We start from the raw sequence: 57,671 nt of genomic DNA on the forward strand, positions 1-57,671 counted from the left end.
AACCTTTCCGCCCTGGTCGGGACCTCAGATGGTGCGGCCGATCAGCTCCTTCATCACCTCATTGGTGCCGCCATAGATGCGCTGCACGCGGGCGTCGGTCCACATGCGCGAGATGGGATATTCGCGCATATAGCCATAGCCGCCGAACAGCTGCAGGCACTCATCCATGACCTTACCCTGAACGTCCGTGGTCCACCACTTGGCCATGGCCACGGTCTCCACGTCCAGCTTCTTCTCCAGCACCAGCGCCGTGCAATGCTCGACGAAAGCGCGGGCGACGCGGGCGTGGGTCTTGACCTCGGCCAGCTTGAAGCGGGTGTTCTGGAAGTCGGCGATGGTCTTGCCGAAGGCCTTGCGGTCCTTGACGTATTCGGCGGTCAGCTCATAGGCGCGCTCCATGGCCGCCACGGCCTGCACGGCGATGATCAGACGCTCCTGCGGCAGCTGCTGCATCAGATGGATGAAGCCCATGCCCTCGCGCTCGCCGAGGCGGTTCGACACCGGCACGCGCACGTCGTCGAAGAACAGCTCGGAGGTGTCGGCGGCGTGCTGGCCGATCTTGTCGAGGTTGCGGCCGCGACGGAAGCCCTGGACCTTGTCGGTCTCGACCATGATCAGCGAAATGCCCTTGGCGCCAAGGGTCGGGTCGGTCTTGGCGACGACGCAGATCAGATTGGCGGTCTGGCCATTGGTGATGAAGGTCTTGGAGCCGTTGATGACGTATTCGTCGCCCTCACGGCGGGCGGTGGTCTTGACGCCCTGAAGGTCGGAGCCAGTGCCCGGCTCGGTCATGGCGATGGCGCCGACCAGCTCACCCGAGGCCATGCCCGGCAGCCAGCGGTTGCGCTGCTCTTCATTGCCATAGCCATAGACGTAATGGGCGAGGATGCCGGAGTGCACCGAATTGCCCCAGCCGCCGACGCCAGCCTTGACCTGTTCTTCCACCAGCACCTTCTCGTGCAGGAAGTTGCCGCCAGCTCCGCCGTATTCCTCCGGGATCGAGGCGCACATCAGGCCGTATTCGCCGGCCTTGTTCCAGATCTCGCGATCAACGATGCCCTGTTCTTCCCAGCGCTCGAGGTGCGGAACGCACTCGCGCTCGAAAAACCGGCGGGCGGTCTCGCGGAACATGGCGACGTCTTCTGGCTCGTTCGGGTACTGGCTCACAGTGATTTCCCTGTCTGGCGAGGCGACAGCGTGCGGGCGGCGACACCCGGCGGCGCAGCGACTGATCTGGATTGGTCCTGGCGCGCCCATGGCCGCCGTTCCTGTAGGCGCAGATATATCTACCTAACACTTGTTTGACAATGATTTGCGTCAGCCTGTTGATCGGTTGCAGGCCTTGACAGCCCGGTGTTCTGGCGACTTGCGGGATGCGAGCGCGACAGCAGGTCGCTGGCTCCGACTATTGGCCAGGACCGCTGTGGATGCCGTTGGATGACGTAGGGTAATGTCACGGCGACCCATGCGACCGGGCAACGCCGGCGTCGCCGCCCGGCGCCATGGTCCAGGCTGGCTGCGGCGGGAATCACCCCGGCGTCGGGGACGCCCCGTCGTGGCCGATGGCGATGGTGGCGACGCCATGGGTGCGGTCGCGGATGGTGAACACCTGCGAGCCAGGCTGCAGGCCGGCGCGCACCGGCGAGACGCTGAAGCCCTGGGCCAGCCGGGCGTTGAGCGCGGCGATATCGCCAGCCCGCCATGAGATGCCCCAGGCTTCGTCGGCCTCCTGCGCTTTGGCCGGATCAGCGCGGCTCGCCACCTCGATCTTCATGTCGCCACAGCGGAACAGCGACACCCGGCCATTCATCTGGGCGAAGAAGCGGTCGAACCGCAGGCTCAGCCCCAGTTGCGCCCCCCAGAAGGCGAGGGCGCGATCAGGGTTGGCCGAGCGGGTCACCACATGGTCGACGCCAATGACCGCGCCAGCGCCAGCGAGTCCGGGGCCCGCCTCGCGCCGCGTGTCGCGCGCCGGGCGCTGCTCCAGCGTCACCGGCAGGCCATGGCTGCTGGCCACGGCGAGCCGCAAGGCCGGGCCATCGGGGCCCTCTTCAGACGCAAAGCCGAGGCCGCGATTGTCGAGGGCCCGCTGCGCCCGCGCCAGGCTGTCGACGCCGAACGCCAGGCCAACGAGGCCCTCGCGGCCATCGGCGGCAGGCGCCAGCCGCACGTCGACATTGGCGAGGCGGAACCGGGTGTCGGCAGGGCCCAGCGTCAGCGGGCCGATTCCGAACAGATCGGCATAGTCAGCGGAGGCCGCGGCAAGGTCGGCGACGGCGATATCGATACGGTCAAGCTGATTGATCATGACGCGCTCCCACTGCTGGACGCTGGGGCGCCAGTGAACGCCCTGGCGGCGTCTGGCGCAAGTGGCGCGACAAGGGGCACGACAAGGGGCACGGCAAGGGGCGCGACAAGTGCTGGCGAGAACCGCTGCCGAGACGGGCTGGTGGGAATGACCTGCTTTCGAACGCCCAGCCAAGGCCCCTTGCAACGTTGCCGGGACTGACAGGGCGCTGGCGACGCCGTTAGTTGCTGCCGTCGTCCGCAACCTCACGGCGCGGCGCTGCGCCTTTGCGCGCCCGCCCCGTTGCGCGTCCGCGCCTTTCAGGCGAAAACCCATGCCAGAGACTGCACAAGTCCTGCCAACAACAGGGTCGCGCGGCGAGGCCGAAAGCGATCACGGGCTGCTCGCCGCCTGCTGGCGACACAGGGAGAACGCCATGACGTTGCTGAACACCCCGCCGACCGTGGGCGCACAGGTGCTGCGCGCGCTGCATCGCTATCCGGACCGCACCGCTTTCGTCACCGATCAGGGCGGCGTCAGCTATAGCCATGTGCTCGACATGCTGGGCCGCATGCAGGCGGTGCTGGCCGGGCTGGGCCTGCCGCGCGGCGCCGGCGTCGCCGTGCTCACCTCCAATCGCTGGGAGACCTGGTGTCTCACCCAGGCCGCCCAGGCCTCGGCCCTGTGCACCACGCCGCTGCATCCGCTCGGCTCGCTCGAGGATCACCTCGACCAGCTCGACGACGCCGATATCCGGGTGCTGGTGGTCGACGCCGAGACCTATGCCGCGCGTGGCGCCGATCTCGCCGCCAAGGCCGCCGGCGTCCAGCATGTGCTGACCATCGGCAGGGCCGATTATGGCATCGACCTGATGACGGCGGCGGCGGGCATTGGCTCAACCACGGCGCGCGATCTCGCCACGCCGGATGACAGCTGCGTCATCGGCTACACCGGCGGCACCACCGGCAAGTCCAAGGGCGTGTGGCGCAACCACGCCAGCGCCTCGGCCATCACCAACGGCATCCTGGCCGATTTCGAACTGCCCGAGACGCCGCATTATCTGGCGGTGGCGCCCATCAGCCATGTCGCCGGCACCAAGGTGCTGCCGACCCTGCTGCGCGGCGGCTCGGTGACGCTGATGCGCGGCTTTGATCCGGAGCGCGTGCTGGAGACCATCGCGAAGCAGCGCATCAATTTCACGCTGTTCGTGCCGACGATGATCTATGTGCTGCTCGATCATCCGAAGCTGGACAGCACCGATCTGTCGTCGCTGGAATATCTGCTCTACGGCGCTTCGCCCATGTCGCCGACCCGCCTGGTCGAGGGGCTTGAGCGCATCGGTCCGGTGTTCGCCCAGCTTTATGGCCAGTCCGAGTGCTATCCGATTTCGGTGTTGAGCAAGGCCGATCACGACAAGGCCCGGCCGGAGCTGTTCACCTCCTGCGGCTTCCCGCTGGCCAATTGCCAGGTGGCGCTGCTCAACGAGGCCGGCGAGCCGGTGGCCCCGGGCGAGGCGGGCGAGATCTGCGTGCGCGCCCCCCAGGTCATGGGCCATTACTGGAAGCGCCCCGAGCAGACCGAGGACGCCTTCCGCCATGGCTGGCTGCACACCGGCGACGTCGCCCGCGCCGACGAGCGCGGCTATCTCTACATCGTCGACCGCATGAAGGACATGATCGTCACCGGCGGCTTCAACGTCTTCCCCCGCGAGGTGGAGGACGCGCTGACCGCCCATCCGGCGGTGGCCATGGCGGCGGTGATCGGCGTGCCCGACGAGAAATGGGGTGAGGCGGTCAAGGCGCTGGTGGTGCGCAAGCCCGGCGTCGACGTCACCGACGAGGAGCTGATCGCTCTGGTCAAGTCGAAGAAGGGCTCGACCCAGGCGCCGAAGAGCGTCGATTTCATCGACCAATTGCCGGTCACGGCAGTGGGCAAGGTCGACAAGAAAGTGCTGCGCGCCCGCTATTGGGCAGGCCAGCAGCGCATGGTGGGCTGAGCATGCTTGACGCCAAGATTCGCAGCCGCCTGAGCATCCCGGTGATCGCCGCGCCCATGCTGCGCATCTCCGGGCCTGATCTGGTGGTCGCCGCCTGTCGCAGCGGTGTGGTGGGGTCATTCCCCACCGCCAACGCCCGCACGGTGGAGCAGCTCGACGCTTGGCTCACCGACATCGCCGCCCGCGTCCGCGACGGCGGCGGCGCCTACGCCCCCTGGTGCCCCAATCTGATCATCCGCCAGCCGCGGCTGCAGGATGATCTGGCCTGCCTGGTGCGCCACAAGGTCGAAATGGTCATCACCTCGGTCGGCTCGCCCGCCGCCGTGGTCAAGCCGCTGCATGATGTCGGCGCGCTGGTGCTGGCTGATGTGGCGACGGTGAAGCATGCCGAAAAGGCGCTGGAGGCCGGGGCCGATGGCCTCGTGCTGCTCACCGCTGGCGCCGGCGGCCAGACCGGCTGGATGAATGGCTTCGCCTTTGTCCGCGCCGTGCGGGCGATGTTCGACGGCCCGATCGTGCTGGCCGGCGGCGTCACCGATGGCGCCTCGCTGGTGGCGGCCGAGGCGCTGGGCTGCGACCTCGCTTATATGGGCACCCGCTTCATCGCCACGCCGGAGAGCATGGCCGACGACGTCTATCGCGACATGCTGGTCAGTTCATCCATGGATGATGTGGTGCTGACCCAGGCCTTCACCGGCCTGCGCACCAACATGCTACGCCCGTCGATCATCGCCGCCGGGCTTGACCCCGACCGGCTCGACGAACAGGTGACGGCGCAGACCGCCAAAGAGATGTTCGGCGGCGGCTCGCAGGCGCCAGGGCCCAAGCGCTGGGTCGACATCCGCAGCGCCGGCCATTCGGTCTCGGGCGTGCACAGCGTGCAGCCGGTGGCGGAGCTGGTCGCCGAGGTGGCCAGCCAGTACCAGCAGGCGCGCGCCGACCTGCGTGCCCAACTCGGCGGCTGACACAAGGGCAAGGTTACGCGCAAGGCACAAACCACCGTCATGCCCGTGCTCGTCACGGGCATCCACGTCTTCCCCCGGTCGAACGTGGGCCTAAACGCCCCGGCGCCAGGCGCCCTAGGCGCCTCAACTCAAGGGCCGCGCCACAAAAAAGGCCGACCAAAAAGGTCAGCCTCCAGCCGTCATCGCTCTGTCCCAGGCCGGCGGCCATACGGTCGCCGTCCCGGACGCAGCCTCACTTCTCCACGAACGCCTTCTCGACCACAAACTGGCCGGCTTCGCTGTTATTGCCTTCGTTGAAGCCTGCGGCGAGCAGCAGGGCCTTGAGGTCGGCCAGCATGTGCTCGCTGCCGCAGATCATCGCCCGGTCCTCGTCGGCGGACAGCGGATCAAGGCCGAGGTCAGCGTAGAGCTTGCCGCTCTCCATCAGATGGGTGAGGCGGCCGGTGTTGCGGAACGGCTCGCGGGTGACGGTGGGGTAGTACAGCAGCTTCTCGCGCGCTTCCTCGCCGAGGAATTCATCCTCGAGCACGGAATTCACCAGCTGCTCGCCATAGGCCAGCTCCGAGACGAAGCGGCAGCCATGGGTCAGCACCACCTTGTCGTAGCGGCCATAGACCTCCGGGTCGCGGATCAGGCTGGCGAAGGGCGCAAGGCCGGTGCCAGTCGACAGCAGATACAGATTGCGACCGTTCTCGAGATTGTCGAGCACCAGCGTGCCGGTCGGCTTGCGGCCGATGATGATCTCATCGCCTTCTTTCAGATGCTGCAGCCGCGAGGTCAGCGGGCCGTCCTGCACCTTGATCGAGTAGAACTCCAGCTCCGGATCATAATTCGGGCTGGCGATGGAGTAAGCGCGCAGCAGCGGCCGGCCATTGTCCTGCATCAGCCCGATCATGATGAACTCGCCGCTGCGGAAGCGCAGGCCAGCGTCGCGGGTGGTGCGGAAAGAGAACAGCGTGTCGTTCCAGTGGCGAACGGCAAGGACCTTTTCCGAATAGAAATTGCTCATCTTGTATCCACGAACTTTCAGACACGCTCTGCCACAGACACGGGCGACACGGTGGCGGCACGGGGGCCGCAGGGGGCGCCGAAGGCTGCTGACAGCGGAAGTGGCGGGTTAGCACACCGGTTCAGGCCAACTCAATAATTTCCCGTCACAGGACGGGCAAATAAATGAATGTTCCGCCATAGCTGTAAATTGGAATGCATCCAGTCTGTGCGCCACCGCACAGGAGAATAATTTTCTTACCCAGCGCCTTCGCCAGCGTTTCCGGCAAAGCCACGCGCCAGCCAGCGCCAGCCTTTGCAAGTCCCTGCGCTCTATAGCGCGTGGCCGACCAGCGCGCCAATCACAGCCGTGACGGCCATGGCCATCGCGCCCCATACCAGCACCCGCCAGGTGGCGCGCCACGGCGCCGCGCCGCCTGCTCTGGCCCCCACGGCGCCGAGCAGCGCGAGGCACAGCAGCGTCACCACGGTGACCGCCGCGATGCGCCAGGACGCCGGGGCCAGCACCGCCGCCAGCAGCGGCCAGATGGCGCCGGCGGCGAAGGTCGCGGCCGAGGTCAGGGCAGCCTGAATGGGGCGGGCGGTCGAAATTTCGGTGATGCCAAGCTCGTCACGGGCGTGGGCGCCGAGGGCGTCATGCGCCATCAACTGCCGGGCGACCTCCTGCGCCAGATCCGGCTCAAGGCCGCGCGCCTGATAGATCTGCGCCAGCTCCGCCAGTTCCGCTTCCGGCTCACTCGCCAGCTCCGCGCGCTCGCGGGCCAGATCGGCCTGTTCAGCGTCAGCCTGCGAACTCACCGAGACATATTCGCCCGCCGCCATCGACATGGCCCCGGCCACCAGCCCGGCGACGCCGGCGGTCAGCACGGCCAGCGTCGACGAGGATGCGGCGGCCACGCCGGTGATCAGACTGGCGGTGGAGACGATGCCATCATTGGCGCCGAGCACGGCGGCGCGCAGCCAGCCGACGCGGGTGAGAAGATGCTTTTCGTTGAGAGAATGCATGCCCGCCGTCCGCCATCGCCGTTTCCGTGAACTGTCCCGCCAGCGCCGCCAACGCCTGCCCGAACGCGTCGCCGTCATCGCTGCGCCGCCACCGCGTCGCCCTTTGCCGACCTTACACCGCCAGCAGGGCGTCGCGTCGCTCAGGGTCAGCGTCGAGATCCGCCATGGTTCCCGAGAAACATGAGGCGCCGCTGGCCAGCACATGCACCCTGTCGGCGACAATCCTGGCAAAGTTAAGGTTCTGCTCGGCCACCAGCAGGCTGAGGCCATCGCGCTTCAGTTGCAGCAGCGCCGCCGCCATGTCCTCAACCAGCCGTGGGGCGAGCCCTTCGCCGGGCTCGTCGAGCAGCACCATATAGGGGTTACCCATCAGCGTGCGGGCGATGGCCAGCATCTGCTGCTCGCCGCCGCTCATGGCGCCGCCGGGGCGATCGCGCATGCGGCCAAGATTGGGAAACAACGCGAACAGCCGCTCCGGCGTCCATTCGGGCGCGCCAGGGCGCGGCGGCTGCCGGCCGGCCTCCAGGTTTTCGTCCACGGTGAGGTCGGTGAAAATGCGCCGGTCCTCCGGCACATAGCCGAGGCCGCGCCGGGCGATGGCGAAGGGCGGCATCGGGCCAATATCGGCGCCGCGGAACGTGAGACGCCCGGCGCTGCGCCGGGCCAGCCCCATGATCGCCCGCAGCGTCGTGGTCTTGCCAGCGCCATTGCGGCCCAGCAGCGCCACGATCTCGCCTGGTCCGACGCTGAGGCCGACGTCACGCAGGATCTGCGCCTGGCCATACCAGGCGTTGAGCCCGCTGACGATCAGGCCCTGCTGCTGCAGCGCAAGGTCCGCCTCGCCTGGCGCGGCGTCGGCGGTTGCGGCGAAGACGCTGGCGGCCTCGTCCGCGCGCGTCCCGCCGTCGTCCGGCGTCTGGTCTGGCATCAGTGTCTCCGTAGGCGGCTCGGGCGCTGGCTGGACCGGCGCGTGCGCTGCGTCAATATCGGCGGCGGCTGGCCCCTGACAGGGGCACAGATTCCAAAGGGCGAAGGGTCGGTCAGTTTCCACCGGTTGCGGCGAACAACACGCCGTCACCGAGATAAGCGGCGCGCACCGCTGGGCTGGCGCGCACCGCGTCTGGCGCGCCGCTGGCGATCATTTTGCCGCGGTCCAGCACAAGAATGCGGTCGGCATGGGCGAATACTGCATCCATGTCGTGTTCGGTGAACAGCACCCCCATGCCCCGGTCGCGGGCGATGCGGCTGGCGGCCTGCATCAAGGTCGCGCGATCGGCCTGGGACATGCCGGCGGTCGGCTCATCCATCAGCAGCAGGCGTGGCCGCCCGGCGAGGGCGATGGCCAGTTCGAGTCGTTTGACGTCGCCATAGGCGAGCTCGGCGGCGGGTCGCTCCGCATGCGCGGCCATGCCGGCCAGTTCCAGCAGCGCCATGGCATCGTCACGGGCAAAGCGGCGTCCGGCGCCGAAAGGCAGCAGGCTCCGCCCCTGGCTGGAGGCCAGCGCCGTCTGTACGTTCTCACGGACGCTCATGGAGGAAAAGACGGCGGCCACCTGAAAGGTGCGCCCGACGCCTGCGCGAAACGCCTGGGCCGGCGCGGCGCCGGTGATGTCGCGGCCATGCAACAGCACCCGCCCGGCGTCTGGCCGGATCTGGCCGTTGATCAGGTTGAAGCAGGTGCTCTTGCCGGCGCCATTGGGGCCGATCAGCGCCACGATCTCACCTGCGGCAACGGTGAAGCTGACGTCGTCGACGGCGCGCACGCCGCCCCACGCCTTGCTGAGCCCTTCGGCGCGCAACAGGGGCTCACGATTGGAGTCGAGGCCGGGGGCGGGGGCAGGGGCAGAGTCGGCGCCTGGGCCTGCGCCAGGCTTGCTGAGGTCGCTCATCGCCGTTCCCCGACCTGGCGTGGCCACAGCCGCGCCCGCCACAGATTGGCGACGCCGACGAGGCCACGCGGGAAGGCCAGCACCACCGCCAGAATGATCAGGCCCAGCGCCAGCTTCGACCATTGCGTCTGGCTGAGCAGCCAGATCGACAGCGCCTTGTAGGCGATGGCCCCGACCAGCGGCCCAAGCGTGGTTTCGACGCCGCCGAGCAGCACCATCACCAGCGAATCCACCGACACCGGGATCGCCAGCACATCCGGAAACACCGAACCCTTGAGGAAGGCGAACAGCGCCCCGGCGATGGCGGCGCCGGTGGCGGCGATGCTGAAGGCGAGCCAGCGCGTCAGCGCCGGGCGCAGGCCAATGCTGGCGGCGCGGGGGGCGGAGTCGCGCACGCCGCGCAGGCTGTAGCCCAGCGGGGCGAACATCATCACCCGCGTCACCGCCACCATGGTCACGGCGATGGCCAGGGTCATCCAGTAGAAACCTTCGGCGGTGCTGGCCCAGCCCTCTGGCCACAGGCCGAGCACGCCATTGTCGCCGCCCGACACCTCAACCCACTGGAAGGCGATCGACCACAGGATCTGGGCGAAGGCCAGGGTCAACATGGCCAGATACACGCCAGACAGTCGTATGGCGGCCAGCGCAAACAGCGCCCCGCCGACAAGGCCGGCCAGCGGGGCCAGCAGCAGCGACGCCGCCATGCCCAGCCCCAGCCCCTTCACGGCCAGAGCCACGCCATAGGCGCCGAGGCCAAAGAAAGCCGCGTGCCCGAACGATGCGACGCCCGCCACAGACAGCAGGAAGTGCAGGCTCACCGCCAGAATGGCGAAGATCAGCGTCTCGGTCGCCGCCACCACCAGATAATCGCCGCCAACCAGCGGCAGCGCGGCGGCGGCGGCGACCAGCGCCGCCATGGCCGCCCGTCCGGCGCCCGACAGCGGTCGCCACGGCGTCACCGCAGTCTCACCGGGCTGACGCTGCACCGCCTCGGGCCGGCCCAGCAGCCCCCACGGCCGCACGGCCAGCACCAGCGCCATCACCAGGAAGATGATCACCAGCGAGATCTTGGGGAACAGCAGGATGCCGAAGGCATTGAGCAGCGACACCAGCACGGCGGCGACAAAGGCGCCTGAAATGCTGCCGAGGCCGCCGATCACCACCACGACGAAGGCGTCGACGATAATCCGCAGATCCATGTGATGGTTGACGGATTCGCGCGGCAATTGCAGCGCCCCGGCGAGCGCCGCCATGAACACGCCCAGGGTGAACACGCCGGTGAACAGCCATTTCTCGTTGACGCCCAGCGCCGAGGCCATCTCACGGTCCTGGGTGGCGGCGCGCACCAGAATGCCCCAGCGGGTGCGATTGAACAGCAGCCACAGCGCGCCCAGCGTCACCGGGCCGAGGACGATCAGGAAAATATCCCAGGCCGGGATCATCTGGCTGAACAGCTGCACCGAGCCGGTGAGGCCCGGAGCGCGGCGGCCAACCAGTTCGTCCGGCCCCCACAGCATCACCACCAGATCGGCGGCGATCAGCGTCAGCCCGAAGGTGGCGAGCAGCTGGAATAGCTCTGGCGCGCGATAGATCCGCCGCAGCACGACGATCTCGACGAGGGCGCCGAGCAGCGCCACTGCCAGCGCGGCCAGCAGCACGCCGCCCCACCAGCCGAAAGCGCCGCCGAGCCGCTCGGTGATCGACCAGGCGGCGTAGGCGCCGATCATGTAAAAGGCGCCATGGGCGAAATTCACCACCCGGGTGACGCCGAAAATGATCGACAGCCCCGACGCCACCAGAAACAGCGATGAGGCGCTGGCAAGTCCGGTCAGTAACTGGGCGAGCCAGAAATCCATCGGCGGTCAAATCCTGTCATGCGTCGGGCGAGGTGGGCCTTCGAGGGTCGGGCGCGCGCCGTCAGTCAGCCGGACGCATTTTGGCCGCCTCGGCCTCGGACGGCAGATAGTCCTCGCCCTTGCGGTATTGCGGATTGAGCATCACGCCCTTGCCGTCACGCACGCCGGTGACGCCGACGAATGCGCCCATGGTCGACTGCTGGTCGGCGGGCCGGAAGGTGATCGGGCCGAAGGGCGACGACAGCGACAGGCCGCGACCCGCCGCGATCAGCTTGTCCGCATCGGTGGAGCCCGCCTTGCGCAGCATGGCGGCGGCCGAGTGCATGGCGCTGTAGCCAATGATCGAGCCGAGGCGCGGATAATCATTGAAGCGCGCCTGATAGGCCTTGAGGAAGGCGTCGTGCTCTGGCGTGCTGATGTCATACCAGGGGTAGCCGGTGACGATCCAGCCCTGGGGCGCCTCGTCCTTCAGCGGGTCGAGATATTCCGGCTCGCCGGTCAGGAAGCTGACCACAGCGCGGTCCTTGAACAGGCCGCGGGCGTTGCCCTCGCGCACCAGCTTGACCAGGTCTGGCCCGAAGGTGACGTTCAGGATGGCCTCGGGCTTCGCCGCCAGAATGGCCTGGGCGACAGGGCCTGCGTCGATCTTGCCCTGCGGCGGCCATTGCTCGGCGACCCATTCAATGTCCCGGCGCTTTTCCGACAGCAGCTTCTTGAACACCGCCACCGCCGACTGGCCATATTCATAATTCGGCGCGATCACCGCCCAGCGCTTTGCCGGCAGCTTCGCCGCCTCTTCCGCCAGCATGCGGGCCTGCATGTAGTTCGAGGCGCGCAGGCGGAAGGTGTATTTGTTGCCCTTGTCCCAGACCATGGCGTCGGTCAGCGGCTCGGCGGCGAGATAGACGATCTTCTTCTGCCGGGCGAAGTCGCTGAGCGCGAGGCCGACGTTGGAAAAGAATGCCCCGACCAGCATCTCGGCCTTTTCGCGCGACACCAGTTCGTTGGCGATGGTGAGGGCTTCCGCCGGCTTGCCGCCGTCATCGCGGCTGATCACCGTCAGCTTCTTGCCATTGACGCCGCCAGAAGCGTTGATCTCCTCAACCGCCAGCTGCCAGCCCTTTTTGTAGGGTTCGGTGAACGAGGGCAGGGTCGAATAGGAGTTGAGTTCGCCCACGCGCACCTCGCCGCTGAGGGCGGGCTGCTGCGCCAGCGTTGGCCCGGCGCCGAGCGTCAGGGCAGCGAATGCGATTGCGAGCGATCTGCGAAACGTCATCGATGTGCTCTCCCTGCGGCGGCGTGTTGCTCACGCGCCTGTCGCCCGCTCACGCCGGGCGCAATGATTGCGCGACCGCGCTCCCAGGCCGTTCATGCGTTGACGGATGCATCAACGGATGTCCCAGGTTATGCGCCGGCGCACGGGCGGCGGGTGCGCGCCGCTCCCGCTTGCGTGTAGATCCCAGGCGCGCAGGTCGCTTGCATACATGCCCCTTGCACGCCGTTCACTTGCACGCCGTTCCCTTGCACGCTGGTCCCTTGTGCACCGTTCCCTTGCACGCTTGACCAACGCTCTAGCAACTCACCGTGTCGGCGGCAATAAAGCGCCGCGCAAACGGCCGAAGGTCGGGAGATAGCGCGGCTCCACACGCATGCCTGCGCGACGGCGTTGACGGGCCGCCGCCAGTTCTGCCCGTCGCCATGCGCGCCGCGCGCGCCACAGGGCGTGGGGATGTCGGCGCGCTGGTCCGTGAAGTAAATGGCGTGCAAAAAACAAATACTACTTGCTGCAGTGGGAGGTATATTTTAAATAATACCTGTCGTTTCAAGCGGCGTGGACGAAAATTGGCTTAGTTAATTTGTTTGGCGATCTGTCAGGCAAGTGAATGATTCGCCGCTGTCGGCGAGCCGGGCCCGGGATTGCTGATAAGGACTGAAAGGACCGCTTTATGCAGACTGGAACTGTGAAATGGTACAACGAACAAAAAGGCTATGGGTTCATCCAGCCTGATACGGGCGGCAAGGACGTCTTCGTCCACGCAACGGCGCTTGAGCGCGCTGGCATGCGCGGATTGGTCGAAGGGCAAAAGGTGACGTTCGAGATCGAAATCGACCGGCGAACGGGCAAGCAGGCGGCGGGCAATTTGCAAGCCGGCTGAGCCCGGTTTTGTTAGGGCGGCGCTTCCGGCGTCAATCGGCGGGCGTAGTGCGTGACGTGTGTGACGCTTTGCAGATGAACTGCCTGGCAGTGATTAGTCGGGGGGAGGCGCCGCAAGGTGCGAAATGACATGGAGGTTGGCGCGATGTCGCCAGCCCGCGTAGGGTGCGGCGGCGCCGTCGATTGCCGGGGCGGGCGTTCTGATGGGCAGGGCGCGGCGGTGATCGCCGGCCGTGGGCGCCCGCCGCGACTGCGACACGGCGCCGGTGCGACGGCGGAGGCTGTCGTGGAGCGCCGCGTGGTCACTGGCCGTGGTCGCGGACTGGCATGGTGAGTGGCGGGATGCAGACGGGTTGCCGGTTCGGTGACTGTCTGGCTCGACATGGATGACGGCCATTGCCGATGGCGCGCCCTGGGCGTCCGCCCTCATAGGGCCGTCTAACTGTTAGGTAGACGCTGGCGCCGGTGGGCGCGTTGGCAGCGCCTTGCCGAGCGCTTCGCTGCAAGCGCGGGCTGAGAGATGCCCAGGCGGCGGGGGCGTTTGCCCTGGTCATGCGCCTTGGCGCTGCCGCTGCTCTCAGGGCGCTAGCGGAGTTGTTGGGCGCGACCCTTCGGGTGCGCCATGGCGCAAGGACGGCCCAGGGACGGCCCAGGGACGGCGCAAGGGCCGCGCAAGGACGCCGCACAGGGCGGGTTCGTCTTACGGCTCTTTTGGGGAGGCCGATCTGCAGGTGCATTGGCTGCGACGTCGGCCGCCAAACGGGCAGCCAGTTCGGCAGAACGTTCTGGCAGTTGTCCAATGCATTGCTGGGGCAGGGGCGTGGGGAGCCAGCTGGTCGGCGGTTTGCTGCAGCCCGCGCGCGCCTGGCGTCATCGGGCATAGCGCCGGGTCGGGGCGGGGCATGCGACTGGTCATGCTATCAGGCATGCGCGCCGAACGATGCGCTGGCCTGGGGCGTCGGCCAGAACCGCGGGTGATGGACGCGGGTGGTGGGCGCGGGTGATGGGCGCCGGTTATCGGCGAGGGGCGTGGCTGCAGGGTGGGCGTGGGGCCGCCCTCTCCGGCCATGCTGCCCGACGCCGTCTGGCCGGCGCCGCTGTATGCGCCCGGCGCCATTGCATGCACCCAGAGTCCGGTTGTGGTCGCTGCAGATTGGCGGAAGCGGCGTCGGCTATCGCGCCGGCGCGGGGCGTCTGGCGCGGGGCCCTTCCGCTCGCCGACAGTCATCATCCGGATAAATTGAAGGCGTGCGACCGTCAGGCCCTTTATATCCTGCGCGATCTGCGCCATAAAGCGCCGGACGCCCGGGACATCGGCAGCCATAAGCTGACGCCTGTCTGCGGGTCTGGAGGTGCTGGAGCGTCGCTCGGGATCTCCTTATCCTGGCGAAGCCCATGCGGTTGGCCCAGTCACCGGTTTGGAAATTCTCGTATTCGCCAGGGCAGCGCCGTCAGGCCGGTGCCAGGTGGATGCCAGACGCGGCGCCGCCGCATGATGTGAGTAACTGTATGGCCAAGGAAGAGCTGATTGAATTTGATGGTCTCGTGACCGAGATCCTGCCGGACGCGCGTTTCCGCGTTCAGCTTGAGGGCGGCCATGAGGTGATCGCGTACACCGCGGGCCGCATGAAGCGCAACCGCATCAAGACGCTCGCAGGTGACCGTGTCACCGTTGAAATGTCGCCTTACGATCTTGACAAGGCCCGTCTGGTTTATCGTCACAAGGACGAGCGTCCTGCAGGTCCTGGCGGTCGTCCGCCGCAGCGTGGCGGCAACTTCCGCCGTCGCTGAGCCAGGGCGCGCCGCGCTGTCGTGCCCTTGTTGGAACACTGCCCTGGCGTTGGTTTAGGCCTGGGCAGCATGGCTGGCTCAACTGAGGCCAGTTGCGTCGCCACAGGTCGGGGAAAGCGACGCGGTCAAAGATCGCATGACGCTGCGCCCAGCGGCTCGCTAGGCGCCGCCACCTCCCTCCAATTGGTGTGCGAGGCGACTTCAATGCGCAATCAAAAGGCGACTCAAAAGGGTCGCCTTTTTTGCGACTGTGGTGAGAGCGTCCGCGCCGCAGCAGCGGTTTTTTGCGCAGCGTTAAACGATTAAAGCTCAGGCGACCCTCGTCCGCTCGTTTCGCCCCACCGTCCAAGCCTTGCGCCAAACCTTGCGCCAAAGCTTGCGCCAAAGCTTGGGCCCAGGCCTTGTCCGGGGGGCGCGGCATGGGGTCATGCCAGTGCCTGCGCCAGCGCCAGTGCCAGCGCCATGAGCAGGGTGAGGGTCTGGGTCAAGCGCTGGCTCGGCGCCGACGCCAAGGGCGCGGCCAATGTTGCGCCGATCGTTGCGCCAACAGTTGCGGCCAGAGCGGCTTCACGCAGTTTCCAGCATTCACTTTTCGCGCGCCACCCAGCCTGTTGCAGGGTGAGGCGCCGGTATGTGCGCGCTAATAGGTCCGGGGAGGTTGCGTCGTCCTGTCGACGTCGCCTGCGCCATATCAGCCATGCCCAGCCAGACGCCTCCTGCTACGTCAGGGCGAAGCAGGACTCTTTGGTCGAGCGGCGGCTTCCAGAAAGCGCTGCCGCGTATCTGTAAGTACATCTTGGTTGATGGCGTCGTTTTTGTTTTTTGATTATCGCGAACGTGACGTGATTTATAAATAGAACACATCGCCTCATTTTTGTTAGAGCGCGCATATGCCCATTCGTTTCCTGTGTGATCAGATGGGCAACGCTTGAATTAGCCCGGCTAATTGACGCATTGCGCGGAAAATTCGCCTGGTTTGGACAAGGTCGGAAATTAACACGCAATTCCTTAACCTTAACGCCCAATTAACCAATCTCGTTCATCCATGACGTCGTGATGAACTGTTCTGGCCGCGCCTGGGCCAGTGGTGAAGTGGATACCCTGCAGATGACATCAAGGCACGCCTACAGATCGCGCCGTCATGCTCCAGCCGCAGCCATTGGACGGGCGTCGCCGCGGCCACTTCGCGCCGTCAGCTGCGCCGCCCTGGCGTTGTTGGGTGTCTCCAGCGCCGCCCATGCCGCAGACTGGACATCCGGCTATGGGTCATCGCGGGGCGGCTATTCCGGCGCCCAGTCCGCCGGAACCATTATTGCGGTCGACACCGCGATCACCGCCACCACCACCAATTCGCTGTTCGCCAACACCTCGATCACGGGCGCGCTGACGGGCGATCTCGATCAGACGTCAGGCTGGCGCGGTCGCGTCGAAGGCCAGATCGGCGCCTTCGAATATCGCAGTGAAGACACCCGCGTCATCGGCAATCAGCAGAGCGGCTCGGTGCTGATTGGCTATGAGTGGGCCGAGCCAGATATCCATATCGCCGCTTATCTCGGCTTCAATTACCAGAACATCAAGCTCGATCCGGTCGACCCGTCCAACGCCACCCGGGGGCATGGCTATGGTCTGCGCGTGGTCGGCGAGCTTTACGCCAACCCCACCGACACCACGATGGTGTCGGCCTATGGTTCGTACTCGACCCATGCCAGCGCCTATTACACCCGCTTCAAGGCTGGCTACGCGCTGTTCGACCGCACCTTCATTGGTCCCGAATTCTCGCTGCTCGGCGACAATTTCTACAAGCAATGGCGGCTCGGCGCGCATATTAGCGGGCTGACGTTTGGTCGTTTCAAGTTCGGCCTGTCCGGCGGCTATTTGCGCGACAGCCGCGCCGGTCCCGGCGGCTACGTGCTGCTGGATACCCGCGTCGAATTCTGACCCGCCTGCACGGTCGCGAGGCAACGAATGACGGTGTCGCCTGCACAAACGCAAGGCAGATGTATCCCGTTTTCGCACAGTCGTCGCACCGGAGCGCCGCAACGGCAGGCTCCAGTCAGCCTGGTGGTCTGCGACGTCGCCTTTGTCAGCATCGCTGGCGCGGGCGTCGCTGACGGTGATGCGCCGAAAGGCGTAAATGGGCGCCGCTGGCGTCCTGCGAGCGCCAGTGGGGCCTCATCGCGGCCATGACGCATGGTCGTGCGGCGTTTCTGCCAGTGTAGCCAGTGCGGCCGAGCGTTCGCGCCGGTGGCCGCCGGCTCAGACAGGCAGCTGAAACGCGCCGCCCATGCAAATTGACACAGTGGAGGCCGAGCCCGAGCTGTTGCGATTTTGTAAACGGCGCGCGTGTCCAGATCGACTAACGCTTGTTGCAATAACAAGGAAATTGCTGCACTTCACGAAGTTGTAATTCTTCACGCGCCATCAATGCAGGTGGCCAGGGGGAAAAGGGACATGATTGCAGCGTTGCGATGGCTTGCCTGGGTGATCCTGGGGAGCGTCACCTTCCTGTTCCTGACCTTGCCTGTGGGGGTGCCGATACAGCTGGCTCTTGGCCTGGCGGTGATCATCGCCATGATCGCCGTCTGGCTGTTCATGTCGGGCTTCCTGTCGCGGCAAATCTTTCTCGCCCTCGGCACGCTTCTGGTTATCCGCTACGCCTTTTGGCGCATCACCAATACCTTGCCGCCACCCGGCGACGTCGCCGGCTTCAGCGCAGGCGTCATCCTGCTGCTCGGCGAGCTGTATTGCGTGTTCTTCCTCGCCATGACGCTGGTGATTAACGCCGATCCGCTCAAGCGTCCGCGCGCCCGCCGCCCGGCGGACAGCGAATTGCCCAGCGTCGACGTGTTCGTGCCCTCCTATAACGAAGACCCGGCCATGCTGGCGCTGACCCTGTCGGCGGCCCGCAATATGGATTACCCGGCAGACCGGCTGACGGTCTGGTTGCTCGATGACGGCGGCACCGACCAGAAATGCGCTGATCGCGACCCGGAAAAGGCGGCGCAGGCGCGCCAGCGCCGGTCGACCTTGCAGAGCCTGTGCGCCGAGATCGGCGTGCGCTATCTGACGCGCGCCCGCAATGAGCGCGCCAAGGCCGGCAATATGAACAACGGCCTGCAGCACTCCACCGGCGACCTCATCCTGGTGCTCGACGCCGACCACGTGCCGTTCCGCGAGTTCCTGCGCGAAACCGTCGGCTTCTTCGTCGACGAGCCGAAGCTGTTCCTGGTGCAGACGCCGCACGTGTTCCTCAACCCCGACCCCGTCGAGAAGAACATCGGCACCTTCGGCTACATGCCGAGTGAGAACGAGATGTTCTACTCGGTCACCCAGCGCGGTCTCGACAAATGGAACGCGGCCTTTTTCTGCGGTTCGGCGGCAGTGCTGCGGCGCGAGGCGCTGGAGACCGCCGGCGGCTTCCATGGCGTCACCATCACCGAGGATTGTGAGACGGCGTTCGAGCTGCATTCGCGCGGCTGGCACAGCCTGTATGTCGACAAGCCGATGGTGGCCGGCCTGCAGCCGGAGACCTTCGCCTCGTTCATCGGCCAGCGCACCCGCTGGTGCCAGGGCATGTTCCAGATACTGATCCTGAAGAACCCGGCCTTCAAAGCCGGCCTCAGCTTCATGCAGCGGATCTCTTATCTGTCGAGCATGAGCTTCTGGTTCTTCCCGGTGCCGCGGCTGATCTTCATCTTCATCCCGCTGCTCTACATTTTCCTCGACCTGCGCATTTTCGTGGCGACGGTGGACGAGTCGATCGCCTTCACCTTCACCTATATGATCGCCTCGCTGATGCTGCAGAACTACCTCTACGGCCGCGTACGCTGGCCGTGGGTGTCGGAAATGTATGAGACGCTGCAGGGCATGTTCCTGATCCGCGCCATTGGCGCCGTGGCGATCAATCCACGCAAACCCAGCTTCAACGTCACCGCCAAGAACGACGTGATGCAGGACGACCATCTGTCCGAACTGGCGTGGCCGTTCTTCATCCTGTTCGGCGTGCTGGCGCTGGCCATGGTGGTGGTGATCTACCGCTTCTTCACCGAACCGGGCGTGTCAGCGGCGATGATCATCGTCGGCATGTGGAACGCGCTCAATCTGATGATCGCCGGCGCCTGCCTTGGCGCGGTGGCCGAGCGCCGCTCGGCGGCGCGCCAGCCGTCGCTGAATATCGAGCGGCGCGGCGTGTTGATGCTCGGCGGTCACAAGCTGCCAGTGATGATCGACAATGTCTCCAGCGCCGATTGCGTGGTGCGGGTGATGGGCGAAATTCCAGCCGATCTGCCGTCTGCTGACGCCGCCGGCCGGTTGCTGATTCAGCCAGTCGGCGCGATGCCGGCTCGCGACAACCTGCCGGTGGTGTTTTCGCGGCAGAATCGCGAAGGTGAGCAGGGCGGTTTCCTGCTCAGCTTCGGCGCGCTCGAACCACGACATTACAGCGTGCTGGCCGACCTGATGTATGGCCAGCGCGAGGCCCTCGCCAACTGGCTGGATTCGCGCCGCAGGCACATGGACATTATTCGCGGCACGGCGCTGATGATGAAATGGGGCGTGATCGGCCCATGGCGCGCCCTGAGCTACGCCCTGAAGCCGCGCGGCGCCGTAGCGCCCGAGGCTGTGGCGGAGCCGTCGCAGCAGCAACAGCCGCAGCCGCATCGCGATCCGCCGCCTGCAGGCCCTGCGCCTGGCGACATGGCCGTCGATCCGGCCAGCCTGCTGTCGATGCGGTGAGGGAGGTCATTATGCAGTCGCGCGTTCGCCATCCCCGCCCACTAAACGCACCGCGCGCCGCCTCCCGGCCTGAGGATGGCCGGCGTGGCCTGGTCAGCGTCGCCGCCATGGCGCGCGCCTGCGTCATCGCCGCCGCGGTGTGGGCCTCGGCGTCTGGTATCGCCGCCGCCCAGGGTTTGCTCGATGCCGGCGGCGCCATGCAGGGCGGCCGTTTTGTCGCGCCGCAGCAATCAGGCCAGCCACAACAGCCAGGCATGCTGATCCAGCCGCCGGCCAGTTCTGCCCCGCAGTCGCGGCCAGCCGCCCAGGGCCAGCCAGCGCAACAACTGGAGATCGCGCCGCAGACCCAGCGGGCCAATGCGCCCAGCCCGACGTTGCAGGGCCAGCGCCAGGTCTATGGCGTGCCGCCCAGCGGCGTGGCGGGGCAGCGCATCCGCTCGTTCCTGCCGCGTGGCGGCGTGGAGGACAATCGGGTCACGCCCAATGTGCAAAGCACCAGCGGCGGCGCCGACCTCGACCGAATGACCGTGCCGGGCGGCTATCTGCGCCGTATGCCGGTCAATTTGCATGGCTACCGGTTACGCGGTGAGATCGACGCCAGTGAATGGCCGGTCTATCTCAATGACGCCGAAGCGCGCGCGCGCCTGCAGTTCCGCGTGAGCTATCTCACCGCCATTTCGGTGATGCCCGAAGCGTCGGTGCTGACGCTGCTGGTCAATGACGTGGTGGTTGGCCAGACCAATCTGCAGGCCCCGAGCGGCGCCCGTCAGGCGGTGTTCGACATCCCTGCCGATCTGATGCGGCCGGGCTGGAACTCGGTGCGCATCACCGCCGATATGCGCCATCGCGTCGACTGCTCGCTCGGCGCTACCTATGAGCTATGGACGCAGCTCGACGCCGCCAATACCGGTCTGCTGGTCTATGGCGCGCCGGCCCGGGTGCTTGATGCGCCAGATGTCGCCTCGCTGGCGCCCGACAGTTTCGGCGCCTTTCCGGTCCGGGCGGTGATCCCCGGGCGCACCACGCTGGAGAGCGTCGACCAGGTGATGAAGGCCGTGCAGGGCGTGGCCCTGCGCTCGCGCTTCCTGCAGCCCGTCGTCGACGTCGGCCCCGCCGCCGAAGGCGACGCCGGCATGAATCTGCTGGTGGGCCTCTACAAGGATATCGCCAGGCAGCCTGGCGTCGAAGGGCTCGGCTCGGTCAGCGGGCCACGGGTGGCGCTGTTGCCCGCCGCCAATGGGCGCAGGCCCATGCTGGTGGTGACCGGTCAGACCGAGGCGGACCTCGCCCAGGCGCTGGCCAGTCTGACGCGGCAGGACGAGCCGCGCGGCGCCCCGGCGGGGCTGCTGGCGCTGGCCAATTATCGTGGTTTGCGGGTCGAGGGCGGCGGCCGCATCCCGCTGCGCGACCTCAACATGCCGAGCATTGAGTTCAACGGCCGGCTGTTCCGCGTATCGTTTGATCTGGTGCTGCCACCGGATTTCTACACCTCTGATTATGCCAAGGTGCTGTTGCGGCTCGATGGCGGCTATGTCGCCGGGCTTGGGCCGGAGCCGCAGATCTCGATCAGCGTCAACGGCCGCGACGCCGCCACCACCGTGCTGTCGCGCCGCGATGGCGAGGTGTTCCGGCGCAACGAGATCCCGTTCCCGCTTGGGCGGCTGAAGCCGGGCTTTAATCGCGTCGAGATTCTGGCCCGTGTGCCGTCGCCGGCTGATCGCAGTTGTGATCCGGTCGCCGCCATCGGCGCGCCCAAGCGTTTCCTGCTGCTCGACAGTAGTGAAATCGTCATCCCCACCCTGGCCCGCGTCGCCGACATGCCCAATCTGGCGGTCACCACCTCGTCAGCGTTTCCCATGTCGCTCACCGGGCGCAGCCGGCTGTTCCTGCCGGCGCCGGACCGCCACTCGGTGGGTGCTGCGGCGACCATCGCCGCGCAGATGGCCCTGGCGGCCAACGCCATGGTCGACATGGAGGCGATGATCGCCCCGCCTGCCGACAACACGGTGTCGACGATTGTCGTGGCCCCGGCCAACGCGCTGTCCGATCCAACGCTGGAGGCGGTTGGCGTCAACGCCGGAGCGCTCAAGGCAGCCTGGGAGAAGCGGCGGACGGCCGCTGTCCAGGATAATGCGGGGCTGGCGTCTTACAGCCAGCTGTCCCGGCAGCGCGCCTTTCTGACGCGCAATCTGCCAGGCTATTGTATGATGGCCAAAGCGGGCGATGGCGCGCTGGCGACCCGCCCTGCGACCCAGGCCGATGATGCGGCCCGGCCGGCAGTGGACACAACCGAATTGCCGCAGCGTGATGTGCTCGCCCAGTGGAACGAGAATATCTACGGGCGCACCAGCCTCATGGCCCAGGTCAGTGGTCTGTTGGGCAATATGGTCTCGGTGGGGACCGGCATGGTCAGCGGCGCGAGATCGTTGCTCAGTGAACGCAAGGCTGACGGCAGCGCCATGACCACGGTGCCGCCCTCCACGTCGCTGGTGATGGCCCAGCAGGTGTTGCCGGGTCGCCATGGCACGGTGCTGACCGTGCTGACCGCGCCCAACGGCCAGGATTTGTATGACGCGACCGCCTGCCTCGTTGATCCCACGGTGTGGTCGCAGGTGCGTGGCCAGAAGAGCCTGCTCGACGCAACCGTCGGCGAAGTGACGACGATTGCGCCGCGCGACACCCAGTTCATTCCCACCAGCGTATTCTCGTTGGTCAACGCCCGGCTGGTGGCCGCGAGCTGGTTATCGCACAATCCCAGCATCTATGTGGTGTCGTCGCTGCTGGTGGCGATTTTCCTTGGCGGGACCACGACCTGGTTGCTACGCAATATCGGACGAAAGCAGTGATGAGCATGGGGTTCAGATTGCCAGACATGTCCGACGGCAGGCGTGGCGCTTTTAGCGTTCCTGGCGCCCTTGGCGCTCTCGGGGCTCCTGGGCTTCTTGGCGCCCTTGGCGTTTTTGGCGCGGCAGTGCGCATGGCGGTCCTTGGCGCGGCCATCCTGGCAGGCGGCTCGCAGGCGGCCCTGGCGCAGCCAGCGCCAGCGCCGGCGGGAGCGGCCGCCGCCGCCTCTGACACGCAACAGGGAGCGCCTGTCTTGCCTGAATTGCGTCTGGACACCCGCGCCATTCCGCTGGGCGGCGCGCTCAAGAACCCGGAAATCTGGACGGCGTTCAAGGCGCGCTTTGTCACCGACCAGGGTCGTGTCGTCGACACCGCCAATGGCATGATCAGCCATAGTGAGGGCCAGGCCTATGGCATGCTGGCGGCGGTGGCCGCCAATGACCGTGAAGGCTTTGAGCGCATCTGGGGCTGGACGCGCGCCAATCTGATGGTGCGCGACGACAAATTGCAGGCCTGGCGCTGGGACCCTGACAAGCGTCCAGGCGTCGCCGACATGAACAACGCCACCGATGGCGACATTCTCGCCGCCTGGGCCCTGGCCGAAGCCGGGGAATACTGGAACAACGTCGCCTATCGCATCGAGGCGCGCCGTATTGCCGTCGAGGTTGGCCGCAAGGCGGTGTTGTTCAAAACCCGCTGGGGCGCGCTGCTGCTGCCGTCAATCTTCGGTTTTAGCGCCGAGCAGCGCTCTGATGGGCCAGTGGTCAATGTGTCCTATTGGGTGTTCCCGGCATTTCCCCGCCTCTATCTGGTCGCGCCGGAGATTGACTGGGCGGCGCTCAGCCGTAGCGGTATGGAGCTGATCGCCAAGGGGCGGTTCGGTCCGGCGCAATTGCCGACCGAATGGATGTCGACCAAGGGCACGACGCTGCGCCCGGCGGAAGGCTTCCCGCAGAATTTCGGCTTCAACGCCATCCGCATCCCGCTCTACATGGCGTGGGCGGGTCTCGGCGAACGGGCTGACTATGAGCCATTCGTCAAACTGTGGGGGCAGGGCGGCAAGGTGGCCAATGTGGTCGACGCCCGCACTGGCGCGCTGCAATCGATGGGCGAGAGCGGCTATTCGGCCATCGCTGCGGTGACGATGTGCGCGGTCAATAACGCCACAGTGCCGGATGATTTTCTAAGGCCGCGCGCCAATGAGAACTATTATCCGGCCATGTTGCATCTGATGTCCGTCATCGCGGTGCAGATGCGTTATCCGAACTGTCTGCGGGGGGCGGGACGATGACGCGGCGGAAGGATGACCCGCAGCCCGGCGCCGACCGACCGGCCCCCCCGCCCTGGTTGAGCCGGCCATTGCGCGGGCAGGTGGCGGCGCTGTCGCTGGCGCTGGCCTGTGCCGCTGGCGAGGCGTGGGCGCAACCGTCGCTGCAGCCGTTACGGCCACAGCCAGCGCCCACGGGCACCATGGCCCAACCAGCGCCTTCCGGGTCGATGATCCAGATGGCGCCCTCCGCCCCGCCGCAGGCCGATGGCGGGCGCATGTTGACCGAGAAGAACGCCGACGGCCGCGCCGTCGCGCGTCCCGGCGTTCAGCCAGACCTGTCGGCGCTGCGCTATTACGTGCTCAGCCGCCAGAAGGATCGCGCCGACGCCGAGGTGCGCCGTATCCAGCGCCTGTATCCAGGCTGGACGCCGCCTGCCGACGTCTATGAGACCGGCGAGCCGACGGCGGGCGATGAGGAGCCGTTCTGGGCGCTGTATTCGGCCGACCGGCTGGATGAGCTGAAGGCGGCCATCGCGGCGCGACGCAAATCGGAGCCAGGCTGGCAGCCCTCACGCGATCTCGCGGCCAAAGTGGCGCGCAAGACCCTGCGCCAGGAGATTGAGAAAGCCGCGAAGGAAGGGCGAGAGAAGCATCTGCTGCACGCCTTGCGTGATTCCGGCGTCGAAACCCGCGACCTTGAGCTGGATTTGCAGTGGCTGGTGGCCACCGCCCAGGCGCACACTGGCCAGTCGGCGAAAGCGCTGGAGACCTACAAGCTGATCATGGCCGCCGACCATGGCCCGCAGGAGCGCATCGCCACGATTCAGAAAGCGATGGCGGCGCTGCCGATGAGCGCCGTCGACGAACTGGCGGCGATGGCGCGCACGGAAAACGGCGTCAGCGAGCTTGAGCCGATCGCCATTGACCTGATCCGGGCCCGCATCAGCGCCTTCCTCAAGGAAGAGCGCACCGAGCCAGTCGACGCCCAGGAGATGAAGCGCTTCGAAGATTACGCCATTTCGATCGAGGATCCTGGTCAGGCGGGGCTGGCCGCATGGTATTTCTTCGACCAGAAAGATTACCGGCGCGCCTATGACTGGTTCAAGGCCAGCATCGCCAAGGGCGGCGACGCCATGGTTGCGCATGGTCTGGCGCTCACCCTGGTCAATCTGACCATGTATCGCGAGGCCGAAGAGGTGGCCTACGCCTGGCGCAACGCGCTGATCAACAACATGATCCTCTACATCGACATTCTCGAGCGGGACCTGACCAAGGCGATCCCGCCGTTTATCGAGCCAGAGCGTCTCGCCCGTTACGGCCAGGTGGCCATGCAGCTCACCTCCGGGGAGGCGGCGCAGGGTCTTGGCTGGTACGCCTATAATTCATGCCAGTACGATGTCGCTTTGCAATGGTTCGAGCGGGCCATGGCGTGGTTTCCCAAAGAGGCCACAGCCTATGGCTACGCGCTGGCGCTTGATCGCATGAAAGAGCGCCAGACCCTGGCTGATGTCATCAACCGCTATGACGGCCAGTTCTTCAAGGTCGTCGAACTGGTGTTCCCTGACGGCACGCTGCGGCCGCCGACCCCCTGCGACGTGCAGGCGCGCGCGGCGACGGAGCAGCGTCGCAGCCGGGGCCGCAACCGTGCGGCTGTCGAGGATGCGGGCGCTGCGAGCGCCCAGGGCGGCCCCATGTATCTCGGCCAGGGCGTGCAGTCCTATGGCCAGACGGGCGGTGCGCTGGCAGGGGCTGGCCTGCGCGGTTCGCTGCCGCGGGTGCCGACCCCAGACAGCGGCGTCGGCGCCGGGATCGGCCCGCAGGATCGCCAAAACCAGGGCTATCCGGCGCAACCCAAGCTGACCGCCAAAGAGTTCCCGATCAGCGTCGACCCTGCCAATCCCTTGCGCTTTGCTGGCATCGGACCTGGCGCGGTGGTGGGGGCGCCCTATAGCACGCCAGCGCCAGGCTATTTGCCCGAGCCGGTCAAGGGCCCGTGGCCGCTGGTGGCGCGGCGTGTCCCAGGCGTCGGTCCGATGCCGTATGAGCGCTATGGCTTTACGCTTCTGCCGTCGTGGAATGGGCTGACGGTGGCGACGGAGCCCAATTACGCCACCCAGCCAGCGCCCGCCGGCACGCTCTGGGCCGACCAGCGCCACGCCGACCAATACATCGGCGGTCGTTGACGCTGGCGCGCCGCATGCCTGCGGCGGGTTGGTCACTTAATGCGGCCACATGAAGTGACCAGGTGAGGTGGTCGGGTGGAGTGACCGAGTGTGCAAGTCCCTGACGGCGGACGGCGTTTGCTCTATCTTCACGCTCTCGCACCAGGATGGGCGCGGGCGCTGGGTCACAGGATCTGGCGGGGCGCTACGCAGTGACGACAGGCTGGAATCGAGGGCCGGGATGCTTATGGCGACGTCGCCCCGGGCCTGCAGAATTCAGCGCGCGAACCTGCGAGTGTCCTTGCAATCGTCTTTGCAAGCATCCTTGCAAACGGCCAGTCCAGTGCGTGTGGCAGTGCGTGCGGCAAGCGCGCGTGTGGCAAGTGTGTGTGCAAGAGCAAGCGGCGACCGCCTCGCGAAGGCGTGGGCCCGGAGAGTGAAGAGCATGATTCGTCGCCTGCGCGCCGGCAATGCTGAGGGACCTGACTTGCGGCGGCCACACGGTCAGCCCGGCCACATGGCGTGGTCGGGGCGTCGCCTCGCGGCGATCGCAGCCTTGGCGGCGACGTTCCTGGGCGCCGGCCCATTCCTTGCAGCTCAGGCGCTTGCCAATAATACGGCGCGCGGCGCGGCGATCGTCACCCTGCCGCCATCGGCCGGCCGGGTGCTGGCGGTGCAGGAGCGTGGCGATGGCCTCACCCTTCAGCAGCGGGTGGTGCTGAGCGGCGGCAGCCCGGGGCAGAATTTCATCGATATCCGCGTTGGCGAGCGCGCGCCGACCGCATCTGAGGCTGCGCTCGAACTCTTTGAACAATTCCCCGGCGTGGACATGACGCCGCTCAGTCATCGCAGCCTGCGCAGCAGCGCTGGCCGCCTGCAGGTGGCGATCGGCGCGCCAGCGGCTGGCGGCCGTTGCCTGTATGCATGGGGCGAGGCGCGCGATCTGGCCCGCGCGGGCGATCACCGCGTCAGCCTGTTCCAGCGCGCGACCCCGGCCAGCCTGCGCATTCGCCTGTGCAGCGCCACCGCCACGCTCGACCAACTGGCCGAGATGAGCGAACAGGTGGCGATTGGTGGCCTCGCCAGGGTGTTTGGCGCTGATGCGGCGACTGCCCCCATGCGAGAGGGCCGCGATCGTGGCCTGCTGGCCCGCGACCGCTTCGCCATGGACCCGGAGCCGGAGACGGCCGCCTGGCGGCCATCGCCGGCTGCGCCAGCCCTGTATGACGTAGCGCCCGCCGCGCCGCCACCCCGTGTCGTGCTGGCCCAGGCCAGGGGCGGTTCGGGCGGCGGATTGTTTGAACGCTCGGCGGGTAATCCGGGCGGCCTGATTGGCATGCTGCGTGGCTATCGCCGCACTGACCCCATCACCGGGTCAGGGAATTACGCGCCGCGTAAGCGTCGCGCCGCCCCCGCCGCCACGCGGCGGTCGCGTCCGGCGGCGCGGGCTGCCCGTCAAGCGCCGGAAAGCTATACGCCGCCGGCCCCGACCCGTCGCCAGTCAGCGCCTGAGACGGCGGCGCAGCAGCCGCAGGCGCCAGCCGGCTATCGTGAACCGGGCACCGGCGCACGCTATCTCGGCCCGATCCCAGGCGCCGTGCCGGTGCAGGCGCCTGCCGGCGGCGGCGGCGCAGCGCCGAGCCTTGGCGCCAACACGCCCGCCGTGCCAGCCCCAGCGTCAGCCCGGCCTGGCGCCGCGCCAGCGCCCGTGGGCTCGGCCCCAATCACACGGGGTCTCGATCCGTCGCTGCCAGGCCGCGCCTTGCGCGGACCCTCGGGCGGTTAAACGCGGCGTGTAGCGCCAGCTCACCGGCGTCACTCGGCCTGCTGGGTCCATTGCGCCGCAGACGCCATATGGGCCGCGCGGTGACGCGGCCTGCACAAGTCGCCAGCGGGGGGCGCCAGCGCGGGGGCTTGGCGCCAGTGATCGGCTCAGGCGACCGCGTCGCGGTGGTCATCCAGATAAGCGGCGATGCGTTCGACGCTGGCGCGAATATCCAGCGCCAGCGCCTGGCGGGCGGCGTCCGGATCACGCTGGCGCAAGGCCGCGATGATCATCAGATGCGCATGCTTCTGGCGCGGCGCGCGCGGCGGATAATCGCGAAAGGCGTTCATCGTCGGGCCGCACTGCAGCCACAGGTTTTCCACCAGATGCAGCAACACCGGCATATGCGCCATGCTGCACAAGGCATGGTGAAAGCGCTCATTGACCGCCATCAGCTCTTCCATGGCCCCAAGGTCATGGGCGTCGCACAGCGCGCCATGGATCGCCTCAAGCGCCAGGATCTCATCCTCGCTGGCGTCAGCGGCGGCGCGGGCGGCGGCATCACCTTCGAGCAGGATGCGGACGTCTGAAATGTGCCGGTATCGGCTGGCGTCCATGACCGGCACGCGCACCGAGCGGCGATCGATCTGAAACAGCGCATGCTCCGACACCAGACGACCAAGCGCCTCCCGGATCGGCGTGGCGCTGATGCCAAGCTCTTCGCTGACCTCCTTCAGCTTGATTTTCTGCCCTGGCTTGTACCGACCGGCCATCAATTGCTTGCGAAAATGCCTGTAGGCTTGCATCGCGAGACTTTCGGTGCGGACGCCTCCCTGCTGGCTCGTTTCCGTGTCCATGCCGCCGCTTATTGTGTTATGTTGTTTATATTTTATATGAGATGCAGATTTTACCGGATGGTTCAAGTGCGAACCAATTGTCCCTTAGTGCAACATTAACCGCTTCCGCCCTGATCGATTGCCCTAAACCCTTGGATTGCAGGGGCTTCCTCCTGGCGTCTTGCGGGTTGCGCCAGCGTGAGCAGGCCCGGCTGCTAGCGCCAATGTGTTGATAAGCCAGTGCTTCGGCCGTTGACGTCTGACCGTGCAAAAGCAACGCCCGGCCAGAGGCCGGGCGCAATTCACGTCATTCACGCAGGGAGGCGCGCCATTCGGCGCCTGGCGTCGGGCTCACGCCAGAGCCCGACAGGTCTGCCCTATCGGGTGATGGCCCAGGCTTTGGGCGGAGCCAGAGCCTTGCAGGTCGCGCCTGCAACGCCAGCGTCGCGTCACCGGCTCAGAGCGAGCGCGACACCACCAGCTTCATGATCTCATTGGTGCCGCCATAGATGCGCTGGATGCGCGCGTCGATGTAACGGCGGCTGATCTCATATTCCTGCATGTAGCCGTAGCCGCCATGCAGCTGCAGGCATTCGTCGGCGGTCTGGCTCTGCTTGTCGGTGACCCACTGCTTGGCCATCGAGGCGGTGACGGTGTCGAGCTCGCCGGCGATCAGCCGCTCAATGCAATGGTCGATGAACACGCGGCCAATGGTGGCCTCGGTCTTGCGCTCGGCCAGCTTGAAGGCGGTGTTCTGGAACTCGAGCAGCGACTTGCCGAACGCCTTGCGCTCCTTGACGTATTCGGTGGTGATCTCCACCGAGCGCTCGATGGCGGCGATGGCCTGGATCGACAGGCCGAGCCGCTCCTGCGGCAGCTGCTGCATCAGCTGCACGAAGCCCTGACCTTCTTCGGCGCCGAGCAGATTGCTGGCAGGCACGCGCAGTTCGTCGAAGAACAGCTCCGAGGTGTCGGAGGCCTGCAGGCCGATCTTGTCGAGGTTGCGGCCACGGCGGAAGCCTTCAGCGCCCGCGGTCTCGATGACGATCAGCGAGATGCCCTTCGAGCCCTTGGTCGGGTCGGTCTTGACCACGCAGACGATGATGTCGGCGAGCTGGCCATTGGTGATGAAGGTCTTGGCGCCGTTAATGACGTAATGATCGCCGTCAAGGCGGGCGGTGGTGCGCACGCCCTGCAGGTCAGAGCCTGCACCCGGCTCGGTCATGGCGATGGCGCCGACCCATTCGCCCTTGGCCATGTTCGGCAGCCATTTGAGCTTCTGCTCGTGCGTGCCATAGGCGTTGATGTAATGGGCGGTGATGATCGAGTGCACGCTGACGCCGGTCGCCATCTCTGGCAGCCAGGTCTCCAGCTCCTGCATCACGGCGGCGTCCCATGCGAAGCTGAGGCCCATGCCGCCATATTCTTCCGGCACCGAGCACAGCAGCGCGCCCATCTCGCCCAGGCCGCGCCAGGCGGAGCGGTCAACCATCTTCTCTTCGCGCCAGCGCATGGCGTGGGGAGCGAGCTCGGTCTGCAGGTAACGACGGAACTGCTCGCTGAAGGCAGCGATGTCGTCGGTCATCCAGCTGGAACGGTATGCCATGAGGGCCTCCAATCAAATATTTGCGCCGTCAATGCGTGATCCGGACGACGTGCGCAAGGCCCTGACGTCGCGCAAATGCGCGCGCCTCAGCGGGAGCGCTGTCCGCCAGCGCTGCAGCAATCTTGCCGGGCCAGCCCAACATGCGGGTTGCGGAGGCGCCTCCGCCAGCAATTGACGCAAACGCATGCCAACAAGGGCGCCCAAGAGACGCGCAAGCGATGCTCAAGGAGCGGCGTGGCGGCCTCGCCGCGAGGTCCGCCGCGTCAGGCCGGTCGCCTCAGGTCAGCGCGGTCATCACCGCGTGGCGATAGGCTGGCCGGGCGCAGAGCCGCTCATACCAGGCGGCGAGATGCGGCAGATCTGGCCGCGCGATGTCCATGTTGAACCAGGCGTAAGCCATGCAGCCGAGCGGGATGTCGCCAATCCCCAGCGCCTCGCCCGACAGAAAGGGTTGCCCGGCGAGGGTTGCGTCGACGAGCGCCAGCTGGGCGTTGCACTCCGCAAGGCCCGCCGCCAGTTCTGCCTCGTCACGGTCCTGCGCCGTGCGCCGCAACACGTTCCAGAACACGTCGCGGAACGGAATGGCGAGGGTCGTGGCGGCCCAGTCCATCCATTTGTCGGCGCTGGCCCAGGCGGCTTCGTCTGCTGGCGCAAACGGGGCGGCGCCATATTGGCGGGCGAGGTAACGGACGATGGCGTTGGATTCCCACAAGGTCAGCGCGCCGTCCTGCAGGCAGGGGATGCGCCCGTTCGGGTTGAGCGCGCGAAACGCGGGGGTGTCGACAATGCCAAAGGCGCCGCCGGCGTCGCGCTGCTCGAAAGCCACGCCAACCTCGGCGGCGGCCCACAGCGCCTTGCGCACATTGGTGGAATTGATACGGCCCCAGATGATGCGCATTGGTTGTCCTGCCCTGCCTGTTGTTCGCCAGCCTCACCCTGCCGCATGGGGGGCAAGGTCGCGGTCACCGCGCCTCTGCGTCCGACCACGGCAGATTCCGTCCACGTCACCATGACCGTGCGGCGAGGGCAATGGTTACGGGCAATGGTTGCATCGCGCGCGGCGTCGCGATCGCCGCTTCAGGCGATCAGCCATGCAGGCGATCATATCTGCAGGCGATCAGGCCTCTGGCGGTAGCAGCGAGCGGATGAGGAAGGCGGCCATCTGCGCCTGGCTCGGACCGGGCGCATCCAGCGACAGATTCATGATCACCGGATGGCAGAAACGGATCCAGCCAGTCATCAGGCAGCTGGCGTCGGCAGCGGGATCGGCGCTGACCAGGGCGCCGTCGGCGACGCCGTCCCTGATAATGCGCTCGAGCAGGGACCGAATGATTTCAGCGTGGTCATTAATGGCGCACCAGCGCTCATTGATCGCCACCTCCACCATGTCGCGAATGCGCTGGTCGCCGACGAAATACTGGGTCGACAGTTCATGCTGCAGCATGAGGACATGTTCGAGCCGCGCTGGCGCTGGCAGTTTGGCCGCAGCCGCCTCGGCCAGCGCCCGCTCCACCACCTGCAACAGATTGAAGGCCACCGCTTCAAAAATCGCGCGCTTGGACTCATAGAAGCGGTAAACATTGGCCGGGCTCATGCCCAGCGCCCGGGCGATGTCGGCGACGGTGGTCTTCTGATAGCCATATTGGCGAAACAGCTGCTCGGCCGTTTCCAGCACGCGGGCGCGCGCCGCCATGTGGGCGTCGCTGCGGTCGTCCTGCACGCCGGCGTCGGCGACAGGGGAGTTGTGCGGCTGGTTTTCGCTCATCTGCTCTGCTTTGCGGTGCTTTATTGCTTTGTGCGCGTCACTTGCGCCGGTCGCCGCGCGGGGCCGCGGCGGGTTTGGCAATCGCCTGATCCATTGGGTCGGCCGCCTGGCGGCGCGCCGATAAGACATGCGAATGGCCCCTCGATGCAACCAGACATTGGCATAACACGCCCGGCGCCCGCATGGGGGGCGCCGGACGGGGACCTTTGGCCATCCGCTTGCCCGCTCAGGCCACGGCGGCGCTGTTCTCCGGCGGCGCGGCGCCGTCGCTCTGCTGCGGCGTCACGTCGAGCGTCCGGCGGAACGCCATGGCGTAGACTGCGGGCAGGAACAGCAACGTCAGGAAGGTGGCGACAAACAGGCCGCCCATGATGGTGGTGGCCATCGGCCCCCAGAAGGCGGAGCGCGACAGCGGGATCATGGCGAGGATCGCCGCCAGCGCCGTCAGCACCACCGGACGCGAGCGGCGCACCGTCGCCTCGATGATGCCCTGGCGACGGCTAGCGCCATTGGCCACGTCGGTCTCGATCTGGTCGACGAGGATCACCGTGTTGCGCATGATCATGCCGGCCAGCGCGATCAGCCCGAGCAAGGCGACGAAGCCGAACGGCTGCTGGAACAGCAGCAGCCCGAGCACCGCGCCAATCACCCCGAGCGGCGCGGTCATGAAGGTCAACGCCAGTCGGGAGAAGCTCTGCAGCTGGATCATCAGCAGGGTGAGCATGATGATGACCATCAGCGGAATCAGGCCAACCAGCGAGGCGTTGCCCTTCTCGGATTCCTCGATGGCGCCGCCCATTTCGATGCGATAGGCGGGTGGCAGCGTTTTGGCGATCTGCTGGATCTGCGGCCACACCTGCATGGTGACGTCCGGCGCCTGCACGCCGTCGACGATGTCGGCGCGCACGGTCATGACCATGTCGCGGTTGCGCCGCCACATGATCGGCTCCTCATGCTCATAGGCGAGGCGCGCCACCTGACCCAACGGCACGGCGGCGCCGCTGCGGGTCATCACCGACAGATCGGTGATGCGGCCCAGATCGAGGCGCTCCACCGGCAGCGTCCGCGCCACCACATCCACCTTCTCCACGCCATCGCGCACGGTGGTCACGGTGACGCCGGACAGCAAGGTCTGCAACGACTGCGCCACATCCTGCGGCGTCAGCCCAAGGGCGCGGGCGCGCTCCTGATCAACGACGAGGCGCACCGAGGGGCTCTGCTCGTTCCAGTCGAGGTGCGGGTCAACGATATTGGCGTTGCCGCGCATCACGTCGCGCACCTGATTGGCGTAAGCTCGCACCTGGCCGGTGTCGGGGCCGATGACCCGGAACTGCACCGGGAAGCCGACCGGCGGACCGAAGTTGAAGCGGTCGACCCGCACCCTGGCCTGGGCGAGGGCGCCTGCGGCCACCGCCTTGTCGATGCGCGCCTTCACCCGCTCACGTTCGTCCACACCGCCTGTCAGGATGACGATTTCGGCGAAAGCCTCATTGGGCAATTGCGGATTGAGGCCGAGCCAGAAGCGCGGGCTGCCCTGGCCGATATAGGTGGTGTAGGTTTTGATCTCCTTGTCGCCAAGCAGCAGCTTTTCCGCCTGCTTGATCGTCTCGGTGGTGGCGCCCATGCTGGAGCCTTCCGGCATGCGCACCTGCAAGAACAGCTCGGGCCGCTCCGACATTGGGAAGAACTGCTGCTCGACCTTGGTGAAGCCATAGAGCGACAGCGCGAAGATGCCGGCGGTGGCGCTGACCACGACGAGGCGGTGATCGACGCACCAGGTGATCAGCCGGCGCAGACCGACATAGAGGCGGGTCTGATAGATCGCGTCCGGGTTGTGATGGCCCTTGCTCATGTCTGGCAACAGCTTGACGCCAAGATATGGGGTGAAGATCACCGCCACGAGCCACGACGCCACTAGGGCGATGCCCACCACCCAGAAAATGCCGCCGGCATATTCGCCCGTGGCGGAATTGTTGAAGCCGATGGGCAAAAAGCCCACCGCCGTCACCAGCGTGCCGGTGAGCATCGGGAAGGCGGTGGAGGTCCAGGCGAAGGCGGCGGCCTCGAGCCGGTTCACGCCCTGCTCCATCTTCACCACCATCATCTCGATGGCGATGATGGCGTCGTCGACCAGAAGCCCGAGCGCGATGATCAGCGCGCCAAGGGTGATGCGATGCAGGTCCAGCCCCATGGCGGCCATGACGATAAACACAATCGCCAGCACCAGCGGCACCGACAGCGCCACGACAATACCCGTGCGCCAGCCAAGCGAAACGAAGCTGACCAGCAGCACGATGCCAAGCGCCTCGATGAAGGCCTGGACGAATTCGCCGATGGCGTGATCGACCACCTGCGGCTGGTCGGCCACCTGGGTCAGCTCCAGCCCCTGCGGCACGGCGGCCATGAAACTGTCAGTGGCGGCTTTCACATTGGCGCCGAAGTCGAGGATATTGCCGCCGCGCGCCATCACCACGCCGATGCCGACGGCGGGCTTGTCCTGCTGGCGGATGACATAGTCCGGCGGGTCCTCGTAGCCGCGCGTCACCGTGGCGATGTCGCCGAGCCGGAAGACGCGGCCATTGGCCTCCACCGGCGTTTCCTCAACCGCCTTGGCGCCGTCGAGCGCGCCGGTGACGCGCAGCGGCACGCGCTGGGCGTTGGTCTCGACCACGCCCGCCGGCACGACGGCGTTCTGCCGCTGCAGCGAATCGAACAGCGCCTGCACCGGAATGCCAAGGGTGGCGAGGCGGGCGTGTGAGAATTCGACGAAGATTTTCTCGTCCTGCACGCCATACAGATTGACCTTGGTGACGTCCGGAACGCGCAGCAGCGCCTGGCGCAGCCCTTCGGCGACCTTCTTCATCTGGGCGTAATCGGCGCCGTCGCCGGTCAGCATGTAAAGAATGCTGTCAACGTCGCCATATTCGTCATTGAAGTTCGGGCCGATCAGCCCGGCTGGCAGCGACGGCCTGAGGTCGCTCATCTTTTTGCGCAGCTGGTAGAACAGCTCCGGCACTTCTTTGGGCGGCGTCGTGTCCTTGAACGCCACCTGCATGGCGGTGAACGACGGCTTCACATAGGTGATGACCTTGTCGAAATACGGCAGCTCCTGCAGCTTCTTCTCGATCGGGTCAGCGACCTGGTCCTGCATCTCGCTGGCGGTGGCGCCTGGCCAGATGGCGGTGACGATCACCACCTTGATGGTGAAGGAGGGGTCTTCGGCGCGCCCCAGTTTCAGATAAGAAATCAGCCCGCCGACCGAGACGGCGATGATCAGGAACAGGATGAGCGCCGGATGGCGCACGGCCCAGGCGGAGAGGTTGAAGCCCTTCATCGCCGGCCTCAGAAAGTCAGGCTGTCGACGACGCGGACTTTCCGCGCCGGATCAATGGCGTGCACGCCGACGCTGACGACCCTGTCGCCCTCATTCAGCCCGCTCTCCAGCAGCACATGGCGGCTGTCGTAGGATTTGACCTTCACCGGCGTCAGGCGCACCGCGCCGTCGGGCTGCACCACATAGACGCTGGGGCCGCCATTCTGGTTGAACAGCGCCGATAGCGGCAGGCGCATCACCCGCTGCGGCTCGGGCGGCCTGACGGTGAGCGTGCCGGTCATGCCGATTTTCACCGCGTCATTGGCGTCGGGCAAAGCGTAGCGCGCCTGGTAGGTGCGGGTGACATTGTCCGCCGACGGCGACAGCTCGCGCAGATTGGCCTTGAGCGCCCGGTCTGGCTGGGCCCACAGGCTCAGGCTGGCGACGCCGTGGCGCACGCGGTCGAGCATGATCTCCGGCACGGCGACCACCGCTTCCTTTTCACCGCTGCGGGCGATGCGGATGGCCGGCTGGCCGGCGGCCACCACCTGGCCTGGCTCGACCAGCGCCGCGGTGACCACGCCGTCGGCGTCGGCCTTCAGCTGGGCGTAAGAAATGGCGTTGCGGGTCAGCTCCACGGCGCGCTGCGCCCGTGCGATGCGGCCGCGCGCCTCATCGGCGGCGGCGCGGCTGTTGTCGACCGCGACCTGGGTGGACCAGCCCTGATTGCGCAGATCGGCGGCGCGCTTCTCGGCCGCCGTGGCCTGGGCGAGGGCGCCGGTGGCGGCGCGCAGTTCGGCCTCCGCCTGGCCAGCCTGCAGCTTCAGATCCGTGTCATCCAGTTCGGCGAGCGGCTCGCCGGCCCGCACGCTCTGGCCAACCTCGACGAGGCGCCTGGCGACCTTGCCGCCAATGCGGAAGCCATGGTCGCTCTCCACGCGCGGACGGATGCTGGCGACAAGGGTGCGGTCCTCAGCCTCATTGCTATAGGTCGCCGTGGCGACAAGCACCGGCCGGCCTTCCGGTTTCGCCTCGCTGGTCTTGTCCTTGCAGCCAGCGAGGCCAAGGGCGCCCGCCGCCAGCAGCAGGACGAGACCGGCGCGCGCCGTCAGGCAGGGGCTGCGCCGCGCCGGCGGCAGCCGCCGGTCGGACAGCGGGCTGGCAGGGCCAGCGCCATCGTCAGACAGGCTGGCGGGAGCGGAAGAAGGGCAGGAGCTGGGCATCTGTTCGTCCATGGCCAAATGGGCGCGGGCCGCGCGGGCGGGTCGACAAGTGCCTCAGTCAATAATTGACGGCTGACGGTTGTCAACATTCGTCAGTCGACTTTTGGCGCCTGGCCAAAGGGATTGCGCCGGGCCACAGCGTCGTCTGGATGCGCGGCGGACCCTGCCTGTCTCTGCGTTAAAATGCGCATCAAAGCTGTCGCTTAACCTGAATTGTCCCCGGTTTAATCGCCGGTTAACCGTTTAGGGCGATCAGCTGGGGCGCCAGGCGAAGGTCACGCCGGGGCAATGGGCGCGCAATATCTGGCGACGACATACCTGTCGCCACGGGACAAGCGGCGACAACGGGGCGGGGAACGATGGCGATCAATCGCAGGGACGTAGTGTTAGGCGGCCTTATGGCGCTGGGCGCGGCCAGCGCCGCGCGCGCCGCGCCCGCAGACGCCGGGCGCTACTTCGCCGGCACGGCGGTGGACCACGGGGTCACCTACCGTCGCACCAATTTCAACGTCATCGATCCGCGCTGGCGGCGGCAGCTGGTGCAGTATTATTCCGACGAGCCGCAGGGCACGGTGGTGGTCGATACCCGCAACCACTTCCTTTATTTGATCTTCGAGAACCGCACGGCGCTGCGCTATGGCGTCGGCGTCGGCAAGGAAGGCTTCCAGTGGTTTGGCCGCGCCCGCATCGACCGAAAGGCGATGTGGCCAGCCTGGGTTCCGCCGCAGGAGATGCGCCAGCGCAATCCGAAGCTGCCGCCGCGCATGGAAGGTGGCCCGGACAATCCGCTGGGGCCACGCGCCCTGTATCTGTGGGCCAACGGCCAGGACACCGGCTACCGGCTGCATGGCACAACGGACCCGTCCTCGATCGGCAAGGACGCCTCCAGCGGCTGTATCCGCATGTTCCCCGAGGACATCATCGATTTGTACCAGCGCTGCCCGCAGGGCACCAATGTGCTGGTGCTCAAGCACATCGCCGCGCGCGCCTGAGCGCTGGCCCGGAGCCAGTCAGGTCGCGGCGGCGCCAGCATCGGCGCCGCCTCGGCAAATGGCCCCCATGCAGGGCGCCGCCGCCGCTCCGGGCGCCTTCAGCAGCCGCTGGCGCCTTCAGTAACGTCGGCCGCCGACGTCATGCCGCCTGCGTTAGCACGCGGTCCCGCATTATACGCCCGTCAGCACCGCCTGATCCGGGCCCGCCGCCAGGACACAGATGCGATGATCCAGGGCTTTTCGCGCGCCGCCGCGCCTCGTGTTGTTCGCGCCCGCCGGGTTGCAGGGCTGGCGCTGGCCCTCGCCCTGTCGGCGACGCTCGCCGGTTGCGCCGGCGAGCGGCTGGGCGGCCTGCGAATGCCGTTCTCTGGCGGCGGCGCAGCGCCGCAAACCCAGCCTTCGCCGCAATATGGCGTCCAAAATGGCGCCCCGGACCTCGTCCCCTACGCTGCGGCCACGCCCGCCACGCCCATGGCCGCCCCTGTGGCGCGCGCCACCGACGCGCCGGTGGGCGCGGGCGTCAATGTCCGGCCTGGCGACAATGAGGATTTCATCGTCAATGTCGGGCGCCGGGTGTTCTTTACGGAAGGTTCTTCGGTGTTGACGTCGATCGCCCGCGAGACCCTCGACAATCAGGCGCAATGGCTGCAGCGCTATCCGCACTGGCACGCCAAGATCCAGGGGTTCGCGGATGACCCTGGCTCCGATGACGCCAATCTGGCGCTGGGAAAACAGCGTGCCGACGCGGTGCTGAACTATCTCGTTGCGCGCGGCGTCGCCCCCGGCCGGCTGCGGGCCAAGACCTACGGCCGCTCGACGGATCGGCTGGTCCGCGCCTGCACCGATAGCGCCTGCAAGGCGCAGAACCGGCGGGTGATCACCAATCTTGAGGCGGCGCGCTAACGGCGGCGCCTCGCGCCCATGCCGATCGGTCCAGATCGGCATGGGCGCTCACACACACTCTCTCCATCTACTCGATCGCCCGCCTGCGCTTCTTGGGTCGCAGTTGCGCCAGCTTCCTTGCCGCTTCGGCTCAGTCGACGCCCTGGTCCGGGTCGCGCGGCGCCGGGATCGCCGCCTGCGGCTTCAGCTTCTTGATGACGCCCGAATAGTTGAGGATCACCCGCGCGCCGACCTTGAGCACGCCGCGCACGAACAGGATCGAGCCGCCGGCCTTGAGCACGTCGCCCGTGGCCTCGACCAGATCGCCCTCATAGGCGGCGCCGATAAATTCGCTGTTCAGCGACACGGTCACCGACGGGCCGCCGCGCAGATGGTCGATGGCGAACATGAAGATGGCGTGGTCAGCGAAGGTGATCAGGCAGCCGCCATGGGCGACGTCGATGCCGTTGAGATGCCGCCGCTCGACGCGGAAGGCGCACCGAACCGAGCCATCGTCGTCGCGGCGGTGATAAAATGGCCCCGAGCGGGTGTCGAAGGTGTCGCGATCCGGGCGGCGCCAGCCGGCCCACTCGCCGTCCTCAATGCGAACCGAGCGGCTGTTGCGCCCTTCTTCTGCGGTGCTCACAATCATCTTCCTCTGGATTGCAGGGCCTTTGCGGCCCGTTTGTTGAGCGCGGGGGCGTCCCCCGTCGCCGATGTCATGCGCTGCGGCTCAGGGCCCGCGCCATGTCGCGCCGCCGACCCGTCCGCCAGCTGCGCGGCGCAGGCGCCGCCCTGGGCTGGACCAGACCCCGAGGCCGTCCCGCATCAGGAGGCGTTGGCGAGGCCGCCGTCGATGGTCAGGATGGTCCCGGTGGTGTAGGCCGACAGATCGCTGGCCAGAAACGCCGTCGCCGCCGCGATTTCCTCTGGCTTGCCCGCCCGGCCGAACGGCATGTCGGCGGTCAGCTCGCGCCAGCGTTCGGCGTCGCCAAACTGCTGCTGGGCGAAGACGCGCAGTCGCGTCTCCATGCGGTCGGTGGCCACCGGGCCTGGATTAATGCCCACCACGCGCACGCCGTCGCGCGCGCTGGCGCCGCCGAGCGCCCGGGTGAAGGCCATCAGCGAGGCGTTGCCTGCGGCGCCGGTGATGTAGCCCTTGTCGAAGCGCTCGCCGCCCATGCCGATAATATTGACGATGACCCCGGCCTTGCGCGCCGCCATGCGGCCATAAAACGCCCGGGTAAGGCCTATGAAGCCGAACACCTTCAGATCCCACGCCTCGCGCCATCTGGCCTGGTCGACGCTGAGCAGGTCGCCCTGGGGAATGGCCCCGGCGTTGTTGACGAGGATGTCGGCGTCGCCATGCGCCTCGACCACGAGGGCGTGGCTGTCGTCGCGGGAGAGATCGGCGGCCATGATGGCGATGCGCGCATCCGGCGCCACGGCGCAGATGGCGGCGCGCGCCGCCGCCAGTCGCTCCTGATCACGCGACACCAGCGCCAGCCGGCAGCCCTCCTGGGCGAGCTGGCGGGCGATGGCGAGGCCGATGCCCTTGGAGGCGCCGGTGATGACGGCCTTGCGACCGGTCAGGTTCAAATCCATGTGCGCCTCCCTTGGCCGACTGCGGTTGCGCCAGTCCACTGGCCTCCGCCTGTCGGGTTATGTCTCCCCATGTCCGCCCCGGCTTCATCGTCGCGCCGCAGAGCTGGATCATCAGATTGGCCCACGGCCGACGCCGCGACGCAAGCCGCCATCGATCCGGATCGGCGAAAGCGCGCCTGCGCCAGGCTGGGAGCGCCTCGTGATCGATCAGGCGACACCGGCTGATCGACAGGCGCTCTAGCTGCGTGGCCAACCCGCCAGCAGGCCGCGCAAGGCGGTGACGAATGCGATGGGCTGGTCGACCATGATGTGATGCCAGGCCTCGGGGATCAGGATGCAGGGCGAGCCAGGCGGCGCCACCTCGCGGGCGTAATCAATCACGCCTTCTTCCAGAAACACCGAATTCTCGGCGAACATCATCGCCACCGGGCATTTCGCCGCCGACATGTCGATGTGTGGGTTGCCGTCGTGGTAGCCCTTCCACATGAAGGGGTCGAACTTCCAGGTGAAGCCCGCCGGGCTGTCGGCGGTCGCCGCCACCTGTTTCAGCGAGCCGCGGGCGATAAAGTCGGCGATGAACACGTTCTCGCACGGCTGCGGCGGCTGGAAGCGGAAGCGGTTCATCGCCTCCTGCCAGCTGGGATAGACGCGGTTGGGCTTCGGCTGTTTCAAGGGGCCGCGCCGCGAGCGCCGGTCGCGCCGCCGCTCCGGCGACATCACCGGGCTGTCGACGGTGACGATGGCGGTGAGCTCCTCGCCATGGCGCGCGGCGCAGGCGATCAGCGGCATGCCGCCGAAGGAGTGCCCGACGAACACCGGCTTGCCCGCGTCAAACAGGCCTGCGGCGCGGGCCACCTCCATGATCTCGGCGACGAACGTGTCCAGATCATAGCTGGCGCGGTGGTCGGAATTGCCCATGCCCGTCCACGACAGCGCCGCGACGCGATGGTCACGGGCAAAGAACGGCGCAATGAAGCTCCACCAGTCGGCGTGGGCGCCATTGCCATGCAGAAACAGCAGGCCTGGCTTGCCGCGCTCGCCCCAGGTGAGCATTTCGACCCCGGCGCCGCGCACGTTGACATGGCTGCGCTCCGGCGCATGTGCCAAAGCGGCGTCGAACCAGGCGGGGGCAGGGGGGCGTTCGCCATGAAACGGCGCGAGCAGGGCGGCGTAAGGGGGCGTGGCCGGATTAACCGCCTGGCCAAGGTCTTGCGCCGTTTGCGGGGCGGCGTCGCTGGTCGCGGCGGAATCCGGATGTTGTGCTGACGTCGCCAGGGTCGCTCTCCCACTTGCTGGATCAAATATTTTATTCCGGATTTTCAGAGCGGGGCGTCAGTGTCAAGGCGCGGGGCTGCCGCCGTGCGTCACGCCTGCGGTCAGCGAGGTTGCGCGCCATCCGTCATGCGCTGGTTGCAAGGCTGTGCACAGGCGCGGCGTCGCCACGCACTGCCGTGAGCCGGGGTGGGCGCAGGCCAGGCGCCCATGCCGGCGCAGGCGGACTCCGTTGATTTTGGCTGGTTTTGCCGCAGGGCCAGCCCATGCGCCGTGGGCGCCAGGCTGCGGTCGGCCAGTGGCGCCGCCCGGGCGCGGCTGGCAGGCTAATCCTGCATAAAAAATATCTGTTCTCAGGATGGGCGCCTGCTGGTAACTGTTGAACAAAAGGCCCCGTTGAGGGTCAAATAATCAAAACAGCGGCAATGGGAGAGGAAACGAGATGGATTTCACCGTCACCGAGCGTGAGTCGTATTGGCGCGACCGGGTCCGCAAATTCATTCAGGACCACGTGGTCCAGGGCGAGATCGACTACCACAAGGAGATGGATCTCGTCGGCAAGGAGCGCTGGCGCGTCTCCCAGGTGCTGGAAGACCTGAAGGCCAAGGCGAAAGCTGAGGGCCTGTGGAACCTGTTCCTCGCGCCCAATCCCGACCACGACGAGGACAATTATCGTGGCGCAGGCCTGAGCAACCTCGAATACGCCATGTGCGCCGAGGAAATGGGCCGCTACCACATCGCCTCCGAGGTGTTTAACTGCTCGGCGCCTGACACCGGCAATATGGAAGTGCTGCACCGTTACGGCACCCGCGCCCAGAAGGACACCTGGCTGAAGCCGCTGATGAACGGCGACATCCGCTCCGTGTTCCTGATGACCGAGCCGGAGGTCGCCTCCTCCGACGCCACCAATATTGAGACCTCCATTGTCCGCGACGGTGATCATTACGTGATCAACGGCCGCAAATGGTGGTCGTCCGGTCTCGGCGACCCGCGCTGCAAGATTGGCATCCTGATGGGCAAGACCGACAAGTCGGCGCCGCGCCACCAGCAGCAGTCGCAGATCCTCGTTCCCATGGACACCCCCGGCATCGAGATCGTCCGCATGCTGCCGGTGTTCGGCTTCGACGACGCCCCGCACGGCCATGCCGAAGTGCTGTTCAAAAACGTCCGCGTGCCGGCCGAGAACCTGATCCTCGGCGAAGGCCGTGGCTTCGAGATCGCCCAGGGTCGCCTTGGTCCGGGCCGCATCCATCACTGCATGCGCACCATCGGCGTCGCCGAAGTGGCGCTGGAGAAGATGGTGAAGCGCCTGCAGTCGCGCGTCGCCTTCGGCAAGAAGGTCTCCGAGCATTCGATCTGGGAGCAGCGCGTCGCCGAGGCCCGCACCGACATCGAAATGACCCGTCTGCTGTGCCTGAAGGCGGCGGACATGATGGACAAGGTCGGCAACAAGGCCGCCGCGCTCGAGATCGCCATGATCAAGGTCGCCGGCCCGCGCGTCGCCCTGAAGATCATCGACGACGCCATCCAGGCCCATGGCGGCGGCGGCGTCACCACCGATTTCGGCCTGGCCTCCCGCTGGGCGGGCATCCGCTCGCTGCGTCTGGCGGATGGTCCGGACGAAGTGCACAACCGGGCGATCGCTCGCATCGAATTCGCCCGCCATTCCAACGCAGGATAATAGCGCAGTGCTGGATCAGAACGAAGTCGCGGAGGAGGTCTTCTCCGGAACCAAGCCTGTCGAGGAGCGCCATCGGTTTAACGAGGCGCAGCTTGAGGCCTGGCTCGTCGACAATGTGGAGGGCTATGAAGGCCCTCTCACGGTCGAGCAATTCAAGGGCGGGCAGTCCAACCCGACGTATTGCCTGATTACCCCATCGCGGAAATACGTTCTGCGGCGCAAGCCGCCGGGCAAGCTGCTGCCGTCGGCGCATGCAGTGGACCGTGAGTACCGCGTCATCGCGGCGCTCAACACGGTCGATTACCCGGTGGCGCGCGCCTATGCGCTGTGCCTCGATGAGACCGTCATCGGCACCATGTTCTACGTGATGTCGATGGAAGAGGGGCGGGTGTTCTGGAACGGCAAGCTGCCCAGCGTGCCGAAAGAACAGCGCGCCGTCATGTATCGCGACGAGATCGAGACGCTGGCGAAGCTGCACAATCTCGATCCCGTGGCGATCGGCCTCGAGACCTTCGGCCGGCCTGGCAATTACTTTTCACGCCAGGTCGATCGCTGGACCAAGCAGTTCCGCGCCTCCGAAGATCGCAAGTTCGAATCGATGGAAAAGCTCATCGAATGGTTGCCAAAAACCGTTCCCGAGCAGACGCGCACCTCGGTGGTGCACGGCGACTATCGCCTCGACAACATGATCTTCCACCCCACCGAGCCGCGCGTTCGCGCCATTCTCGACTGGGAGCTGTCGACGCTTGGCGATCCGATGGCCGACTTCACCTATGTCATCATGGGCTGGGTGATGGAGCATGACGGGCGCGCCTCGCTCGGCGGCATCGACTTCAAGGCCGAGGGCATCCCCGACCTTGATGAGGTGATCGACATCTATTGCAAGGCCACCGGGCGCGACGGCATTCCGGATGTGAACTGGTACTTCGCCTACAATCTGTTCCGGTTGTCGGCGATTTCCCAGGGCATCGCCGGTCGCGTGCGCGATGGCACGGCCAACAGCCCACGCGCCGCCGAGGCCGGCAAGCGCGCCGAGCCGCTGGCCGACATGGCGTGGGAATACGCAAGGAAAGCCGGCGCCTGAGCGCTGGATGTGCGGGCGCGGCGATCCCCGGGTCGCCGCGCCTGTTTTGCCGGGCAGACGGAAAATCCGCGCCTGGATGACGTGACCGATGCGCCGTCGCATGCGCCGCCTCCGGGCAGGCCAGGCGGGGGGCATAAGGGGCGTCAGACCACCGACAAGGGAAGGCAGGGAGCGCTCATGAGCACATTGTTTGATCTCACCGGCAAGGTCGCGCTGATCACCGGTTCCTCCCGCGGCATTGGCCGCGCCATCGCCGAGCGCATGGCCGAACACGGCGCGAAGGTGGTGATTTCCTCGCGCAAGGCTGGCCCTTGCGATGAGGTGGCCAAACTCATCAATGACCGCCATGGCGATGAGCGCGCCATCGCCGTTCCGGCCAACATCTCCGAGAAGGCTGATCTGCAGCGCCTCGTCGACGCCACCAACGCCAAATGGGGCCAGATCGACATTCTGGTGTGCAACGCCGCCTCCAACCCCTTCTACGGGCCGATGGAGAAGCTGCCCGACGACGCCTTCCGCAAGATTCTCGACAACAACATCGTCTCCAACCACTGGCTGGTGCAGATGACCGCGCCGCAGATGCGCGCGCGCAAGGACGGCTGCATCATCATCGTCTCATCGATTGGCGGCCTGCGCGCCTCTACGGTGATCGGCGCCTATTGCATCTCGAAGGCCGCCGACATGCAGCTGGCGCGCAACCTCGCCGCCGAATATGGCCCGGACAATGTGCGGGTGAACTGCATCGCCCCTGGCCTGATCAAGACCGATTTCGCCCGCGCCCTGTGGGAAGACCCCGACAATCTGGCGCGGACAACTTCCACCGCCCCCTTGCGCCGCATCGGCACGCCAGACGAAATCGCTGGCGCCGCCGTGTTCCTCGCCGGGCCGGGCGGCAATTTCATGACTGGCCAGTCGCTGGTCATCGATGGCGGCGTCACCGTCGTCTGACGCGTTCAACCACGGAGCTGGCGCGCCCCCGATTCTGCGCCAGCCTCCGCATCGCGGCGCCCCTTTAGCCGCACCGCATAACAAGGACGGAGCACACACGAATGAAGGCGATCCTCTCCAAGGCCGTAGGCGGGCCGGACACCCTGGTGCTTGAGGAGGTTCCGGATCCGGTTCCGGGTCCGAAGCAGGTTCTGCTCGCCGTCAAGGCATGCGGCGTGAACTTCCCGGACACGCTGATGATCGAGGACAAATATCAGTTCAAGCCGCAGCGCCCGTATTCGCCGGGCGGCGAAGTGGCAGGCGTGGTCGAGGCGGTCGGCGCCGAGGTCACCGGCGTCAAGGTCGGCGACCGGGTCATTGGCTCCACCGGCCACGGCGGCATGGCCGAGAAGGTGCTGGTCGACGGTTTCCGCTGCATCCCGATGGCCGATGAGATGCCTTTCGATGAGGCCTCGGCCTTCATCCTCACCTATGGCACCTCGCATCACGCGCTGAAGGATCGCGGCCAGCTCAAGGCCGGCGAGACCCTGCTGGTGCTCGGCGCCGCCGGCGGCGTCGGCCTCGCAGCCGTGGAGCTGGGCAAGGCCATGGGCGCGCGCGTCATTGGCGCGGTGTCGAGCCAGGAGAAGGCGGACCTCGTGCGCAAGCACGGCGCCGACGATGTGGTGATCTACCCGCAGGGTCCGTTCGACAAGGATGGCCGCAAGCAGCTCGCCGCATTGTTCAAGGAAGCCTGCGGCGAAAACGGCGCCGATGTGATCTATGACGGCGTCGGCGGCGACTACGCCGAGGCGTCGCTGCGCGCCATCGCCTGGGAAGGCCGCTTCCTGGTGGTCGGCTTCCCGGCTGGCATCCCGTCGCTGCCGCTCAACCTGACGCTGCTCAAGGGCTGCCAGGTGATCGGCGTGTTCTGGGGCGCGTGGGTGGCCCGCAATCCGCAGGGCTTCGCCGCCAGCGTCGCCGAACTGATGGACTTCTACAAGCGTGGGCTGGTGAAGCCTTACGTCTCCGAGCGCTTCCCGCTGGCCAGGGCCGGCGACGCCATCGCCCACCTCGCCGCGCGCAAGGCGCTGGGCAAGGTCGTGGTGACCATGGAGTGAGGCGCCTGGGCGCGCGGCGCTTGCGCCAGCGCGCCCGGATGATGCTGTAGCGCGCCGCGGGCCATCCGCCTGCGGCCGCGTCTTTCAAGGGGATTGCTCATGCAGCCGGGCGCAGACCCGCCGCATGGGCGTAACGCCGGGGCGTGGCCCTGGCGGCGGGGCGGGCCGGCGAGGGGGAGCCTTTCGGCCAGTTTCGCAACGAGGACGAGGGCAAAATGGCTGACCTTGAGAAATTCCGCGTCGAGACCCGCGCCTGGCTGGAGGCGAACTGCCCGGCCGAAATGCGCGTGCCGACCGAGGACGAGGAAGACACCGTCTGGGGCGGGCGCAATCCGACCTTCCGCAATGACGCGCAGCGCGTCTGGCTGGAGCGTATGGGCGCCAAGGGCTGGACCGCCCCGGAATGGCCGACCGAATATGGCGGCGGCGGCCTCAGCCGTGAGGAAGCCAAGATCCTCACCGAAGAGATGCGCAACTTGAACTGCCGTTCGCCGCTGTCGTCGTTCGGTCTGTGGATGCTCGGTCCGGCGCTGCTGAAATACGGCTCTGACGAGCAGAAGAAGAAATATCTGCCGCCGATCGTGCGCGGCGAAATCCGCTGGTGCCAGGGCTATTCTGAGCCAGGCGCCGGTTCCGACCTCGCCTCGCTGCAGACCCGCGCCGAGGACAAGGGCGACCACTTCCTCGTCAATGGCTCGAAGATCTGGACCAGCTACGCCGACAAGGCCGACTGGATCTTCTGCCTCGTGCGCACCAATCCGACCGCGCCGAAGCATGAGGGCATCTCCTTCCTGCTGTTCGACATGGCCTCGCCCGGCGTCAGCACCCAGCCGATCCTGCTGATCTCCGGCAATTCGCCGTTCTGCCAGACCTTCTTCGACGACGTGAAGGTGCCCAAGGACCAGCTGGTCGGCGTGCGCGACAAGGGTTGGGAGATCGCCAAATATCTGCTGACCCATGAGCGTAACTCGATCAGCTCCATGGGCGGCCGGGCGCATCGCCCGGTGCATGAGGTGGCGGCCCAGCACGTCGGTCTCGACGATCGCGGCCAGCTCGATGACAGCCTGCTGCGCGGCCAGATCGCGCGCCTTGAAGTGGATGAACTGGCCTTTGAGCTGGCCATGGAGCGGGCTGGCGACATGGCCAAGCGCGGCGAGATCCACGGCGCCTATTCGTCGATGCTCAAATATTACGGTTCGGAGCTGAACAAGCGCCGCCACGAGATCCTGATGTCATCGGGCGGCTCCGAGGCGCTGGAGTGGGAGAGCGCGCGTTCCGAGCATGGCGCGGCGCCGCGCGCCTGGCTGCGCACCAAGGCCAATTCGATCGAAGGCGGCACCTCCGAGGTGCAGCTCAACATCCTGGCCAAGCGCATCCTCGAGCTGCCAGGCGCCTGAGCCGCCATCCTCTGACGCTGTCCGGCCCGCCGGCCAGCGTCGCCACAGCCTTCGTATTCGACTGATCCCGGACCACGCGCTCCACGCGCCCGCAGCCGCCAGCGACCCCGATGGTCGCACGCGCCGGGCGGTGGACGCAGTCCCTGCAACAGGAACCCTGTCATGGCGCTTGTGCTCAATGACGAACAGACCATGCTGCGCGACACCGCGCGCAGCTTCCTTGCCGCTGAGGCGCCGGTGGCGTCTCTGCGCCAGCTGCGCGACAATGCTGTCGCCGATGGCTTTTGCCGCGACCTGTGGAAGAAAATCGCCGACATGGGCTTTGCCGGCGTGCTGATTCCCGAAGAGTTCGGCGGCGTCGGCCTCGGCCATGTCGAGGCTGGCGTGGTGGCCGAGGAGATCGGCCGCAACCTCAGCGCGACGCCTTTCCTGTCGACCGCCATTCTCACCGCCGCGGCGCTGCTGCAGGGCGGCTCGGACGCCCAGAAGGCGGCGTGGCTACCGAAGATCGCCGCCGGCGACATCATCGGCGCCCTGGCTGTCGATGAGGGCGCCAAGCACCGGCCGGAGAAGGTGGCGCTGGCCGCCGCCCGCACCGGCAATGGCTTTGTGCTCAATGGGGCGAAGACCTTTGTCGTCGATGGGCACGTCGCCGACCTGCTGGTCGTCGCCGCCCGCACCTCAGGCAAGGCAGGCGATCGCGACGGGCTGACCCTGTTCCTCGTCGACGGCGCCGCCAGCGGCCTTGTGCGCGAGCGTACGGTGATGGTCGACGCCCACAACGCCGCCCGCCTGCAGTTCGACGGCGTCGAGGTGACGGCTGACGCGGTGCTCGGCGAGGTCGATGGCGGCTATGCGCTGCTTGAGGGCGTGCTCAATGTCGGTCGCGCGGTGCTGGCGGCGGAGCTGTCGGGCATCGGCGGCCAGGCCTTCGACACCACCCAGGCCTATATCAAGGAGCGCACCCAGTTCGGCCGCATCATCGGCGAGTTCCAGTCGCTGCAGCACCGCTCGGCGCATCTGTTCAGCGAGCTGGAGGTCACCCGCGCCGCCGTGCTCAAGGCGCTGCAAGTGCTCGATGCGGCGCCAGAGCAGGCGGCGACCATCGTGGCCGTCGCAAAGGCCCGTGCCGGCGTCAGCACCGAGCTGGCGGTGCAGGAGGGCGTACAGATGCATGGCGGCAACGGCATGACCGACGCCTTCGACATCGGCCTGTACATGAAGCGCGCCCGCGTCGCCCAGGAGTTGCTCGGCGACAGCAATTTCCACGCCGATCGCCTGGCCCGCGCTAACAGCTACTGAGGCGAGGCCGCCGCCTCATCCATGGCCTGCAAGGCGCAAGCGCCGTGCGGGCGCGTGAAACCCGGTGAGACGTGTTCATCGGGTTTCAGCATGAGGTTTGCCGGCTTGCTTGTGCCGTGATGCTTGCCTTACCCAAGGGCATCACGCCGGCCATCCAGCGGATGGCGACCCAACCGGCGGCGCACCTGTGCGCCGCCTTTTTTGAGACAGACGGGAGAGACGTCCATGAAGCTGCATGACAAGGTTATCGTGATCACTGGCGGCGCCGATGGCATTGGCAAGGGTCTCGCCGTGCGCTTTCTCAAGGAGAACCCCAAGGCGGTCGTCATCTGCGACATCAATGAAGCCAAGGTGAAAGCCGCGGCCGATGAGATTGGCGCCAGCGCCGCTTATGGCTGCGACGTGTCGAATGAAGCCGCGCTGGTGGCGATGATTGACGACGTCGAGCAGCGCTTCGGCCCGATCGATCTGTTCTGCTGCAACGCCGGCATTGGCGACTTCACCGGCTCTGATCCGAATTTCGTCGGCGCAGCCGACAATCACGTCTGGGACAAGAGCTGGGGCGTCAATGTCATGCAGCACGTCTATGCGGCGCGCGCCCTGGTGCCGCGCATGCAGAAGCGCGGCGGCGGCTATTTCCTCAACACGGCCTCGGCGGCTGGCCTGTTGTCGCAGATCGGCAGCGCCGTCTACGCCACCACCAAGCACGCCGCCGTCGGCTTCGGCGAAATCCTCGCCATCACCCATCGCGACGACGGCATCCGCGTCTCCATGCTGTGCCCGCAGGCGGTCGATACCCCGCTGCTGCGCGCTGGCGGCGACGGCCCGCAGCATATCGATGGCGTGCTGACCCCGGCGCAGCTGGCCGACGTGGTGGTCGAAGGTCTCAATGAAGAGCGCTTCCTGATCCTGCCGCATCCGCAGGTCAGCGGTTACATGCAGAACAAGACCAATAATTACGACCGCTGGATCGGCGGCATGGCCAAGCTGCGCCGCAGCATGGGCGGCAATTTCGGCCCGGCCAAAAGCTGATTTGCCGCGCTGGGCCCATAGCCTGCGCCCATGGTCCTGGCCCGCTGCGTGGCGGGCCCATCGCCAGCGCCCATGACCTGGCCCGCTGCGCGGCGGGCCCATCGCCAGCGCCCATCACCTGTCCTGCTGCGCGGCGGGTCCACGGCCTGTGCCCATCACCTGGCCCGCCACGCGGCGGGCCAGCGCCGCGTGGCGGCAGCCGTAGCTTCGCTTGCGCCGCTGCCGCCTGATACGCCGCAAAGCCCGCGTCCCACCCACGTCCCTGCGTATCAGCTCAGGGCGCGAAGTCGCTGGGGCTCATGGCGTCGGCGACGATGGCGGCGATTGGCAGGCTAAACCGGCATTCAAACCCCTCCGGCGCATAAACCAGATCAAGCTTGCCGCCGAACTCGCGACGCAGCGCCCGGTCGAGCAGGCGCGAGCCCAGCCCCTGCCGCGTCGGCGGCGTCACCCTGGGGCCGCCGCGCTCCACCCAGGCCAGATGCAATAGCGCCGGCTGCTGCTCGGCCCCAAGCTCGATACGCCAGTCGATGGTCACCTTGCCACTGTCGACAGACAGCGCGCCATATTTGGCGGCGTTGGTCGCCAGTTCGTGGAAGCACATGCACAGGCTGAGCGTGGCGCGGGGATTAAGCCGCAGTTTCGGCCCCGAGGCGACGATGCGCTGGCTGTTCTGGCTCTGATAGGGCTGCAGCTCCGCCTTGATGGCGTCATGTAGCCAGGCGCCGCGCCATTCGCTGGCGGTGAGCAGGTCATGGGTCTTGGCCAGCCCCACCAGGCGGTCTTCAAAGGCTTCCCACGCCTCATCCGGCGCCGTGGAGCGCCTGGTGAGCAAGGCGATGGACTGCACGGTCGCCAGCGAATTCTTGACGCGATGGTTGAGCTCACGCAGCAGCAGGCGCTGGCGGTCGGCGGCGCTGCGCCGCTCGGTGATCTCATGCACGATGCCGACCACGGTCGGCGGCCCGCCTGGGCGCATCACCGGCCGGCCGCGCACCTCGACCCAGTGCACGCCGCCATCGGGCCACTGCACGCAAACCTCAACGACGAACGGCTCCCGCCCGGTCACCGCCCTGGTGATGGCTTCCCGGTGGTCGTCGCGCAGGCCTGGATGCAGCACCCCGGCCAGCGTCTGCAGATCGACGCGGCCAGGCGGCAGGCCGAGCAATTCGCGGCTACGCTCGGAGCCCACCAGCTCATTTTGCGCCGGGTCATAGCTCCACGCCCCCAGTTCGCTGGCCTCCATGGCCAGCCTCAGCCGCTGCTCGCTGGAGCGCAGCATGGCCTCAACCTGGTCGCGCTCGGCGTTGCGCCGCGCCAGTTGCTGCGAGGCGTCGCGCAGGGCGCGCTGAATGTCATCGAACTCATTGACGCCGGTGCGCTGCACCGGGATCACCTCATCGCGGGCCAGCTTTCGCGCGTTGGCGGTGAGGCGCTCCACCGGCCGCACCAGTTGGCGCGACAGATAGATCACGTGCGCCAGCCCAAGCAGCGCCACCAGCCCAAGCGCCCCCAGCCAGGCCAGCGACCGCTTGAGCGCCGCCTGCAGGCGATGCTGCGGATAGACCACGACGAAATTCCAGTCGTGGTTCGGCGTGCGGCTGAACACGGCGGTGGCGGTCGGCAGGCCCTGGCGGCGCAGATAGACCACATCCTCGCGCACCTCGCGCATGCGCGACAGCAGCCGGGGCGGCGCCAGCGGCTGATTGAAGATGGGTTCGGCGCCCGTTCTGGCGATGACATGGCCGAGACCGCTGACGGCGGCGCCGTTCCATTCATTATTGCCAAGCCCGCCGCCAGCCATGATCTGCGTCCAGATGCGCTGGTCGAGCTCGACGGTGATCAGATCGCGCTCGGGGCTGTCGCCGGGGAACGGCGCGTCGAGCAACACGCGCGGCGGGCTTTCGGGGTTGAGCTGGTGGATCGAGATCACTGGCTGGCCGCTGCGCAGTGCTTCAGCACGTGGGGCGAGGCGGTCCGGTGTGACGACGATCAGCGCCTCGCCGTTGCGGGTGATCCGGGCCGGTCCGCGCAGGGGGGCGACGGCGAAATTGGTCCCGCGCAATTGTGGCTGTTCAGCCAGCCGTGTCAGCAGGACCTCATAGGTTGCCTCCGCTGGCAGCGGCTCGTTGGCAATGACCCGCGCCGCGTCCTTCAGCTTGGAAAATTCCTGATCGAGATGTTGCGCCAGCGTCCGGGTGGCGCGCAGCAGCAGCTCTTCGGTCGCGCTCTTCTCCGCGTCATAGGCGGTGTAGAGGCCAGCGATAGCGATCAATATGGCCGGAACGATGATGCTGAGCACCAGCCACATCAGGCGGGTGGCGAAAGGCAGGCTACGTCGGGCGGCCGCCGTGTCGGGAGATCTCGGCCACGCCGTCTCTGTCACCCTGCAGTCCCCCCTGACCACTGGCGCGGCGTGCGCGTTACCGGGTGACTGCACGCCATCTCCGGGTCCAGATGCAATGGGTTACAGGCGGCTTACAGCGAATGCAAGGTTTGAACGCCGCCGGCTGACCCCAGGATGTCGCCGCAACTCTGGGTCGTTGCGCCTTGACTTGTCGGGGCGAGGCGCAAGGTGGCTGCCGACTGCCGACTGCCGACTGCCGACTGCCGACGCCGTTGCGCCGCCCGCCAGGTCGCCGCTGCCGTCAGGGCCGGGCGGGCGCTGCGCGCGCGGCGTTTGGCGCTGGCGGCCGGCCTGCGAGGGCCAGCATCAGCACGCCGCACACGCCCAGGCCGCCAGCGAACAGATAAGACGCGCCATAGCCGTGGAAATGGTCATGCAACAGCCCCAAAGCGATGGGGCCGCCCGCCACGCCGACCATGGTGACGAGGCTGTGCGCCGAATAGATGCGGGCGTATTCGCGCGTGCCGAAAGCCTCGGCCATCAGCAGCGGCTGCATCATCAGCAGATTGCCGACAGGCAGGCCGAACAGCACCACAGCTGACAGCAGCAGAAAGCGATCGGTGGTCGAGGCGATCATCACCAGCGCCACCGCTTGCACCGCCATCGAGATCAGCGTGAAAGGGATGCTCGGGGCGCGCAGCAGGATGACGCCGCCCGACAGGCGGCCGGTGATGCTGGCGACTGCAAGCAGCGACACCGATAGGGCCGCAGCCTCAACCCCAAGCCGGGACGACACCATGTTGTACATGTGCGAGATGCCGCCGACCTGCGCCGCCATGGTGAACACATAGGCCACCGACACCAGCCAGAAGAAGCGCGAGGCCCGCGCTTCGAGCCAGCTGTGGCCGGAGCGGATCAGCCCCGGCTTCTGCCCTGGGGCGACAGGCGCGCCGTCCGGGTTGAGCCCCATGGATTCCGGCGACGGCTTGATCACCCACAGCGTCAGCGGGATCACGCCGATAAAAAACGCCGCGCCGAGCCAGGGCCCGGCGCCAGCGAGACCAACGCTATTGATCAGCCAGGCGGTGGCGGGCGTGATGATGGCGCCGCCGACCGACAGGCCGGTCATGGCGATGGACAGCGCCGTGGCGCGTTTGGCGTCAAACCAGCGCGTCAGCACCGTCATCGCCGGCACAAGGCCGCAGCCGCCGTAAGCCACGCCGAACAGCGCGTAAAACAGGTAGAGCTGCCAGGGCGTCTGCACCAGATAGATCAGCGACAGCGCCGCCGCGCTTAGCACCGCCGAGCCGACGATGAAATAACGCACGTCGATGCGGTCGATGAAGCGGCCGGTGAACATGCCGGCGAAGCCGGAGGTCACAAAGAACAGCGCCGTGGCGCTGCTGGCCATCGAGACAGGAAAGCCGCGCTCCGAAACGAAGGCCTTCAGCAGCACCGACAGATTGTAGAAGGCGAGGCCGCCGGTGGTGAACAACAGCACGGTCATGGCCGCGACGATCCACCAGCCATAGTACAGGCGCGAGGGGCTAGCGGCGGCGTCAACTGGCGACATGGTCTGCTCGTGATTGTTGTGCGTGGCGCCTTGCATACACGTTGTTCTGGCCAGCCGGAAAGTGAGGCGGACGCACACTGACAGGGCGGGCTGCGCGTGGCGCACATGGCGTAACTGACGTAGCTGGCGCGCATGCGCCCTTGCCGTGTCTGAAGACGCCAGGACGCCTGGACGCCTGGCGCAACTGGTACTTGCGCGGGCAGGTGGGCGCGGCGTCACAAATCAGACCGCTGCGCCTTCCCAAACGCAAAACGGGGAGCCCGAAGGCTCCCCGCATGGCGAAACGCTGGTCTGATCAGGATCAGAAGTCGCGCTGGATGCGCAGACGGCCCTGCCAGGCGTAGTCGGTGTTGGTGGTCTTGGCGTAGTTGACGCCATTGACCCGGTAGCTGACGTTCTTGTTGTTGTCCTTGACGCGGCCATCGGTGTTGACTTGGGCGAAGGCGACTTCAGCGCCGATGTCCAGACCCTTGACCGGCGACCAGACGATATTGGTGCCGACGTTGATGACGTTGAAGTCACGCAGCACGGACGACTGCGAGAAGTTCACGGCCTGCTGGGTGTTGAACACGCCGCCAGCCGGGATCAGCGAGCCGCCGAGGCCGGTGTACAGCGGGCCAAGCGCGCCGCGGGCGCCCGAACCATAATTGACCTGGGCGTAGCTGCCGAACACGGCCTGACGCACGGTCGGGGTCCAGTAGTGCAGGTAAGCGGCGAGCAGCGACCAGCTCTGGCTCAGCTTGATGTCGCCATGGGCGTTGATGTAGCCCTCGGCGGTGTTGACGGTGAAGCGGCCGAAGCTCTGGCCGGTGAGGGTGTCGCCGCCGAGCATGGCGTTGGCGCCGGTGTAGGACATGGCGCCCTTGCCGTAAGCGGCCTGCAGCCACAGCTGGTCGCCCTTGGCGATGAACGGCAGGTTGAACTTCACGCCACCCTGCACGGCGTAGCCCCAGGCGGCGTCCGGACGGCCTGGCGCGTCATAGACGCCAGCGGTGCCGCGGTTGCCATAGTGGCCGACGCTGATCTGGTGCGCAGCAGCCGACAACTGGGCCGAGCCCCACGAACCGTCGTGGCGCAGCGCAAGGATGAAGTCCGGCACGTTCAGGCGCTGGGCGGCGTCGACGCGGGCGTAGCTGGTCGGCAGGCCTGTCAGCGGATCGAAGGTGGCGCCGACATTGGCGTAGAAGCGGCCGCCGGTGATGGTCTGGCCATCAACCGAACCATAGATCGGCATGCGGCGGAAGGTCGGGTCTTCCATCGCCACGGTGGCGCTGAAGCCGTTGCCGAGCTTGGCGGTGTAAGCGAGGCCGTTGGTGCTCTGCACTTCCGACGACGAGGTCGAGCCGATCAGCTCCAGCTCATGGCCATAGAAGTCGTAGAACGAACCGAAGCGACCGGCGGTCAGGCCAGCGAACTGGATGAACGCCTTGTCGGCTTCAACATATTTCTGGGCGCGGCCAAAGGTGTCAACGCCCGTGGCGCCGAACGACTGGGCCATACGCTCGCCGGTGCCCGAACGCAGCGACCAGCCGCCAGTACGGCTGGCCATCTCGAAGCGCACGAAGGTGCGCAGCGCGCCCCATTCGGTGTTGGTGCGGGCGTCAACCTGAATGCGGCCAACGGCGCGCATGCTGGAACGGTCCGGATTGCCAACCTTCAGCGGGCCCGAGAGGTTGTACTCGAAGCGGGCGCGGCCGCCGACGCGGATGCAGGTGTCGGTGCCGGGGATGTAGAAGAAGCCAGCGCCGAAAGTCGTGCAGGCCTTCACATATTCAACCGGCGCAGACTTCGTTGCGGGAAGATCGGCGGCGCTGGCGGTGGCGACGACGCCAAGCGATGCAACGGAACCGAGCAGGAATGCTCTGACGATGCTCACGATGGTGACTCCAGAAGGTTCGGGCTCTTGTGGCCCTTGGGCAGTGTTGGGCGGACCCGGAGGCGACGCCCCGGCTGATTTGCGGGATACCCACGCTTTATGACAGTCTTGCTACAATCGGCGGCACGGCGCAAAGGCGCTGTTGTTGGCATAACTTTGCGTCACCCACAGAAGTCATCGCAAAAAATTTTCAAGGAATTGGTATTAAAGAGTTTAGGCTCACTGAAGTGGTCGGTATAGCGCTGTGAAACCGGCGCCGGCCGGGATGAAGGCGGCCGATCATCGCGCCAATCATCCTGTGGCGCGCGGCGATCAACGCGGCTGTACGCCCTGTGCGTTCACGGGGCGGCTTTTGTTACAGAATGTTGCTGTAGTTTGCGGGATGAGAGCGCCGGCGATGGTTGCCTTAAAAGGGGTCGCTTCGTGGCGAAATCATGCAGGTCTGCCTGAAGCTGTGGCGCGGGCGCCACAGATTTCCCGCCCAATTTGACGTCGGAGTCAACGGCCTCCCGACCTGCCGCCCCACCCGCCCTCCGGCCCGAGACGGCGCCAGTGCGGCCGACGCCACGGCGGGCCATCGCCTCGCCGCATGGCCGTCGCGGCTGCCCTGCGTCGGCGTGTCTTGCGAGCCCGGCGCCGTTGAGCGCACCATCGGCGCAATAATGAATCAACGATGCAGGTGAGGAAAATCGATGGCCGAAATGGCTTTGCCCGAGGGTTACGTCATGTCGCCAGATGAGGCGACGCGGATTCTGACCGCGCCCGGCGCGCAGTTTGAATATGAGACCATTGATATCCGCGGCGTGCCGACGCGGGTATGGAAGAACGCGCCGCCGCATCTGCGCGCCATCCTCGAGGCCAGCGCCGCCTTTGGCGACGCGCCCTGCATCGTGTTCGAAGATGAGCGGCTGAGCTATCGCCAGCATTTTGACGCGGTCTGCGCGCTGGCCACGGCGCTGACGACGCGCTTTGGCGTGCGCAAGGGCGACCGGGTCGCCATCGCCATGCGCAACTATCCCGAGTGGTCGATCGCTTTCTGGGCCGCCACCGCCATTGGCGCGCTGGCGACCCCGCTCAACGCGTGGATGACGGCGGACGAACTGGCCTATTGCCTCACCGATTCGGGCGCCGCGGTGCTGGTCGCCGATGGCGAGCGCATTGATCGCATCGGCGCGGCGCGGCTGGCCGGGCTGCCGATGCGCGCCGTGATCGGCACGCGGCCCGAGACGCCGTTTGGCCCGGACATTGTCGCCTGGGATGAGGTGTCGACGCCCGAAGCTGGCGGCGTCCTGCCGCCTGTCGAACTGGCGCCGGATGATGACGCCACCATCTTCTACACTTCGGGCACCACGGGGATGCCCAAGGGGGTGCTGGGCACGCATCGCAATATCTGCTCCAACCAGATCACCATCGCATTCGGGCGTTTCAAGGCGTTGATGATCGCCGGCCAGCCGCTGCCTGATCCGGCGACGGCGCCGAAAAAAGCGTTTCTGCTGCCGGTGCCGCTGTTCCATGTCACGGGCTGCCATTCTGCGCTGGTCCCCACCATTTTGGGCAGCAACAAGCTGGTGCTGATGTATAAATGGGACCCGCGCCGGGGTCTCGAACTGATCGAGCGCGAAAAGGCCAATGGCTTCACCGGCGTGCCAGCCATCGCCTGGCAGATCATCGAACATCCCGACTTCGACAAATTCGACCTGTCGAGCCTTGAGGCGGTGTCTTATGGAGGCGCCCCGGCGCCGGCGGAGCTGCCCAAGCTGGTGAAGGCGACGTTCCCCGCCGCAAGCTCGGGCAATGGCTATGGCCTGACCGAGACCTCATCGGTCACCGCCCAGAACCAGGGGCTGGAATATCTGCAGCGCCCCGACAGCGTCGGTCGGCCCGTGCCGGTGTGCGAGGTGCGGGTGGTTGGCCAGGACGGGCTGGATGCGCCGCAGGGCGAGATCGGCGAATTGTGGATCAAGGGCCCGAATGTGGTGAAGGGCTACTGGAACAAGCCAGAAGAGACGGCCAAGGCGTTCTCCGACGGCTGGCTGCATTCCGGCGATCTCGTGCGCATCGATGACGAGGGCTACATCTATATTCTTGATCGCGCCAAGGACATGGTGAT

Annotated in this window: 40 protein-coding genes (1 of these 40 only partly in view); 20 read left to right on the forward strand and 20 right to left on the reverse strand. The window is 66.7% G+C overall.

All coding sequences use genetic code 11. The annotated features are described in order from the left end of the window. Positions 1–24: 24 nt before the first annotated feature. Together AC6A67_RS15695 and AC6A67_RS15700 are read right to left on the reverse strand one after the other, a co-directional pair. Entirely contained in the window at positions 25–1,131 is a 1,107-nt protein-coding gene (locus AC6A67_RS15695; RefSeq protein ID WP_498037575.1) for an acyl-CoA dehydrogenase family protein, read from the reverse strand. 397 nt (positions 1,132–1,528) lie between these two features. After that, positions 1,529–2,308, reverse strand: coding sequence for a VOC family protein (locus AC6A67_RS15700; protein ID WP_498037495.1), 780 nt, complete (start codon positions 2,306–2,308; stop codon positions 1,529–1,531). Between the two features lie 415 nt (positions 2,309–2,723). Between AC6A67_RS15700 and AC6A67_RS15705 the strand changes: the two genes are divergently transcribed. After that, positions 2,724–4,283, forward strand: coding sequence for an AMP-binding protein (locus AC6A67_RS15705; RefSeq protein WP_498037496.1), 1,560 nt, complete (start codon positions 2,724–2,726; stop codon positions 4,281–4,283). Between the two features lie 2 nt (positions 4,284–4,285). Next, on the forward strand, positions 4,286–5,248 hold the full coding sequence (locus AC6A67_RS15710) for an NAD(P)H-dependent flavin oxidoreductase (RefSeq protein ID WP_498037497.1): 963 nt from the start codon (positions 4,286–4,288) through the stop codon (positions 5,246–5,248). A 232-nt stretch (positions 5,249–5,480) separates the two neighbouring features. Here the strand turns inward: AC6A67_RS15710 and AC6A67_RS15715 are convergent, their stop codons facing one another. The 6 genes from AC6A67_RS15715 to AC6A67_RS15740 all read right to left on the reverse strand — a co-directional run bounded on the left by AC6A67_RS15715 (position 5,481) and on the right by AC6A67_RS15740 (position 12,282). Continuing rightward, positions 5,481–6,257, reverse strand: coding sequence for a ferredoxin--NADP reductase (locus tag AC6A67_RS15715; RefSeq protein ID WP_498037498.1), 777 nt, complete (start codon positions 6,255–6,257; stop codon positions 5,481–5,483). Between the two features lie 311 nt (positions 6,258–6,568). Next, positions 6,569–7,261 carry a VIT1/CCC1 transporter family protein gene (locus AC6A67_RS15720; protein WP_498037499.1) on the reverse strand — a complete coding sequence of 231 codons (693 nt, stop codon included), beginning with the start codon at positions 7,259–7,261 and terminating at the stop codon, positions 6,569–6,571. A 112-nt stretch (positions 7,262–7,373) separates the two neighbouring features. Beyond that, on the reverse strand, positions 7,374–8,189 hold the full coding sequence (locus AC6A67_RS15725; RefSeq protein ID WP_498037500.1) for an ABC transporter ATP-binding protein: 816 nt from the start codon (positions 8,187–8,189) through the stop codon (positions 7,374–7,376). Between the two features lie 112 nt (positions 8,190–8,301). Continuing rightward, positions 8,302–9,150 carry an ABC transporter ATP-binding protein gene (locus tag AC6A67_RS15730; protein ID WP_498037501.1) on the reverse strand — a complete coding sequence of 283 codons (849 nt, stop codon included), beginning with the start codon at positions 9,148–9,150 and terminating at the stop codon, positions 8,302–8,304. Next, positions 9,147–11,006 (reverse strand): ABC transporter permease, encoded by a 1,860-nt coding sequence (locus tag AC6A67_RS15735; RefSeq protein ID WP_498037502.1) that lies wholly within the window; start codon positions 11,004–11,006, stop codon positions 9,147–9,149. The genes AC6A67_RS15730 and AC6A67_RS15735 overlap by 4 nt, the downstream gene beginning before the upstream one ends. A 61-nt stretch (positions 11,007–11,067) precedes the next feature. After that, a complete protein-coding gene (locus AC6A67_RS15740) occupies positions 11,068–12,282 on the reverse strand; it encodes an ABC transporter substrate-binding protein (protein WP_498037503.1) in 1,215 nt (404 codons plus the stop codon). Between the two features lie 670 nt (positions 12,283–12,952). Here AC6A67_RS15740 and AC6A67_RS15745 point away from each other — a divergent pair. From AC6A67_RS15745 to bcsN, 8 genes are all read left to right on the forward strand, one after another. Next, the gene (locus AC6A67_RS15745) at positions 12,953–13,162 is read left to right on the forward strand and encodes a cold-shock protein (protein ID WP_498037504.1); all 210 of its coding nucleotides are present in this window, start codon (positions 12,953–12,955) and stop codon (positions 13,160–13,162) included. A 1,508-nt stretch (positions 13,163–14,670) separates the two neighbouring features. Beyond that, a complete protein-coding gene (gene infA / locus AC6A67_RS15750) occupies positions 14,671–14,952 on the forward strand; it encodes a translation initiation factor IF-1 (RefSeq protein WP_498037505.1) in 282 nt (93 codons plus the stop codon). A 1,215-nt stretch (positions 14,953–16,167) separates the two neighbouring features. Beyond that, positions 16,168–16,890: a cellulose biosynthesis protein BcsS gene (bcsS, locus tag AC6A67_RS15755; protein ID WP_498037506.1), complete on the forward strand. Its 723-nt coding sequence runs from the start codon at positions 16,168–16,170 to the stop codon at positions 16,888–16,890. 513 nt (positions 16,891–17,403) lie between these two features. Next, the gene (gene bcsA, locus AC6A67_RS15760; protein ID WP_498037507.1) at positions 17,404–19,686 is read left to right on the forward strand and encodes a UDP-forming cellulose synthase catalytic subunit; all 2,283 of its coding nucleotides are present in this window, start codon (positions 17,404–17,406) and stop codon (positions 19,684–19,686) included. 11 nt (positions 19,687–19,697) lie between these two features. Continuing rightward, positions 19,698–22,532, forward strand: a complete 2,835-nt coding sequence (locus AC6A67_RS15765) for a cellulose biosynthesis cyclic di-GMP-binding regulatory protein BcsB (RefSeq protein ID WP_498037508.1) — start codon at positions 19,698–19,700, stop codon at positions 22,530–22,532. Positions 22,533–22,783: 251 nt separating this feature from the next. After that, positions 22,784–23,821 carry a family 8 glycosyl hydrolase gene (locus tag AC6A67_RS15770; protein ID WP_498037509.1) on the forward strand — a complete coding sequence of 346 codons (1,038 nt, stop codon included), beginning with the start codon at positions 22,784–22,786 and terminating at the stop codon, positions 23,819–23,821. A gap of 68 nt (positions 23,822–23,889) precedes the next feature. Then, a complete protein-coding gene (locus AC6A67_RS15775; RefSeq protein ID WP_498037510.1) occupies positions 23,890–25,983 on the forward strand; it encodes a hypothetical protein in 2,094 nt (697 codons plus the stop codon). A 535-nt stretch (positions 25,984–26,518) separates the two neighbouring features. Further along, a complete protein-coding gene (gene bcsN / locus AC6A67_RS15780) occupies positions 26,519–27,748 on the forward strand; it encodes a cellulose biosynthesis protein BcsN (protein WP_498037511.1) in 1,230 nt (409 codons plus the stop codon). A 146-nt stretch (positions 27,749–27,894) separates the two neighbouring features. On the opposite strand, the gene AC6A67_RS15785 is transcribed toward bcsN, so the two are convergent. The 6 genes from AC6A67_RS15785 to AC6A67_RS15810 form a co-directional block, all read right to left on the reverse strand. Next, on the reverse strand, positions 27,895–28,584 hold the full coding sequence (locus AC6A67_RS15785) for a GntR family transcriptional regulator (protein ID WP_498037512.1): 690 nt from the start codon (positions 28,582–28,584) through the stop codon (positions 27,895–27,897). Between the two features lie 436 nt (positions 28,585–29,020). Continuing rightward, a complete protein-coding gene (locus AC6A67_RS15790) occupies positions 29,021–30,169 on the reverse strand; it encodes an acyl-CoA dehydrogenase family protein (protein WP_498037513.1) in 1,149 nt (382 codons plus the stop codon). A 277-nt stretch (positions 30,170–30,446) separates the two neighbouring features. Further along, positions 30,447–31,067, reverse strand: a complete 621-nt coding sequence (locus tag AC6A67_RS15795) for a glutathione S-transferase family protein (protein WP_498037514.1) — start codon at positions 31,065–31,067, stop codon at positions 30,447–30,449. Positions 31,068–31,286: 219 nt separating this feature from the next. After that, positions 31,287–31,934, reverse strand: coding sequence for a TetR/AcrR family transcriptional regulator (locus AC6A67_RS15800; RefSeq protein ID WP_498037515.1), 648 nt, complete (start codon positions 31,932–31,934; stop codon positions 31,287–31,289). A gap of 226 nt (positions 31,935–32,160) precedes the next feature. Beyond that, positions 32,161–35,268: an efflux RND transporter permease subunit gene (locus AC6A67_RS15805; protein WP_498037516.1), complete on the reverse strand. Its 3,108-nt coding sequence runs from the start codon at positions 35,266–35,268 to the stop codon at positions 32,161–32,163. Positions 35,269–35,276: 8 nt separating this feature from the next. Next, positions 35,277–36,470, reverse strand: a complete 1,194-nt coding sequence (locus AC6A67_RS15810) for an efflux RND transporter periplasmic adaptor subunit (protein ID WP_498037517.1) — start codon at positions 36,468–36,470, stop codon at positions 35,277–35,279. Between the two features lie 359 nt (positions 36,471–36,829). On the opposite strand from AC6A67_RS15810, the gene AC6A67_RS15815 reads away from it, so the two are divergent. Next, positions 36,830–37,462, forward strand: a complete 633-nt coding sequence (locus AC6A67_RS15815; protein WP_498037518.1) for a L,D-transpeptidase — start codon at positions 36,830–36,832, stop codon at positions 37,460–37,462. A 225-nt stretch (positions 37,463–37,687) separates the two neighbouring features. After that, complete coding sequence (locus AC6A67_RS15820) at positions 37,688–38,365, forward strand: OmpA family protein (protein WP_498037519.1); 678 nt, start codon at positions 37,688–37,690, stop codon at positions 38,363–38,365. 130 nt (positions 38,366–38,495) lie between these two features. Here AC6A67_RS15820 and AC6A67_RS15825 read toward each other — a convergent pair whose 3' ends face one another. The 3 genes from AC6A67_RS15825 to AC6A67_RS15835 form a co-directional block, all read right to left on the reverse strand. Beyond that, entirely contained in the window at positions 38,496–38,996 is a 501-nt protein-coding gene (locus tag AC6A67_RS15825; protein WP_498037520.1) for a PaaI family thioesterase, read from the reverse strand. 176 nt (positions 38,997–39,172) lie between these two features. Continuing rightward, positions 39,173–39,949 (reverse strand): short-chain dehydrogenase/reductase, encoded by a 777-nt coding sequence (locus tag AC6A67_RS15830; protein ID WP_498037521.1) that lies wholly within the window; start codon positions 39,947–39,949, stop codon positions 39,173–39,175. A 237-nt stretch (positions 39,950–40,186) separates the two neighbouring features. Then, positions 40,187–41,056: an alpha/beta fold hydrolase gene (locus AC6A67_RS15835; protein WP_498037522.1), complete on the reverse strand. Its 870-nt coding sequence runs from the start codon at positions 41,054–41,056 to the stop codon at positions 40,187–40,189. A 607-nt stretch (positions 41,057–41,663) separates the two neighbouring features. Here AC6A67_RS15835 and AC6A67_RS15840 point away from each other — a divergent pair. From AC6A67_RS15840 to AC6A67_RS15870, 7 genes are all read left to right on the forward strand, one after another. After that, entirely contained in the window at positions 41,664–42,902 is a 1,239-nt protein-coding gene (locus tag AC6A67_RS15840) for an acyl-CoA dehydrogenase family protein (RefSeq protein WP_498037523.1), read from the forward strand. Positions 42,903–42,912: 10 nt separating this feature from the next. Next, positions 42,913–43,986, forward strand: a complete 1,074-nt coding sequence (locus AC6A67_RS15845) for a phosphotransferase (RefSeq protein WP_498037576.1) — start codon at positions 42,913–42,915, stop codon at positions 43,984–43,986. Between the two features lie 177 nt (positions 43,987–44,163). Next, positions 44,164–44,934 (forward strand): SDR family oxidoreductase, encoded by a 771-nt coding sequence (locus AC6A67_RS15850; RefSeq protein WP_498037524.1) that lies wholly within the window; start codon positions 44,164–44,166, stop codon positions 44,932–44,934. A gap of 101 nt (positions 44,935–45,035) precedes the next feature. Next, positions 45,036–46,034, forward strand: a complete 999-nt coding sequence (locus AC6A67_RS15855; protein ID WP_498037525.1) for an NADPH:quinone oxidoreductase family protein — start codon at positions 45,036–45,038, stop codon at positions 46,032–46,034. 215 nt (positions 46,035–46,249) lie between these two features. Then, positions 46,250–47,431, forward strand: coding sequence for an acyl-CoA dehydrogenase family protein (locus AC6A67_RS15860; protein WP_498037526.1), 1,182 nt, complete (start codon positions 46,250–46,252; stop codon positions 47,429–47,431). 162 nt (positions 47,432–47,593) lie between these two features. Next, positions 47,594–48,733, forward strand: a complete 1,140-nt coding sequence (locus tag AC6A67_RS15865; protein ID WP_498037527.1) for an acyl-CoA dehydrogenase family protein — start codon at positions 47,594–47,596, stop codon at positions 48,731–48,733. A 225-nt stretch (positions 48,734–48,958) separates the two neighbouring features. Further along, a complete protein-coding gene (locus tag AC6A67_RS15870; RefSeq protein ID WP_498037528.1) occupies positions 48,959–49,765 on the forward strand; it encodes an SDR family oxidoreductase in 807 nt (268 codons plus the stop codon). A 274-nt stretch (positions 49,766–50,039) separates the two neighbouring features. Here the strand turns inward: AC6A67_RS15870 and AC6A67_RS15875 are convergent, their stop codons facing one another. From AC6A67_RS15875 to AC6A67_RS15885, 3 genes are all read right to left on the reverse strand, one after another. Continuing rightward, positions 50,040–52,151, reverse strand: a complete 2,112-nt coding sequence (locus tag AC6A67_RS15875; RefSeq protein ID WP_498037529.1) for a sensor histidine kinase — start codon at positions 52,149–52,151, stop codon at positions 50,040–50,042. A gap of 262 nt (positions 52,152–52,413) precedes the next feature. Next, positions 52,414–53,721, reverse strand: a complete 1,308-nt coding sequence (locus AC6A67_RS15880; RefSeq protein ID WP_498037530.1) for an MFS transporter — start codon at positions 53,719–53,721, stop codon at positions 52,414–52,416. 265 nt (positions 53,722–53,986) lie between these two features. Next, complete coding sequence (locus AC6A67_RS15885; protein WP_498037531.1) at positions 53,987–55,561, reverse strand: porin; 1,575 nt, start codon at positions 55,559–55,561, stop codon at positions 53,987–53,989. A gap of 692 nt (positions 55,562–56,253) precedes the next feature. Between AC6A67_RS15885 and AC6A67_RS15890 the strand changes: the two genes are divergently transcribed. Next, a protein-coding gene (locus AC6A67_RS15890; protein ID WP_498037532.1) for a class I adenylate-forming enzyme family protein crosses the window boundary here: on the forward strand, positions 56,254–57,671 show its 5' portion. It continues 298 nt past the right edge of the window; the window shows 1,418 of its 1,716 coding nt (coding positions 1–1,418); the start codon lies at positions 56,254–56,256; its stop codon lies off the right edge, out of view.

The sequence above is a fragment of the Camelimonas sp. FR25 genome, assembly GCF_059740505.1.

Coding starts and splice junctions, on each gene's coding strand:
- AC6A67_RS15695 (WP_498037575.1), bottom strand. CDS start 1,131: ATGTTCCGCGAGACCGCCCGCCGGTTTTTCGAGCGCGAGTGCGTTCCG.
- AC6A67_RS15700 (WP_498037495.1), bottom strand. CDS start 2,308: ATGATCAATCAGCTTGACCGTATCGATATCGCCGTCGCCGACCTTGCC.
- AC6A67_RS15705 (WP_498037496.1), top strand. CDS start 2,724: ATGACGTTGCTGAACACCCCGCCGACCGTGGGCGCACAGGTGCTGCGC.
- AC6A67_RS15710 (WP_498037497.1), top strand. CDS start 4,286: ATGCTTGACGCCAAGATTCGCAGCCGCCTGAGCATCCCGGTGATCGCC.
- AC6A67_RS15715 (WP_498037498.1), bottom strand. CDS start 6,257: ATGAGCAATTTCTATTCGGAAAAGGTCCTTGCCGTTCGCCACTGGAAC.
- AC6A67_RS15720 (WP_498037499.1), bottom strand. CDS start 7,261: ATGCATTCTCTCAACGAAAAGCATCTTCTCACCCGCGTCGGCTGGCTG.
- AC6A67_RS15725 (WP_498037500.1), bottom strand. CDS start 8,189: ATGCCAGACCAGACGCCGGACGACGGCGGGACGCGCGCGGACGAGGCC.
- AC6A67_RS15730 (WP_498037501.1), bottom strand. CDS start 9,150: ATGAGCGACCTCAGCAAGCCTGGCGCAGGCCCAGGCGCCGACTCTGCC.
- AC6A67_RS15735 (WP_498037502.1), bottom strand. CDS start 11,006: ATGGATTTCTGGCTCGCCCAGTTACTGACCGGACTTGCCAGCGCCTCA.
- AC6A67_RS15740 (WP_498037503.1), bottom strand. CDS start 12,282: ATGACGTTTCGCAGATCGCTCGCAATCGCATTCGCTGCCCTGACGCTC.
- AC6A67_RS15745 (WP_498037504.1), top strand. CDS start 12,953: ATGCAGACTGGAACTGTGAAATGGTACAACGAACAAAAAGGCTATGGG.
- infA (WP_498037505.1), top strand. CDS start 14,671: ATGGCCAAGGAAGAGCTGATTGAATTTGATGGTCTCGTGACCGAGATC.
- bcsA (WP_498037507.1), top strand. CDS start 17,404: ATGATTGCAGCGTTGCGATGGCTTGCCTGGGTGATCCTGGGGAGCGTC.
- AC6A67_RS15765 (WP_498037508.1), top strand. CDS start 19,698: ATGCAGTCGCGCGTTCGCCATCCCCGCCCACTAAACGCACCGCGCGCC.
- AC6A67_RS15785 (WP_498037512.1), bottom strand. CDS start 28,584: ATGGACACGGAAACGAGCCAGCAGGGAGGCGTCCGCACCGAAAGTCTC.
- AC6A67_RS15790 (WP_498037513.1), bottom strand. CDS start 30,169: ATGGCATACCGTTCCAGCTGGATGACCGACGACATCGCTGCCTTCAGC.
- AC6A67_RS15795 (WP_498037514.1), bottom strand. CDS start 31,067: ATGCGCATCATCTGGGGCCGTATCAATTCCACCAATGTGCGCAAGGCG.
- AC6A67_RS15800 (WP_498037515.1), bottom strand. CDS start 31,934: ATGAGCGAAAACCAGCCGCACAACTCCCCTGTCGCCGACGCCGGCGTG.
- AC6A67_RS15805 (WP_498037516.1), bottom strand. CDS start 35,268: ATGAAGGGCTTCAACCTCTCCGCCTGGGCCGTGCGCCATCCGGCGCTC.
- AC6A67_RS15810 (WP_498037517.1), bottom strand. CDS start 36,470: ATGCCCAGCTCCTGCCCTTCTTCCGCTCCCGCCAGCCTGTCTGACGAT.
- AC6A67_RS15815 (WP_498037518.1), top strand. CDS start 36,830: ATGGCGATCAATCGCAGGGACGTAGTGTTAGGCGGCCTTATGGCGCTG.
- AC6A67_RS15820 (WP_498037519.1), top strand. CDS start 37,688: ATGATCCAGGGCTTTTCGCGCGCCGCCGCGCCTCGTGTTGTTCGCGCC.
- AC6A67_RS15825 (WP_498037520.1), bottom strand. CDS start 38,996: ATGATTGTGAGCACCGCAGAAGAAGGGCGCAACAGCCGCTCGGTTCGC.
- AC6A67_RS15830 (WP_498037521.1), bottom strand. CDS start 39,949: ATGGATTTGAACCTGACCGGTCGCAAGGCCGTCATCACCGGCGCCTCC.
- AC6A67_RS15840 (WP_498037523.1), top strand. CDS start 41,664: ATGGATTTCACCGTCACCGAGCGTGAGTCGTATTGGCGCGACCGGGTC.
- AC6A67_RS15850 (WP_498037524.1), top strand. CDS start 44,164: ATGAGCACATTGTTTGATCTCACCGGCAAGGTCGCGCTGATCACCGGT.
- AC6A67_RS15855 (WP_498037525.1), top strand. CDS start 45,036: ATGAAGGCGATCCTCTCCAAGGCCGTAGGCGGGCCGGACACCCTGGTG.
- AC6A67_RS15860 (WP_498037526.1), top strand. CDS start 46,250: ATGGCTGACCTTGAGAAATTCCGCGTCGAGACCCGCGCCTGGCTGGAG.
- AC6A67_RS15865 (WP_498037527.1), top strand. CDS start 47,594: ATGGCGCTTGTGCTCAATGACGAACAGACCATGCTGCGCGACACCGCG.
- AC6A67_RS15870 (WP_498037528.1), top strand. CDS start 48,959: ATGAAGCTGCATGACAAGGTTATCGTGATCACTGGCGGCGCCGATGGC.
- AC6A67_RS15880 (WP_498037530.1), bottom strand. CDS start 53,721: ATGCAAGGCGCCACGCACAACAATCACGAGCAGACCATGTCGCCAGTT.